Annotated in this window: 47 protein-coding genes and 1 pseudogene (1 of these 48 only partly in view); 20 read left to right on the top strand and 28 right to left on the bottom strand. The window is 69.5% G+C overall.

Translation table 11 applies throughout. From position 1 onward, the window contains the following. The first annotated feature begins 371 nt into the window (after positions 1-371). Together OG266_RS34095 and OG266_RS34090 are read left to right on the top strand one after the other, a co-directional pair. The gene (locus tag OG266_RS34095) at positions 372-2,819 is read left to right on the top strand and encodes a hypothetical protein (protein WP_371550406.1); all 2,448 of its coding nucleotides are present in this window, start codon (positions 372-374) and stop codon (positions 2,817-2,819) included. Between the two features lie 96 nt (positions 2,820-2,915). Next, positions 2,916-3,923: a heme A synthase gene (locus OG266_RS34090; RefSeq protein WP_266465841.1), complete on the top strand. Its 1,008-nt coding sequence runs from the start codon at positions 2,916-2,918 to the stop codon at positions 3,921-3,923. On the opposite strand, the pseudogene OG266_RS34085 reads toward OG266_RS34090, so the two are convergent. The 4 genes and pseudogenes from OG266_RS34085 to OG266_RS34070 form a co-directional block, all read right to left on the bottom strand. After that, a pseudogene (locus tag OG266_RS34085) lies at positions 3,910-4,683 on the bottom strand (nucleotidyltransferase domain-containing protein). The gene OG266_RS34090 and the pseudogene OG266_RS34085 sit on opposite strands and share 14 nt — an antisense overlap. 19 nt (positions 4,684-4,702) lie before the next feature. Continuing rightward, positions 4,703-5,809 carry an amidohydrolase family protein gene (locus OG266_RS34080; protein WP_329548318.1) on the bottom strand — a complete coding sequence of 369 codons (1,107 nt, stop codon included), beginning with the start codon at positions 5,807-5,809 and terminating at the stop codon, positions 4,703-4,705. 203 nt (positions 5,810-6,012) lie between these two features. Further along, the gene (locus OG266_RS34075; RefSeq protein ID WP_266465825.1) at positions 6,013-6,369 is read right to left on the bottom strand and encodes a hypothetical protein; all 357 of its coding nucleotides are present in this window, start codon (positions 6,367-6,369) and stop codon (positions 6,013-6,015) included. A 92-nt stretch (positions 6,370-6,461) separates the two neighbouring features. After that, the gene (locus OG266_RS34070; RefSeq protein ID WP_266470780.1) at positions 6,462-7,415 is read right to left on the bottom strand and encodes a heme o synthase; all 954 of its coding nucleotides are present in this window, start codon (positions 7,413-7,415) and stop codon (positions 6,462-6,464) included. A 377-nt stretch (positions 7,416-7,792) separates the two neighbouring features. Between OG266_RS34070 and tkt the strand changes: the two genes are divergently transcribed. The 5 genes from tkt to pgl are packed head-to-tail and all read left to right on the top strand — an operon-like array spanning position 7,793 to position 14,416. Continuing rightward, positions 7,793-9,880 (top strand): transketolase, encoded by a 2,088-nt coding sequence (tkt, locus tag OG266_RS34065; RefSeq protein ID WP_329548317.1) that lies wholly within the window; start codon positions 7,793-7,795, stop codon positions 9,878-9,880. Between the two features lie 34 nt (positions 9,881-9,914). Beyond that, positions 9,915-11,033 (top strand): transaldolase, encoded by a 1,119-nt coding sequence (tal, locus tag OG266_RS34060; RefSeq protein WP_266465819.1) that lies wholly within the window; start codon positions 9,915-9,917, stop codon positions 11,031-11,033. 1 nt (position 11,034) lies between these two features. Then, entirely contained in the window at positions 11,035-12,561 is a 1,527-nt protein-coding gene (gene zwf, locus OG266_RS34055) for a glucose-6-phosphate dehydrogenase (protein ID WP_371553052.1), read from the top strand. After that, a complete protein-coding gene (opcA, locus tag OG266_RS34050) occupies positions 12,558-13,637 on the top strand; it encodes a glucose-6-phosphate dehydrogenase assembly protein OpcA (protein ID WP_371550403.1) in 1,080 nt (359 codons plus the stop codon). Before zwf ends, opcA begins: the two co-directional genes overlap by 4 nt. Next, positions 13,634-14,416 carry a 6-phosphogluconolactonase gene (gene pgl, locus OG266_RS34045; RefSeq protein WP_371550401.1) on the top strand — a complete coding sequence of 261 codons (783 nt, stop codon included), beginning with the start codon at positions 13,634-13,636 and terminating at the stop codon, positions 14,414-14,416. The genes opcA and pgl overlap by 4 nt, the downstream gene beginning before the upstream one ends. Positions 14,417-14,672: 256 nt before the next feature. Here pgl and pgi read toward each other — a convergent pair whose 3' ends face one another. From pgi to OG266_RS33980, 13 genes are all read right to left on the bottom strand, one after another. Next, the gene (gene pgi / locus OG266_RS34040) at positions 14,673-16,325 is read right to left on the bottom strand and encodes a glucose-6-phosphate isomerase (protein ID WP_371550399.1); all 1,653 of its coding nucleotides are present in this window, start codon (positions 16,323-16,325) and stop codon (positions 14,673-14,675) included. Positions 16,326-16,397: 72 nt separating this feature from the next. Further along, positions 16,398-17,666, bottom strand: coding sequence for an MFS transporter (locus OG266_RS34035; RefSeq protein ID WP_371550396.1), 1,269 nt, complete (start codon positions 17,664-17,666; stop codon positions 16,398-16,400). A 160-nt stretch (positions 17,667-17,826) separates the two neighbouring features. Then, positions 17,827-18,162, bottom strand: coding sequence for an RNA polymerase-binding protein RbpA (locus OG266_RS34030; RefSeq protein WP_003957010.1), 336 nt, complete (start codon positions 18,160-18,162; stop codon positions 17,827-17,829). Positions 18,163-18,405: 243 nt separating this feature from the next. Beyond that, positions 18,406-18,636 carry a preprotein translocase subunit SecG gene (gene secG / locus OG266_RS34025; protein ID WP_266465805.1) on the bottom strand — a complete coding sequence of 77 codons (231 nt, stop codon included), beginning with the start codon at positions 18,634-18,636 and terminating at the stop codon, positions 18,406-18,408. A gap of 125 nt (positions 18,637-18,761) precedes the next feature. Further along, a complete protein-coding gene (gene tpiA, locus OG266_RS34020) occupies positions 18,762-19,538 on the bottom strand; it encodes a triose-phosphate isomerase (RefSeq protein WP_329548313.1) in 777 nt (258 codons plus the stop codon). Positions 19,539-19,543: 5 nt separating this feature from the next. After that, positions 19,544-20,755: a phosphoglycerate kinase gene (pgk, locus tag OG266_RS34015; RefSeq protein WP_371550387.1), complete on the bottom strand. Its 1,212-nt coding sequence runs from the start codon at positions 20,753-20,755 to the stop codon at positions 19,544-19,546. A gap of 128 nt (positions 20,756-20,883) precedes the next feature. Continuing rightward, complete coding sequence (gap, locus tag OG266_RS34010) at positions 20,884-21,894, bottom strand: type I glyceraldehyde-3-phosphate dehydrogenase (RefSeq protein ID WP_266465797.1); 1,011 nt, start codon at positions 21,892-21,894, stop codon at positions 20,884-20,886. Between the two features lie 191 nt (positions 21,895-22,085). Beyond that, entirely contained in the window at positions 22,086-25,040 is a 2,955-nt protein-coding gene (locus OG266_RS34005) for a M14 family zinc carboxypeptidase (RefSeq protein WP_371550384.1), read from the bottom strand. Positions 25,041-25,260: 220 nt separating this feature from the next. Beyond that, complete coding sequence (gene whiA / locus OG266_RS34000; protein ID WP_266465791.1) at positions 25,261-26,250, bottom strand: DNA-binding protein WhiA; 990 nt, start codon at positions 26,248-26,250, stop codon at positions 25,261-25,263. After that, positions 26,241-27,287 carry a uridine diphosphate-N-acetylglucosamine-binding protein YvcK gene (gene yvcK / locus OG266_RS33995; protein WP_266465788.1) on the bottom strand — a complete coding sequence of 349 codons (1,047 nt, stop codon included), beginning with the start codon at positions 27,285-27,287 and terminating at the stop codon, positions 26,241-26,243. The genes whiA and yvcK overlap by 10 nt, the downstream gene beginning before the upstream one ends. Beyond that, positions 27,284-28,315 (bottom strand): RNase adapter RapZ, encoded by a 1,032-nt coding sequence (rapZ, locus tag OG266_RS33990; protein ID WP_371550382.1) that lies wholly within the window; start codon positions 28,313-28,315, stop codon positions 27,284-27,286. The genes yvcK and rapZ overlap by 4 nt, the downstream gene beginning before the upstream one ends. Next, complete coding sequence (gene uvrC, locus OG266_RS33985; RefSeq protein WP_371550380.1) at positions 28,312-30,357, bottom strand: excinuclease ABC subunit UvrC; 2,046 nt, start codon at positions 30,355-30,357, stop codon at positions 28,312-28,314. The genes rapZ and uvrC overlap by 4 nt, the downstream gene beginning before the upstream one ends. A gap of 78 nt (positions 30,358-30,435) precedes the next feature. Continuing rightward, positions 30,436-31,107: a response regulator gene (locus OG266_RS33980; RefSeq protein ID WP_371550378.1), complete on the bottom strand. Its 672-nt coding sequence runs from the start codon at positions 31,105-31,107 to the stop codon at positions 30,436-30,438. A 210-nt stretch (positions 31,108-31,317) separates the two neighbouring features. Between OG266_RS33980 and OG266_RS33975 the strand changes: the two genes are divergently transcribed. Then, positions 31,318-31,479, top strand: coding sequence for a hypothetical protein (locus OG266_RS33975; protein ID WP_371550376.1), 162 nt, complete (start codon positions 31,318-31,320; stop codon positions 31,477-31,479). 75 nt (positions 31,480-31,554) lie between these two features. Here the strand turns inward: OG266_RS33975 and OG266_RS33970 are convergent, their stop codons facing one another. Together OG266_RS33970 and OG266_RS33965 are read right to left on the bottom strand one after the other, a co-directional pair. Next, positions 31,555-34,311 carry a nitrate- and nitrite sensing domain-containing protein gene (locus tag OG266_RS33970; protein ID WP_371550374.1) on the bottom strand — a complete coding sequence of 919 codons (2,757 nt, stop codon included), beginning with the start codon at positions 34,309-34,311 and terminating at the stop codon, positions 31,555-31,557. Beyond that, on the bottom strand, positions 34,308-35,681 hold the full coding sequence (locus tag OG266_RS33965; protein ID WP_371550372.1) for an extracellular solute-binding protein: 1,374 nt from the start codon (positions 35,679-35,681) through the stop codon (positions 34,308-34,310). Before OG266_RS33965 ends, OG266_RS33970 begins: the two co-directional genes overlap by 4 nt. 172 nt (positions 35,682-35,853) lie before the next feature. On the opposite strand from OG266_RS33965, the gene OG266_RS33960 reads away from it, so the two are divergent. Next, a complete protein-coding gene (locus OG266_RS33960; protein WP_371550370.1) occupies positions 35,854-36,210 on the top strand; it encodes a response regulator in 357 nt (118 codons plus the stop codon). A 238-nt stretch (positions 36,211-36,448) separates the two neighbouring features. Next, complete coding sequence (locus tag OG266_RS33955; RefSeq protein ID WP_371550368.1) at positions 36,449-37,396, top strand: hypothetical protein; 948 nt, start codon at positions 36,449-36,451, stop codon at positions 37,394-37,396. A 127-nt stretch (positions 37,397-37,523) separates the two neighbouring features. Here the strand turns inward: OG266_RS33955 and OG266_RS33950 are convergent, their stop codons facing one another. Next, positions 37,524-37,949, bottom strand: coding sequence for a Rieske 2Fe-2S domain-containing protein (locus OG266_RS33950; RefSeq protein WP_371550367.1), 426 nt, complete (start codon positions 37,947-37,949; stop codon positions 37,524-37,526). A gap of 282 nt (positions 37,950-38,231) precedes the next feature. On the opposite strand from OG266_RS33950, the gene OG266_RS33945 reads away from it, so the two are divergent. Beyond that, on the top strand, positions 38,232-39,386 hold the full coding sequence (locus OG266_RS33945; RefSeq protein WP_371550365.1) for a LacI family DNA-binding transcriptional regulator: 1,155 nt from the start codon (positions 38,232-38,234) through the stop codon (positions 39,384-39,386). Beyond that, on the top strand, positions 39,383-40,291 hold the full coding sequence (locus tag OG266_RS33940) for a carbohydrate kinase (protein ID WP_371550363.1): 909 nt from the start codon (positions 39,383-39,385) through the stop codon (positions 40,289-40,291). Before OG266_RS33945 ends, OG266_RS33940 begins: the two co-directional genes overlap by 4 nt. Before the next feature lie 11 nt (positions 40,292-40,302). On the opposite strand, the gene OG266_RS33935 is transcribed toward OG266_RS33940, so the two are convergent. Further along, complete coding sequence (locus tag OG266_RS33935) at positions 40,303-41,157, bottom strand: helix-turn-helix domain-containing protein (RefSeq protein WP_371550361.1); 855 nt, start codon at positions 41,155-41,157, stop codon at positions 40,303-40,305. A gap of 100 nt (positions 41,158-41,257) precedes the next feature. Here OG266_RS33935 and OG266_RS33930 point away from each other — a divergent pair, with 100 nt between their 5' ends. Further along, positions 41,258-41,827, top strand: coding sequence for a YceI family protein (locus OG266_RS33930; protein WP_266465753.1), 570 nt, complete (start codon positions 41,258-41,260; stop codon positions 41,825-41,827). Between the two features lie 61 nt (positions 41,828-41,888). Here the strand turns inward: OG266_RS33930 and uvrA are convergent, their stop codons facing one another. Then, on the bottom strand, positions 41,889-44,960 hold the full coding sequence (gene uvrA / locus OG266_RS33925; protein WP_371550360.1) for an excinuclease ABC subunit UvrA: 3,072 nt from the start codon (positions 44,958-44,960) through the stop codon (positions 41,889-41,891). 223 nt (positions 44,961-45,183) lie between these two features. On the opposite strand from uvrA, the gene OG266_RS33920 reads away from it, so the two are divergent. From OG266_RS33920 to OG266_RS33900, 5 genes are all read left to right on the top strand, one after another. Further along, entirely contained in the window at positions 45,184-45,870 is a 687-nt protein-coding gene (locus tag OG266_RS33920) for a maleylpyruvate isomerase family mycothiol-dependent enzyme (RefSeq protein ID WP_371550358.1), read from the top strand. A 9-nt stretch (positions 45,871-45,879) separates the two neighbouring features. Continuing rightward, positions 45,880-46,536: an MBL fold metallo-hydrolase gene (locus OG266_RS33915; protein WP_371550356.1), complete on the top strand. Its 657-nt coding sequence runs from the start codon at positions 45,880-45,882 to the stop codon at positions 46,534-46,536. A gap of 440 nt (positions 46,537-46,976) precedes the next feature. After that, positions 46,977-47,855, top strand: a complete 879-nt coding sequence (locus OG266_RS33910; protein ID WP_371550355.1) for an ABC transporter substrate-binding protein — start codon at positions 46,977-46,979, stop codon at positions 47,853-47,855. Then, positions 47,852-48,754: an amino acid ABC transporter permease gene (locus OG266_RS33905; RefSeq protein WP_266465739.1), complete on the top strand. Its 903-nt coding sequence runs from the start codon at positions 47,852-47,854 to the stop codon at positions 48,752-48,754. Before OG266_RS33910 ends, OG266_RS33905 begins: the two co-directional genes overlap by 4 nt. Beyond that, the gene (locus OG266_RS33900) at positions 48,751-49,503 is read left to right on the top strand and encodes an amino acid ABC transporter ATP-binding protein (RefSeq protein ID WP_371550352.1); all 753 of its coding nucleotides are present in this window, start codon (positions 48,751-48,753) and stop codon (positions 49,501-49,503) included. Before OG266_RS33905 ends, OG266_RS33900 begins: the two co-directional genes overlap by 4 nt. Before the next feature lie 67 nt (positions 49,504-49,570). Here the strand turns inward: OG266_RS33900 and OG266_RS33895 are convergent, their stop codons facing one another. Both OG266_RS33895 and aroQ read right to left on the bottom strand, forming a co-directional pair. After that, a complete protein-coding gene (locus OG266_RS33895) occupies positions 49,571-51,328 on the bottom strand; it encodes an ankyrin repeat domain-containing protein (RefSeq protein ID WP_371550349.1) in 1,758 nt (585 codons plus the stop codon). A 166-nt stretch (positions 51,329-51,494) separates the two neighbouring features. Next, entirely contained in the window at positions 51,495-51,968 is a 474-nt protein-coding gene (gene aroQ, locus OG266_RS33890; RefSeq protein ID WP_329548293.1) for a type II 3-dehydroquinate dehydratase, read from the bottom strand. A 102-nt stretch (positions 51,969-52,070) separates the two neighbouring features. On the opposite strand from aroQ, the gene OG266_RS33885 reads away from it, so the two are divergent. Both OG266_RS33885 and OG266_RS33880 read left to right on the top strand, forming a co-directional pair. Continuing rightward, positions 52,071-53,117 carry a S66 peptidase family protein gene (locus OG266_RS33885; protein ID WP_371550347.1) on the top strand — a complete coding sequence of 349 codons (1,047 nt, stop codon included), beginning with the start codon at positions 52,071-52,073 and terminating at the stop codon, positions 53,115-53,117. Positions 53,118-53,210: 93 nt separating this feature from the next. Next, on the top strand, positions 53,211-54,479 hold the full coding sequence (locus tag OG266_RS33880) for an MFS transporter (RefSeq protein WP_266465721.1): 1,269 nt from the start codon (positions 53,211-53,213) through the stop codon (positions 54,477-54,479). A gap of 37 nt (positions 54,480-54,516) precedes the next feature. Here the strand turns inward: OG266_RS33880 and OG266_RS33875 are convergent, their stop codons facing one another. The 4 genes from OG266_RS33875 to OG266_RS33860 form a co-directional block, all read right to left on the bottom strand. Continuing rightward, entirely contained in the window at positions 54,517-55,617 is a 1,101-nt protein-coding gene (locus OG266_RS33875; RefSeq protein ID WP_266465719.1) for a calcium:proton antiporter, read from the bottom strand. 72 nt (positions 55,618-55,689) lie between these two features. Beyond that, positions 55,690-55,992 (bottom strand): hypothetical protein, encoded by a 303-nt coding sequence (locus OG266_RS33870; RefSeq protein WP_266465717.1) that lies wholly within the window; start codon positions 55,990-55,992, stop codon positions 55,690-55,692. Between the two features lie 128 nt (positions 55,993-56,120). Further along, positions 56,121-57,110, bottom strand: a complete 990-nt coding sequence (locus OG266_RS33865; protein WP_266465714.1) for a TerC family protein — start codon at positions 57,108-57,110, stop codon at positions 56,121-56,123. A 285-nt stretch (positions 57,111-57,395) separates the two neighbouring features. Further along, positions 57,396-57,671 carry the end of a TerD family protein gene (locus tag OG266_RS33860; protein WP_371550344.1) on the bottom strand. Its footprint extends 1,752 nt past the window's final position, so the window shows 276 of its 2,028 coding nt (coding positions 1,753-2,028); the start codon falls outside the window, past its right edge; the stop codon is at positions 57,396-57,398.

Below are 57,671 nucleotides of genomic sequence, written 5' to 3'. Positions count from 1 at the left end.
TGAGGACACTGATAGACGCGGCTTGGTTCCGTGCGGTTGCCTGGTTGCGTGCGCCACCGGCGAGGACAATGGACTGTAGTACACGACCGGGGGGCGCAATGGCGATACGGACGATACGGGTGATGCGTCGGGCATTAGGCGACCGAAACGGCTCACTTGTAGCACGGCGCCGCTTCAACACCGCTCTCAGCTCCCTGACCGGGGCAGGGGCGGTTTTTTTGTCCGTCCTCGCACAGGACACCCACGGAACACCTCTCATCTTCCTGGCCTCAAGTGCCGGTGCCCTGGGCGGAGTTTCGGCGATAACCGGGTACTTCGTACATCGCTCCCGCCCCACCCCCTCCGCCATCGGCAGCGCGGACCATGACCCGATGTACGTACCGCCACCCAATCTCCCCACCCTTTCGCGCTACTTCACCGGTCGTAGCGACGAACTCCAGTCGGTCGCAAGGGCGTTGAGGCCAAAGGAACGCAGCAGCGGAATTCGGGTCTGCGTCGTGCACGGGCGGGCCGGGCTGGGCAAGACCCAGCTGGCCGCCGCGTATGCCGACGGCCGCCTGCGACAGCACCGCTCGCTCGTCTGGTGGCTCCACGCCTCCAGTTACGAACGGCTCATGGGCGAGTTGCTGGAACTCGCCGCGTGTCTGGGCATACCGGAGCACAACTCCAAGAGCGTGATGCTCAACCGGCTCTGGGGACGGCTGCGCGACACTCCCGGCTGGGTCCTCGTCTACGACGACGCGCAGGACGACAGCCTGGGCCCGCTGAACGAGCAGACGAACGACGCGCGGCCCTCACTCCTGCCCAGGACGGGACACGGGGAAGTACTCATCACCACGCAGCGGCGCGAGGGCTGGGAGAACCTCCCCGCCCACTCGGTCGAGCGGATCGCGCTGCCCGATCTGAACGCGGACGACGGACTCGCCCTCCTCAGCAAGCGGATCGGCGCCGAGGACGACGAGAGGGCGCTGGTCGAGCTGGGCACCCAACTGCACTGGCTGCCCCTCGCCCTGGACCAGGCGGGGGCGTACATCGCGGATGCCGAGATCTCCGTGAAGGAGTATCTGCGCCGGCTTCCCGGCCATCCCGTCAGCAGCGCCGCAGCCACCTTCCGGCTCTCGATCGAACGGATCGTCTCCGCCGAGCCGGTCGCCGAGGACCTCATGCGGCTGTGCTCCTTCCTCGCGTCGGAGGACGTACGGCAGGACATGCTGCTGCGCCATCCCCTGGTGATCCCCTCGCCCTTGAGGGAAGTGATGGAGGACCAGGCCGCTTTCAACCGCGTGGTCCGGCGCCTGTCCAACCACTCGCTGCTCAGCCGCAGCGGGGACAGCCGGGTTGCCAGCGTCATCTACGCCATGCATCCGCAGGTCCAGTTCTTCGTCCGTGAGGGCATGGACACCCAGGCCAGGCTGCTCTGGTCACAGTCCGCGGTCCAACTGCTGGAAGCCGCGTTCCCCAGGGCGCCCGAGCTGCTGGACGAGCGTGCCGCCTGTGAGACGTTGATGCCGCATGTCGAGGCGGTGTCGGCCGAGCTGGTGTGGGGAGCCGACACGGACGACCAGGAGTACGGGGCGGCCCGCGACCCCAAGGCCCTGGCCAGGCTGCTGCACCGCGTCGGTGTCTACCAGGAGCACCGCTGCGACTGGGTGCACGCCCTGGAGTACTTCGAGAAGGAGGCGGCACTCCGCGAAACCCTCCAGGACGACGCCCTGGGGCTCGCCACCGCGCAGCTCGCCGTGGCCCGCCAGCACTATCTGCTGGCGCATCTCGACGACGCCGAGTCGCAGTGCCGCCTGGCACTGGACCAGTGTCTGCAGCGGCTGGACGATCCCGCGTTCCTCCCCTTGCGGGCGCAGTGCCTCAGGCAGCTCGGCGGCATTCTGCGCGAGGACACCCAGTTCACCGAGGCACTGGAAGCCGTGGAACAGGCGATCGACATCTACGAGCGCCACGGCGCCGAGTGGGACGGGCTCGACTGGGCCATCGCCGAGCAGGAGGCCGGCATGATCCACCGGAACGCCGGCCAGCTCACCAAGGCGCTCGGCTGCTACGAGCGAGCCACCGGCAGGATCCCGCGCCGGGGCAGTGAGGAACCCCGGGAGCATCTGGTCTTCAGGGCCATGCTCCGGCGTGACACCGGCATCGTGGCGCAGGACCGCGGCGATCTGGAGACCGCCGAGCGGGAGCTGTCCGAAGCACTCTCGGCCTTCCGGGCGAACCGCGGCGCCGACGACTTCGAGACCTCCCAGGTCGCCAAGTTCCTCGCGGACGTACGCCGCCGCCAGGGCGAGGAGCTCCGTGCCCGCGCCCGCGGCACCTACAACCCGTTGCTGTGGCGGCGCCTGCGCCAGGACTCACGTGCACGCCTGCGGGAAGCCGCCGAGCTGCTGGCCCCTGTCGTCGAGCTGCACCGCAAGCGTCGCGAGGCCGAGGACCACAAATACGCCGCCTGCCTCAACAAGCTGGGCTCCCTGCAACATGCGCAGGGCCGGACGGCACAGGCCCTGCAGACGCTGCGCGAGGCCGAAGGCATCTACGTCGCGCGATACGGACGCGGGCACCACTACCGGGCCAAGACGCTCTCCCGACTGGGCCCCGTGCTGCTCACCGCCGGTGACCGACCGGGCGCGCAGGACACCCTGCACGAAGCGGAGCGCATCATCCGCGGACGGCTGGGCGACGTCCATCCCTCACTGAGCGCCGTGTACGAGCGGCTGGCCCTGTGCACCACGGACGCGCAGCGGGCGGCGGACTTCCGCACCCGCGCACAGGACATCAAGGACGCGATCGAGGGCGGGACACCCACGCACACGTAGCCGTCATCCGGTCCAAGAGCCGGTCCAAGAGCCGAGCACGCGATCTGTCCGGACATGCCCACCCCGCGTGAATTCATGCACAAGCCCCGGCCTAGCATGGAGCCCGTGCCAAACGTGACCCGAGCCGACGCCGTAGCCGCCGTGCGCAACCCGCTCGCCTTCATCGCCGAACGCTGGACCCCGACGAAGGGGACGGTGCGGCGGGCGGCTCTGGCCGCGCTCGTCATGGCGGTGGTGATCGTGGTCACCGGCGGTGCCGTACGGCTGACGGGTTCGGGCCTCGGCTGCCCGACCTGGCCCAAGTGCACCGACGACTCGCTCACCACGACCAGCGCGATGGGCGTCCATGGCGTCATCGAGTTCGGCAACCGCATGCTGACGTACGTGTTGTGCGCGGCGGTCGGCTGGGCGATCATCGCGGCGCGCTCGCGGAAGCCGTACCGGCGCGGCCTGACCCGGCTGGGCTGGACGCAGTTCTGGGTCGTCATGAGCAACGCGGTGCTCGGCGGCATCGTCGTATTGGTGGGCCTCAACCCGTATACGGTCGCGGCCCACTTCCTCCTCTCCACCGCGCTCATCGCCGTCGCCACCCTGATGTGGCAGCGCACCCGCGAGGGCGACGCCGAGCCGCGCCCCCTCGTCGGCAAGCCGGTGCAGCAGATGGTGTGGGTGCTGGTCGCCGCGACCGTCCTGCTGATCGCGCTCGGCACGGTCGTGACCGGTGCGGGCCCGCACGCCGGCGACTCGAGCGAGGTCGAGCGCATCCCGCTGGACTGGGAGAACGTCACCAAGCTCCATTCGGTGCTGGCCTGGATCGTCGTGACGCTGGCCTTCGCCCTGTGGTTCGTCCTCAAGGCCGTCGACGCCCCCAAGGGCCCCCTCGACCGCACCCGGGACCTGTTCCTCATCCTCCTCGGGCAGGGCGTCATCGGTTACGTCCAGTACTTCACGGACCTCCCCGAAGTCCTGGTCGGCCTCCACATGTTCGGCTCCTGCCTGGTGTGGATCGGCGTCCTGCGGGTCCTGCTGTCGCTGCGCGAACGGCCGGAGATCCTGGCGGATGTGCCGGGCCCTTCCACCGAAACGACGCTCACGCGCGCGTGAACCCGTCGTACGCGGTGACCAGGCCGTCGATCGCGGGGCCCAGGTAGCCCCTGGTCAGCTGGGCCCGGCGGGACGGCCACGCGTCGGGGTGCGGGCCCGGATCCCCGTACCGCCGTCGCCGTATGTCCTCGACCAGGTCGAGGGGCGCGCCGAGTCCCGGCAGCAGGTCCAGGGCTTCCCCTTTGGAGATCAGCCGCCCCTCCCGCAGGGTGACGGTCGCCCGCGCGAAGGTGACCATCCCGAGGTCGACCCACACGTCCTGCTCCCAGAGCCGGGCCTTGTCCACCGCGGGCCGCCAGTACTCCTTCTGGTCCCGTACGACGAAGGCCTTGAGTTCCCGGTCCTGGAGAGGCGGCAGCAGGTCCTCGGGCGGTTTGCCGTGCATGACGAGCCCGAAGGCGTGCAGTTCGCGTCAGGTGACGGGGGTGACCGGCCGTTTCATCAGCACGTTGTGCGCCCAGGTGATGTACGAGCGCTCGTCACCGGCCATGGTGTCGGGGGTCATGTAGGTGCAGTGCAGCTTCACGGCGAGCGGCTCGTCGGCGCGCAGCCGTCGGTGCAGCCGCACCAGGCTCCGTATCGTGGCGAGCGAGACGGGATCCTCCAGGACGGCGATCAGGTCCAGGTCGCTGCGGCCCTCCTGGTAGTCGCCCCCGGCGAGCGAGCCGTGCACCCACAGGGCGACGGGGGCGAGAGCGCGCAGCTCCGTCAGAAAGCGGTCCAGCAGGCGGGCCGTGGTGTCGGCGTCGGCGTCGGTCATGAGAGCGAGTCTGGAGGGCTCACTCCACCCCGTACACCCGCCGGGCGTTCCCGGCCGCGATGAGCCCCGCCACCCGTTGCGCGTCCGCCAGCGACCAGGCGCCCTCGGCGACCCACGTGCCGAGCACCCGGGCGAGCGCCTCACGGAAGAGACGTGCCCCGACCACATGGAGTTCGGGCAGCCCATGTGCGCCGCTGGAGAAGAGGAGCTTGCCGAAGGGCGCCAGTTCCAGGATCTCGGAGAACACGGCCGCCGCCCGCGCTCCGGTACGCACCAGCGCGGCGCCCAGGTCGGCGTACACATGCGGGAAGACCCCGGCGAGGTGCGCCGCGTGCCGGTGGTACGGGTAGCCGTGCAGGAGGACCAGGTCGGTGCCGAGCCCGGCCGTGGCACGGGCGAAGTCGGTGAGCAGGACGGGGTCGGTGCGGTCGATGCGCAGGCCCGGTTCGCCGAGTCCGGCATGGAGCTGGAGTGGCAGGCCTGAGGCGATCGCGATCCACAGCAGGTGTCTGAGCAGCACCGGGTCGCTGAGCGCCCCGCCCACCCGGCGCCGGGCGAGCCAGCGCCCCGCCGCGCCCCGTACCTCTCCCGGCCCCGGCGGCTCGGGCGCGAGCGCCAGACCGTGCCGTACGCCCGCCACGGAGGTGAAGGCCACGGCGTTCGCGGCGGCGCCGTGGACGGACTCCGCGAGATTGGCGAGAAAGGACTCGACCGTGCCGGAGGTGTCGGCGACCTGCTCGGCCAGTAGCTCGAGCCGGACGATCTCATGCGCGTCGGCTGCGCCCGCGGTGGCCATTTCGCCGGGTCCTGTCAGATCGCCGGGCAGCCCGGTGTCGACGAGATAGGTCGTGATGCCACTGCCGCGCAGCAGCCTGCGGCCCGACTCCAGTACGCCGAGTTCGCGACGCCGGGCGAGATAGCGGGCGGGCGGACAGTGCGGCTCCAGGCCGAGCAGCGGCGGACACCAGCGGCGTACGGCGAACCCGGTCTGGGTGTCGAAGAAGGTGGTGCCCGGGGCGGGCGGGCCCTCGGTCCTGGCGAGGTGGGCCTCGAAGGTACCGAGGCCCAGCTCCGTCCTCAGTACGCCGTGGCAGTACTGGTCCACCAGGGACGGCGTTTCGATCATCCGGACTCCCCGCGACTGGACCGTGCCTTCTCAGGTCCTAACGGGTGAACCGGGTATCAGGTGTTGCTTGCACACACCCCGTGCGAAGACGCTCCGCTGTTTCTGCCGTTCGGGAGTGGCGGTGGTTCGGAAACCGCGGGCTGTCGGTGGCTGGCCGCGCAGTTCCCCGCGCCCCTGGCGGGGCACTGCACCTGAGGCCTGGTTCAACCGTTGCTGGGAGCCCCCAGCTGGATTCCCGCCATCCGCTTCCACTCGTACGGCCCCGTCTTCACCTTCGCCGCGAACTCGCCGTCGAACTCTTCATGAACAGTGATTCCGGCCTTCTTCACGGCCTGCTCGGCGATCGCGTACGCGGGAGCCACGAGGTCGCCCCAGCCGCCGTCCGCGCCGACGAGCACGATCCGGGCGCCGCGCTGCCCGATGTACTCCACATGGCCTTCGGCCCCGCCGTGCTTCTCGGCGAAGGCGGCGATCTCCTTGGCGAGCTTGGCGGCCCTGCGCTCGGCCTTGGCGGCCTGCTTGGCGTCGGTGCCCTCGTCAACCTGCTGCGTGTCTGCCATGGCCAGGATGCTACCGACGGGTAGATCAAACGGCGACGGGCGGGGTGCGTGGCCTTGACCACGCACCCCGCCCGTCGAAATCCCGGATGGGCCTAACGGAGGAAGGGATCCACCGCGACCGCCACGAACAGCAGCGACACATAGGTGATGGACCAGTGGAACAGCCGCATCTCCTTGAGCTTGCCGCCCGTCGCCTCGCCCTTGGCGCGGTTCTGCAGGGCGTGCGCCTCCCACAGCCACCAGCCGCCGGCCACCAGGGCGACCGCCGTGTAGAACCAGCCGGTGTAGCCGAGCGGGGTGAGCAGTAGCGAGACGGCGACCATCACCCAGCTGTAGAGGACGATCTGCCGGGCGACCACCTTGTTGGAGGCGACGACCGGAAGCATCGGCACGCCCACGCGCGCGTAGTCGTCCTTCACCTTCATCGACAGCGGCCAGTAGTGCGGCGGCGTCCAGAAGAACATGACGAGGAAGAGGATGACCGGGGCCCACGACATCGAGTTGGTCACCGCCGACCAGCCGATGAGAACGGGCATGCAGCCGGCGATGCCGCCCCAGACGATGTTCTGCGACGTACGGCGCTTGAGGATCATCGTGTAGACGACCACGTAGAAGAGGAGCGCGCCGAGGGAGAGCCAGGCCGAGAGCCAGTTGACCGTCAGGCCGAACAGGAGCGTGGAGACCACGGCGAGCGAGAGGCCGAAGGCCAGGCACTCACGCGGGCTGACCATGCCGGTGACCAGCGGGCGCTGTGAGGTCCGGTCCATCAGCGCGTCGATGTCCCGGTCGATGTACATGTTGAGCGCGTTGGCGCCGCCCGCCGAGAGGTAGCCGCCGAGGCAGGTGAGGAGCACCAGCTTCAGGTCGGGCACCCCCTGCTGGGCCAGGAACATCACCGGGACGGTGGTGATCAGCAGTAGCTCGATGATTCGTGGCTTGGTCAACGCCACGAAAGCCATGACACGGGCCCCGAACGGCCGATGTTTTGGGCTGCTGCTCGTCCCGAGCACCCCCGGTGGACGGGATTCGACGGCCGTCACGCACACCCCTGACAGAGACATCCCAGCAAGCCCCCGGGTGTGAACTCCCCGTAAAGGCTCGCGCGTACCACGCCACTGTAGACGTTGCCCATACCCCGACATTCGCGGGGGTGGGTCGTGTTGGCGGACGTCGCACCAGGTGCCTGGTGACGCACGCGCAACGGGCGTGTCAAAGCTCGATTGAGCACTCGGACGAGCGGCTCCGTATTCACTTGCCGAATGCGGAATGGACCGGTCGGGAGGCGGATCCCGGAGACTCCCGGCAGTCTGGAATGACTCGAAAAAACGCACGTACTTACGGGGGTAGGCTCGACAACGGCCGGTGGGCGCACGCGCGCCGGCATTCGACATGTGGAACATGTGGAGAGGAGCCCTGACCCAGGGTGAGCACCAAGCCGACCACCACAGACCTCGAGTGGACCGAGTTGGACCAGCGGGCTGTGGACACCGCCCGCGTCCTGGCCGCCGATGCCGTACAGAAGGTCGGTAACGGCCATCCCGGTACGGCGATGAGCCTGGCGCCCGCCGCGTACACCCTCTTCCAGAAGGTGATGCGGCACGACCCGGCGGACCCCGACTGGACCGGACGCGACCGTTTCGTGCTGTCCGCGGGCCACTCGTCCCTGACCCTCTACACCCAGCTCTACCTGGCCGGTTTCGGCCTGGAGCTGGACGATCTCAAGGCCTTCAGGACGTGGGGCAGCAGGACGCCCGGCCACCCCGAGTACGGGCACACCCCCGGCGTGGAGACGACGACGGGGCCGCTCGGCCAGGGTGTCGCCAACGCGGTGGGCATGGCGATGGCCAGCCGTTACGAGCGCGGCCTGTTCGATCCGGACGCCCCCCAGGGTGAGTCCCCGTTCGACCACTTCATCTTCGCGATCGCCGGTGACGGCTGCCTCCAGGAGGGCATCTCCGCCGAGGCGTCCTCGATGGCCGGTCACCAGGAGCTCGGCAACCTGATCCTGCTGTGGGACGACAACCACATCTCGATCGAGGGCGACACGGAGACGGCCGTCTCCGAGGACACCGTCAAGCGGTACGAGGCGTACGGCTGGCATGTGCAGCGGATCGCCCCGAAGCCGGACGGCGACCTCGACCCGCACGCCATCTACAACGCCATCGAGGCCGCGAAGCTGGTGACGGACAAGCCCTCCTTCATCGCGATGCGCTCGATCATCGCCTGGCCCGCCCCGAACGCGCAGAACACCGAGGCCGCGCACGGCTCGGCGCTCGGCGACGACGAGGTCGCGGCCACCAAGCGCGTGCTCGGCTTCGACCCGGAGCAGAGCTTCGAGGTCGCCGAGGAGGTCCTCGCGCACACCCGCGGGGCCCTGGACCGCGGCCGTGAGGCCAAGGGTGAGTGGGAGAAGGGCTTCGCGGCCTGGCGTACGGCCAGCCCGGAGCGTGCCGCCGAGTTCGACCGCATCGCCGCCGGTGAGCTGCCCGCGGGCTGGGAGTCGCAGCTTCCGGTGTTCGAGGCGGGCAAGGGTGTCGCCACCCGTGCCGCGTCCGGCAAGGTCCTCCAGGCCCTCGGTGCGGTCATCCCCGAGCTCTGGGGCGGCTCCGCCGACCTCGCAGGATCGAACAACACGACCATCGACAAGACGAGCTCCTTCCTGCCGGCGGACAACCCGCTGCCGGAGGCGAACCCGTACGGCCGCACGATCCACTTCGGTATCCGCGAGCACTCGATGGCCGCCGAGATGAACGGCATCGCGCTGCACGGCAACACCCGCATCTACGGCGGCACCTTCCTGGTGTTCTCCGACTACATGCGCAACGCGGTGCGGCTGTCGGCCCTCATGCACGCTCCGGTGACGTACGTGTGGACGCACGACTCGATCGGCCTCGGCGAGGACGGCCCGACCCACCAGCCGGTCGAGCACCTGGCCTCGCTGCGCGCGATCCCCGGTCTGAACGTCGTCCGTCCCGCGGACGCCAACGAGACCACGATCGCCTGGCGCGAGGTCCTCAAGCGCTACACCAAGGTGTTCGGCAAGGGTGCCCCGCACGGCCTCGCGCTGACCCGCCAGGGTGTACCGACGTACGAGGCCAACGAAGATGCCGCCAAGGGCGGTTACGTGCTGTTCGAGGCCGAGGGCGGCTCGCCCGAGGTCATCCTCATCGGCACCGGCTCCGAGGTGCACGTCGCCGTCGAGGCGCGTGAGCAGCTCCAGGCCGAGGGCATCCCGACTCGGGTCGTGTCCATGCCGTGCGTGGAGTGGTTCGACGAGCAGGACCAGGGGTACCGGGACAGCGTGCTGCCGCCTTCGGTGAAGGCGCGGGTTTCGGTCGAGGCCGGTATCGGTCTCACCTGGCACCGGTTCGTCGGGGACGCGGGACGCATTGTTTCGCTGGAGCACTTCGGTGCTTCTGCCGATGGCAAGGTGCTCTTCCGCGAGTTCGGTTTCACTGCCGAGAACGTCGCATCCGCCGCCCGGGAATCGATCGCCGCAGCCCAGCGCTGACGCTGGTACACGACACGTAGGAGATGCAATTTCCATGACAGACGCACTCAAGCGCCTCTCCGAGGAAGGCGTCGCGATCTGGCTGGACGACCTGTCGCGCAAGCGGATCACGTCCGGCAATCTCGCCGAGCTGATCGACCAGCAGCACGTCGTGGGCGTCACCACCAACCCGTCGATCTTCCAGAAGGCGATCGCCGGCGGCGACGGCTACGAGCAGCAGCTCACCGAGCTCGCCGCCCGCAAGGTCACCGTCGACGAGGCCATCCGCATGATCACGACGGCGGACGTCCGTGACGCCGCCGACATCCTGCGCCCGGTCTTCGACGCCACGCAGGGCCAGGACGGCCGGGTCTCGATCGAGGTCGACCCGCGCCTCGCCCACAACACGACGGCCACCGTCGCCGAGGCCAAGCAGCTGGCCTGGCTGGTGGACCGCCCCAACACCCTCATCAAGATCCCGGCGACCAAGGCGGGCCTGCCCGCGATCACCGAGGTCATCGGCAAGGGCATCAGCGTCAACGTCACGCTGATCTTCTCGCTCGCCCGCTACCGCGAGGTCATGGACGCCTACCTCGCGGGCCTGGAGAAGGCCAAGGCCGCCGGCCTCGACCTCTCCAAGATCCACTCGGTGGCGTCGTTCTTCGTGTCCCGCGTGGACACCGAGATCGACAAGCGGATCGACGCCCTGGGCACCGACGAGGCGAAGGCCGCCCGCGGCAAGGCGGGCCTCGCCAACGCGCGGCTGGCCTACGAGGCGTACGAGGAGGTCTTCTCCTCCGACCGCTGGGCCGCCCTCGACAAGGCGCAGGCCAACAAGCAGCGCCCGCTGTGGGCCTCGACCGGCGTCAAGGACAAGGCCTACAAGGACACCCTGTACGTCGACGACCTGGTCGCGCCGAACACGGTGAACACCATGCCGGAGGCCACGCTCGAGGCCACCGAGGACCACGGCAAGATCACCGGCAACACCATCGCCGGTACGTACGACCAGTCCCGTGCCGAGCTCGACGCGGTCGAGAAGCTCGGGATCTCGTACGACGACGTGGTCCAGCTCCTGGAGGACGAGGGCGTCGAGAAGTTCGCGACGTCCTGGAACGACCTGCTCAAGTCGACAGAGGCAGAGCTCCAGCGCCTCGCCCCCTCGGAGGGCTGAAATCTTGTCAAGCAGCAACCCGCTGCGTGACCCCGCAGACCGACGGCTCCCGCGTATCGCGGGGCCGTCGGGCCTGGTCATCTTCGGCGTCACGGGCGATTTGTCACGTAAAAAGCTGATGCCCGCCGTATACGACCTCGCCAACCGGGGTCTGCTGCCGCCGGGCTTCTCACTCGTCGGCTTCGCCCGGCGCGAGTGGGCCAACGAGGACTTCGCGCAGGAGGTCCACGACGCGGTCAAGGAACACTCCCGCACGCCCTTCCGCGAGGAGGTCTGGCAGCAGCTCGTCCAGGGCATGCGCTTCGTGCAGGGCACCTTCGACGACGACGACTCCTTCGAGCGGTTGCGCACCACGATCGACGAGCTGGACAAGGCACAGGGCACGGGCGGCAACTTCGCCTTCTACCTCTCCGTGCCGCCGTCCGCCTTCCCGGTGGTCATCAAGCAGCTGAAGAAGCACCGCCTTGCCGAACAGGCGAGCGGTTCCTGGCGCCGTGCGGTCATCGAGAAGCCCTTCGGACACGACCTCAAGTCGGCCGAGGAGCTCAACGCGGTCGTGCACGAGGTGTTCGCCTCGGACCAGGTCTTCCGTATCGACCACTACCTGGGCAAGGAAACCGTCCAGAACATCCTGGCGCTCCGCTTCGCCAACACGATGTTCGAACCGGTCTGGAACCGGTCGTTCGTCGACCACGTGCAGATCACGATGGCCGAGGACATCGGCATCGGCGGCCGGGCCGGCTACTACGACGGCATCGGCGCGGCCCGTGACGTCATCCAGAACCACCTGCTCCAGTTGATGGCCCTCACGGCCATGGAGGAACCCGCCTCCTTCGACGCGGACGCGCTCGCGGCCGAGAAGACCAAGGTCCTCGGCGCGGTCAAGATCTCCCAGGATCTGGGCCGCGACACCGTGCGCGGGCAGTACGCGGCCGGCTGGCAGGGCGGCGAGAAGGCCGTCGGCTACCTCCAGGAAGACGGCATCGACCCCAAGTCGAAGACCGACACCTACGCCGCGATCAAGGTGGAGGTGGACAACCGCCGCTGGGCCGGGGTCCCCTTCTACCTCCGCACCGGCAAGCGCCTGGGCCGCCGTGTCACCGAGATCGCGGTGGTCTTCCAGCGCGCCCCGCACTCCCCCTTCGACCACACGGCCACGGAGGAGCTGGGCCAGAACGCGATCGTCATCCGCGTCCAGCCCGACGAGGGCATCACGGTCCGCTTCGGCTCCAAGGTCCCCGGCACCTCCATGGAGATCCGGGACGTCTCGATGGACTTCGCGTACGGCGAGTCCTTCACGGAGTCGAGCCCGGAGGCGTACGAGCGCCTGATCCTCGACGTCCTCCTGGGCGACTCGAACCTCTTCCCGCGCACCGAAGAGGTCGAGCTGTCCTGGAAGATCCTCGACCCGATCGAGCAGTACTGGGACAAGCACGGCAAGCCCGCCCAGTACCCCTCGGGCACCTGGGGACCCGTCGAGGCGGACGAAATGCTCGAGCGAGACGGACGGAGCTGGCGTCGCCCATGAAGATAGATCTCACGGACACCACAGCCAGCAAGATCAACAAGGCGCTCGTGAAGGGCCGCCGGGCCATCGGCACCCCCGCCGTCGGCATGGTGCTCACCCTCGTCATCGTCACCGACGAGGAGAACGCGTACGACGCCCTCAAGTCCGCCAACGACGCCTCCCGTGAGCACCCCTCGCGCACCATCGTGGTGGTCAAGCGCGTCTCCCGCTCGCCGCGCGACCGCACGCAGTCCCGCCTCGACGCCGAGGTACGGGTCGGTGCCGACGCGGGCACCGGCGAGACGGTCGTCCTGCGGCTCTACGGCGAGGTCGCGGACCACGCCCAGTCCGTCGCGCTCCCGCTGCTCCTGCCGGACGCGCCGGTCGTGGTCTGGTGGCCGGTGGGCTCCCCGAGCGACCCGGCCAAGGACCCCCTGGGGGCCCTGGGCCAGCGCAGGGTCACCGACAGCTACTCGTCGGAGAAGCCCGTCGACGAACTGCGCACCCGCGCCGAGAACTACGAGCCGGGCGACACCGACCTGGCATGGGCCCGGATCACCCCCTGGCGCTCCATGCTGGCCGCCGCCCTCGACCAGGTGGACTGCGAGGTCATCTCGGCGGAGGTGTCGGGCGAGGAGTTCAACCCGAGCGTCGAACTGCTGGCCATGTGGCTCGCCGACCGGCTGCATGTGCACGTCCGGCGCGGGGTCTCCGCCGGCCCTGGGCTGACCCAGGTCCGGTTGGAGACCACCGGCGGTCCCGTCACGCTGCACCGTCCGGACGGAGCGATGGCCACGCTGACGCTCCAGGGCCAGCCGGACCGTGCGGTGGCGCTCAAGCGCCGCGAGACCTCCGAGCTGATGGCGGAGGAGCTGCGCCGGCTCGACCCGGACGACACCTACGCGTCGGCGTTGCGGTTCGGGGTGGACCGGCTGGGAGGCACTCCGTCGTCTGCGGAGAGGTCTCCGCTTCCCACCCGGACTCCGGCGTCCGCCGTGTCCGACTCGGCCTCGAAGTCGAAGTCGGCGTCCGCCGGCGGCGACGGCAGCCGACCGACTCCGGCGCAGATGCCCCCGGCCAAGGGGACGGCCAGGTGAGCACTCCGCAGCTGGTCGTCCACCGCGACAAGGAGCTGATGGCCCAGGCCGCCGCGGCCCGGCTGATCACGAAGATCGTGGACGCGCAGGCCTCGCGCGGCTACGCCTCGATCGTGCTCACGGGCGGCCGCAACGGCAACGGGCTCCTGGCGGCGCTGAGTTCGGCCCCCGCCCGGGACGCCGTCGACTGGGGCCGCCTCGACCTGTGGTGGGGCGACGAGCGGTTCCTGCCGGCAGGTGACCCGGATCGCAATGACACGCAGGCCCGTGCGGCGCTCCTGGACTCCGTGCCGCTGGATCCCGCCCGGGTGCACGCGATGCCCGCGTCGGACGGCCCGTACGGCTCCGACGTGGACGCCGCGGCGGAGGCGTACGAGGCCGAGCTCGCGAAGGCGGCGGGCCCCGAGAACCACGGCTCCGTCCCCACCTTCGACGTCCTGATGCTGGGCGTCGGCCCGGACACCCACGTGGCCTCGCTCTTCCCCGAGCTGCCCGCGGTACGGGAGACCGAACGCACGGTGGTCGGCGTCCACGGCGCCCCCAAGCCCCCGCCGACCCGGATCTCCCTCACCCTCCCCGCGATCCGCTCCGCGCGCGAGGTATGGCTGCTCGCGGCGGGCGAGGACAAGGCCCAGGCCGCAGCGATCGCCCTGTCGGGCGCGGGCGAGGTACAGGCTCCGGCCGCCGGCGCCCAGGGCCGCTCCCGCACCCTGTGGCTCCTGGACGCGGCAGCGGCTTCCCAGCTGCCGCGCTCGCTGTATCCGCCGGCTTCGGCGTGAGGGTAGGGGCGGCAGGGGATTTGTTTCGCCCCCGCCGCCCCTACCCATTCCCGTCCCTTGGGGGCTCCGCCCCCAAACCCCCGCTCCTCAAACGCCGGAGGGGCTGAATATTTCCCCGGCCGGCGCTAGAAGTCTTTTAGCCCGTCCGGCGTTTGAGGACGAGGCCGTTCAGGCCGACAGCGGGGGTCTGGGGGCGCAGCCCCCAGAAACGGGACGGGAAGGGGCGGAGGGGGCGAGAAACCCACCGCCCACCCGGCTAACGCCCCCGCAGCTCCCGGTACTTGGCCACCAGCGCCGTCGTCGACGCGTCGAGCCCGGGCACATCGGCCCCCTCCGTCAACGCCGGCTCAATCCGCTTGGCCAGCACCTTGCCGAGCTCGACCCCCCACTGGTCGAAGGAGTCGATGTTCCAGACGGCACCCTGGACGAACACCTTGTGTTCGTAGAGGGCGATCAGCTGCCCCAGCACCGACGGCGTCAGCTCACGCGAGAGGATCGTCGTCGTCGGGTGGTTCCCCTTGAACGTCTTGTGCGGCACCAACTCCTCGGGTACCCCCTCCGCCCGCACCTCGTCCGGCGTCTTGCCGAAGGCCAGCGCCTGCGTCTGCGCGAAGAAGTTCGCCATCAGCAGGTCGTGCTGGGCGACCAGACCGGGCAGCAGATCGGCGACGGGCTCGGCGAAGCCGATGAAGTCGGCCGGGATCAGCTTCGTGCCCTGATGGATGAGTTGGTAGTACGCGTGCTGCCCGTTGGTGCCGGGCGTCCCCCACACGACAGGACCCGTCTCCCACTCCACCGGAACCCCGTCCCGGTCCACAGACTTGCCGTTGGACTCCATGTCCAGCTGCTGCAAGTACGCGGTGAACTTGGACAGGTAGTGCGAGTACGGCAGCACCGCGTGCGCCTGCGCGTCGTGGAAGTTGCCGTACCAGATACCCAACAGGCCGAGCAGCAAAGGCACGTTGGACTCGGCGGGCGCGGTGCGGAAGTGCTCGTCCACGATCCTGAACCCGTCGAGCATCGACCGGAACTGGTCGGGACCGATGGCGATCATCAGGGACAGACCGATCGCCGAGTCGAACGAGTACCGCCCGCCGACCCAGTCCCAGAACTCGAACATGTTCGCCGTGTCGATGCCGAAGTCCGACACCTTCTCGGCGTTGGTCGACAGCGCCACGAAGTGCTTGGCGACGGCTTCCTGACCGGCCCTCAACTCGGTCAGCAGCCAGTTCCTGGCCGAGGTCGCGTTGGTGATCGTCTCGATCGTGGTGAACGTCTTCGAGGCGATGATGAACAGCGTCTCGGCCGGGTCGAGGTCCCGTACGGCCTCGTGCAGGTCGGCGCCGTCCACGTTCGACACGAAGCGGACCGTGAGGTCGCGGTCGGTGAAGGAGCGCAGCACCTCGTACGCCATCGCCGGACCGAGGTCGGAGCCGCCGATACCGACGTTGACGATGTTCTTGATGCGCTTGCCGGTGTGGCCGGTCCACTCGCCGGAGCGGACGCGCTCGGAGAAGCGGGCCATCTTGTCGAGCACCGCGTGCACGGCCGGTACGACGTTCTCGCCGTCGACCTCGACGACCGTGCCGCTCGGGGCGCGCAGAGCGGTGTGCAGCACCGCGCGGTCCTCGGTCGTGTTGATTTTCTCGCCGCGGAACATGGCGTCCCGCAGCCCGAAGACGTCGGTCGACGCGGCCAGCTCGCGCAGCAGCCTCAGCGTCTCGTCGTTGACCAGGTGCTTGGAGTAGTCGACATGCAGATTGCCGACCTCAAGTGTGTATCCGGTCCCGCGCCCGGGATCGGCCGCGAACAGGTCGCGCAGGTGGGTCTCCCCGAGTTCCTCGCGGTGCTTGGCCAGCGCGGTCCACTCGGGGGTCTGGTTGAGCCTGGTACGGCCTTCTGCGTTCATCTCGGACTTCCGCCTTCTTTCCTGCCTGTGCTGCTGCGTACCTTGCCCCGCTGCCGGTCCCAACCTAATTGATCAGGGCTTGACGTGAGCTGTCGTAGCACCGTCGTCCGGCTCAACAACAGATACGTCCGGCAGACACGCAGGTATCAGCGAGGCGACGGCGAGTGCGAACAGCACGGCCGCGAACAGCGCGGGCCCGTTCAGCCCGTACGCCCCCGCCACGACGCCTCCCAGCAGGGCACCGACCGGCGCCCCGGACGTCGAGGCCGTGCGGAACGCGGAGCTGATGCGGCCCACCATGGCGTCCGGGCTGCGCTCCTGCATCAGCGTGACCTGGTTGACGTTCCACACCAGGTTCATCGCTCCGAGCAGCGCCATGCCCACGACCACGGCGCCCAGGTGGCGGACGGTGCCGATGAGCACCAGCGCCGACGTCTGGACGCAGCCGCCCAGGAACAGGCTCCGGGCCCGCCCGACCTTGTGCGCCAGCCGCGGGGCCAGCACTCCCCCGGCCAGGCTGCCGACCGAGAAGGCGGTCATCACGGCCGCGTACTCCGCGTTCCCCGCGTGCAGCCAGCCCGTCACATGGAGCACGAGGGTGGCGATGAGCCCGCCCATGCCGATGTTGCACAGCAGGGTGGCCACGCACATGGCCCGCAGCACACGGTCGCCCCACAGGGCGCGCAGCCCTGCGCCTATCTCGGCTCGCAGGGTGCTCCCGGCCGGACGCGGCTGCCGCTCGGGCATCCGTATCCGCAGGGAGGCCACGAGGGCTGCGGCCAGCAGATAGGTTACCGCGTCGGCCGCGAACGGCATGGCGGCCCCGACTACCAGCAGGAGCGGCACGAAGGGGCTCGCCAGCAGGCCGCCGGCGAGCTGCTGGCCGGTCATCAGCCGGGCGTTGGCACTGCCGAGGGCGGCACGGTCCACCAGGGACGGCAGCAGGGCCGTGGACGCGTTGTCGAAGAGGGTCTGGAGGGTGGTCAGTGTGAAGGCGAGCGCGATCAGCAGGACGATCGACGCGTGACCGAGCCCGACGGCGAGGGCGAAGCAGGCCATCAGCGTGCCGCGTACGGCGTCCACGGCCCACATCGCGCGCCGCTGGTCCACCCGGTCGGCGATCGCCCCGCCCAGCAGGCCGAAGAGGAGCCAGGGCAGATAGCCGCAGGCCGTGACGGAGGCGATGACGAGCGGATCGTCGGTGAGGTGCACGGCGAGCAGCGGCAGCGCGGCGGTCCGCAGCGCGTCCCCGAACCGCGACACCACAGCCGCGGTCCACAGCCGCCCGAATCCCCCGCGCCACGCGGGCGCCCGTACCCCCGCCACGTCCGTCGCCGTCACAACGCCCCCCTCGGTTCCGCCACTTCAAGAACCGTAGAGGGCACCACTGACAATCGCCTCGGACCCCGAACGGGCCGGGCGTACCCGGGCCGTGTCGGCCCGGAGGAGAGCGAAACAGCTCCGGCCAGGCGCCCGTGGGCACCCGGCCGGTTTTCAACTACTAGATTTCGCCCCGCAGTTTGGCGAGCGCCTCGGCGAGGATCGCCTCGCCGTCCGCGTCGCTGCGCCGCTCCCGTACGTACGCGAGGTGCGTCTTGTACGGCTCGGTGCGCGGCGGGTCCGGCGGGTTGTCCCGGTCCTGTCCGGCGGGAAAGCCGCAGCGCGGGCAGTCCCAGGTGTCGGGAACCTGCGCGTCGCTGGCGAAGCTGGGCTGCGTCTCGTGCCCGTTGGAGCACCAGAAGGAGATGCGCAGCCGCGGCGCGGACTCGCCACGCTCGGCCTCGCCCATCGGCCCCGCCCCGACCCGGCTTCCTCGGATCGCGTTGCCACTTGCCACGGTCGTAACTCCCTGCGTGATGGTGCCGCGAAGCGAGTCGGCGTTTTCGCTTCGTTGCGAGCGCCTCAGTCTACGTAAGGCCCAACGCGCGTCCAGTGATTGGAGTTACACCCCCGCCCCTAGACGCAAGCCCCATGATAGGTCGCGATTTACGTCGCGTACCGAACATGGGGCCTTACGTGCGCAAAGTGCGTGCGTAATGTGCAGTTGTACCGATGTGGGACGGCCAATGTCGGCCGTTGGTCAGTTGTTGACCTTCATCAGGATGCCGAGCGTGACAATGCACGCGAACCAGAGCAGACCGATCACCACGGTGATGCGGTCGAGGTTGCGCTCGGCGACCGAGGAGCCACCGACGGACGACTGCATGCCGCCACCGAACATGTCGGAGAGGCCGCCGCCCTTGCCCTTGTGCATCAGCACCAGCAGCATCAACAGCCCGCTGAAGACGATCAGGGCGATCGAGAACCCCATAACCACGGCTGGACCAACTTCCTCGGATCTGGACGGACGACGGGGGCCGGGTGGCTGCCCACCTGGCCCCCGCTAGGGTACGACGGATCGCCGCTACCGCATACTCGCGGCCGCGAGCCTTCGGCTCACTGGTCCCGGAAGCGGACGATCTTGACGAACTCGTCGGCGTCCAGGGAGGCACCGCCGACCAGTGCACCGTCGATGTCGGGCTTCGCCATGATCTCCGCGACGTTCCCGGACTTCACCGAGCCGCCGTACTGGATACGGACGGCGTCGGCCACTTCCTGCGAGTACAGCTCGGCGAGCTTGCCACGGATCGCCGCGCAGACCTCCTGGGCGTCGTCGGAGCCGCAGACCTTGCCGGTGCCGATGGCCCAGACGGGCTCGTACGCGATCACGATCGACTCGGCCTGCTCGGCCGGGAGGTCCTTGAGACCGCCCTCGACCTGGCTGAGCGTGTGCGCGACGTGGTTGCCCGCCTCGCGGATGTCCAGCTCCTCGCCGACGCACAGGATCGGGGTGAGGCCGTGCTTGTAGGCGGTCTTCACCTTGGCGTTGACGATCTCGTCGGTCTCGGCGTGGTACTGCCGGCGCTCGGAGTGGCCGATCGCCACGTACGTGCACTTGAGCTTGGCCAGCATCGGGCCGGAGATCTCGCCGGTGTAGGCACCGGAGTCGTGCGCCGAGACGTCCTGGGCGCCGTACTTGATCTTGAGCTTGTCACCGTCGACCAGGGTCTGCACGGAGCGCAGGTCGGTGAAGGGCGGCAGGACGGCGACCTCACAGGCCTCGTAGTCCTTGTCGGCCAGGGCGAAAGCGAGCTTCTGGACGTGCGCGATGGCCTCGAGGTGGTTGAGGTTCATCTTCCAGTTGCCCGCCATCAGCGGCGTGCGCGTGCTCATTAAGGTCAGTCCTCCAGTGCGGCGAGGCCGGGGAGCGTCTTGCCCTCGAGGTATTCGAGGGAGGCGCCGCCGCCGGTCGAAATGTGGCCGAATGCCGTCTCGTCGAAGCCCAGGATGCGGACGGCCGCGGCGGAGTCGCCACCGCCGACGACTGTGAAGGCCGGGGAGTCGAGAAGGGCCTGGGCGACCGCCTTGGTGCCCTCGGCATAGTCGGGGTGCTCGAAGACGCCCATCGGGCCGTTCCAGAAGACGGTGGCCGCGTCGGTGAGCTTCGAGGCGTACAGCTTGCGGGACTCGGGACCGATGTCCAGGCCCATCTGGTCGGCCGGGATGGCGTCCGCGGCGACGGTGGTCGGGTTGGACGGAGCCTTGGTCTTCAGGTCGGGGAACTGGGCCGCGACCACGACGTCGACCGGGACGAGCAGCTCGACGCCGTTCTTCTCCGCGCGCTCGACGTACTCGGTGACGGCGGGCAGCTGGTCCTCCTGGACCAGGGAGGCGCCGATCTCGTACCCCTTCGCCTTGAGGAAGGTGAAGGCCATGCCGCCGCCGATGAGCAGCTTGTCGGCCTTGCCGAGCAGCTGGTCGATGACGGCGAGCTTGTCGGAGACCTTGGAGCCGCCGAGCGCGACCACATAGGGGCGCCGGACGTCCTCGGTGAGCTTCTTCAGGACGCCGACCTCGGTGGCGATGAGGTAGCCCGCGTAGTGCGGAAGGCGCGCCGGGAGGTCGTACACGGAGGCGTGCTTGCGGTGCACGGCACCGAAACCGTCGCCTACGTAGACATCGGCCAGGGCCGCGAGCTGGTCGGCGAACTCGCCGCGCTCGGTGTCGTCCTTGGACGTCTCGCCGGCGTTGAAGCGCAGGTTCTCGATGACCGCGACCTGGCCGGGCTGGAGGCCGTTCACCGCGTCGTGGGCGGCGGGGCCGATGGTGTCCTGGGCGAACGCGACGGGGGCGCCGAGGAGTTCGGCGAGCCGCTCGGCGGGCTGCAGCAGGGAGAACGCCGGGTCCGGGGCGCCCTTGGGGCGGCCCAGGTGCGAGGCGACGACCACCTTGGCGCCCGCGTCCACGAGGGCCTTGACGGTCGGCAGGACGGCGCGGATGCGGCCGTCGTCGGTGATGAGGCCGTCGGCGAGCGGCACGTTCAGATCGGCGCGGACGAAGACCCGCTTGCCGTCCACGCCTTCGGCGAGAAGTTCGTCGATCGTCTTCATAAGTGGACTCCTAGGGAGGCTCTTTCGATCCGAGAGGGCTGATCGATCAGTACGTGCCGCAGGGCCCGGGCAGCGCGGCTCGCGCTGCCCGGGCCCCGTGGTCACATCGAGGTGCCTGGCTCTGGGACCTAGAGCTGGCCGCCGACGAAGACCGTGAGGTCGACGAGGCGGTTGGAGTAGCCCCACTCGTTGTCGTACCAGCCGAGGATCTTCACCGTGTTGCCCTCCTGGACCATGGTCAGGAGGGAGTCGAAGGTGCAGGAGGCCGGGTCGCCGACGATGTCCGAGGAGACGATCGGGTCCTCGGTGTAGGTCAGGTAGCCCTTCAGGTCGCCGTCGTCGGCGGCCTTCTTGAACGCGGCGTTGACCTCGTCCTTGGTGACCTCGCGCTGCAGCGTCACGACCAGGTCGGTGGCGGAACCGGTCGGGACCGGGACACGCATCGCGATGCCGTCGAGCTTGCCCTTGAGCTGCGGGAGGACCAGCGCGGTGGCCTTGGCGGCACCCGTCGTGGTCGGGATGATGTTCTCGGCGGCGGCGCGGGCGCGGCGCAGGTCCGAGTGCGGGAAGTCGAGGATGCGCTGGTCGTTCGTGTACGCGTGGACCGTCGTCATCAGGCCCTTGACGATGCCGAAGTTCTCGTCGAGAACCTTGGCCATCGGCGCCACACAGTTGGTGGTGCAGGAGGCGTTGGAGATGACGTGGTGGCTGGCCGCGTCGTACTTGTCCTGGTTGACGCCCATCACGATGGTGATGTCCTCGTCCTTGGCCGGAGCCGAGATGAGGACCTTCTTGGCGCCGCCGGCGATGTGCTTCTCGGCGTCGGCCTTCTTGGTGAAGATGCCGGTCGACTCGATGACGATGTCGACGCCCAGGTCGCCCCACGGGATGTCGGCGGGGTTGCGCTCGGACAGCACCTTGATGGTGCGGCCGTCGACGGTGATCGTGTCGGCGGTGTGCGTCACCTCGGCCTTGAGGCGGCCCAGGATGGTGTCGTACTTCAGAAGATGAGCAGTGGTCGCGGTGTCACCCAGGTCGTTGACAGCCACGATCTCGATGTCAGCACCCTGCTCCAGCAGCGCGCGGAAGTAGTTGCGCCCGATGCGGCCAAAGCCGTTGATGCCTACGCGGATCGTCACGAACCGATCTCCTCGTTAGGTACGCCGACTCAGATGTCGGCGAGTTGTATGGGATGTCCCCGACCGGCTACGACCCTACCTCCCTGAGGCCCCCGGGGTGACATCGAGTCGGCCCATACACGGCAGGGCGGTCCGTACCCACCAGTAGGGGTACGGACCGCCCGCCATGTTCATGCGATTGTCACGCAGAGTCAGCTGCTCAGCGCGGCAAGCGCCTTCCCGATGAGGGCCGTGCGGTCGGCCGCCGCGGTGACGTGCTCCAGGCCGAAGCCCAGCAGCACGGTGTCGTCCGTGGTGACCGCTCCGTACGTCTTGAAGAGCTCACCGGAGAGCCCCCAGTCCTGGACGACCGCCGGGCTGCCCGCGGGCGGTCCGGGGACGCTCCAGGCGCCGAGCGAGGTCTCGAAGCCCTCGACCGCGCCGGCCGCGCCGCCGATGACGACGGTGGCGTTGTCGGCGAGAACTCCGTGACCGCCCGAGCCCGGGTCGGTGATGTAGCTCAGCGACACCTCAACCGTCTTTCCGGCGTACGCGGAGAGGTCGAAGTTGACCTCCTGCCATCCGTCGGAGGCTCCGGTGAAGCTGTTCCAGGAGCCGCTGGTGCCGGTGGGCGTGCAGGCGCCCGCGCCCAGGGTCAGATAGCGGGCGAGGGCGGGATGCCCCTGCATGAAGAAACCGGCTTCGCACTCCGCGGGAACGGCGGTGCTGGTGGCGCCGCCCTTCTCCGGGAGCGTGGTCCAGTCGTCGGCCCCGGCCGTGTGCGCTTCCAGCACGGCGTGGTCGTACGCCTCCTCGGTGTCCCACAGGAGCTGCGTGCGCAGCGTGGGCGCGTCGGCCGCGCTCACCCCGGTGAGGTCGATGGTGCGGGTGAGGCGGTTCCAGGCGTAGTCGGAATGGGTGACGGCCGCCATGGACGCGCCTTCGTAGGGGCCGTACGGATTGACGGTCCCCGGGTACTGTCCCGCTCCCGCGCTCGTGAACTGGGGGAACGTCGCCGCGGGCAGGGTGTCCGAGGTGACGCTGTAGGCCCCCGCCGCGTTGAGCGGGTTGCCGGGTGCGTCACCGAGCGCTCCGGCGGCGCCCGCGAGCTTGCCGGACCCGGTGAAGGCCGTGGCCCCGGGAGTGGTCGTACGGGAGTAGGCGCCCAGGTAGTACTGGCTGAAGTCGTTCGTCAGAGCGCCCGGAAGTGCGACGGTGCCGCCCGCCTGCTCGCCGGCCTCGATCAGCTTGCCGCCCTCGTTGAGATAGGCGCGCAGCTGAAGCTGGGTGGTGTAACCCGGCCGGTCGGCGCCCGTGTAGTGGACGACCGTCTTGAAGTGGCCGAGCACGCCGAGCGCGTCGGGTGCTCCCAGCGCCGCGACGTCCCAGACGAGGGGCTTGCGGCCGTTGGCCTTGAGCGCGTCGACGTACGCCTGGGTCTGGGTGGCGGTGACGGTCTCCTCGGCGATCACAAGGGTGTCGGCGCGGGGCCGTTCGGCGATGGTGTACGTGAAGTGCTCACTGGAGGTGGGCTTTCCGCTCTTCGTCTCTCCGGTGAACCAGACCTCGACCTTGTCGCCCGGGACGCCGTCCTGGACGAGGGCGCGGTACTCGTCGAAGTAGAGGTTGTCCTCGCCTCCGAAGGTCTCGCCGCCCTTCCACGGCTTGAGCGCCTGGTCCCACGTACGGCCGCCGTTGACGCGGTACTTGAGCTCCTTGTCGCGTACGGACTTCCGGACGACGACGGAGACCTCCTGGTCGGCGCCGCGCGAGTACGAGGTCGAGAAGGCGGCCGGCGTGAAGTCGGCTGCGTCGAGGCCGACCGCCGAGGAGGTCGACTGGTCGGGGTGGACCGCGGTCTCGGCGACGGAGAGCGCGAACGGGACGTTCTTCGCGAACTCCTGCTGGATCAGCTTCTCGTCGTCCGGGAAGGTGAAGATCGACTCGCAGTCGGCCGCGTTCCAGGCGTCGTTCGGGTCGATGTTCGACGCGGTCTGGCAGGTCGACATCTCGGGAGTGAACATCGCCAGGCCGTTGACGTTGGACGCGTGGCCGTCGGCCTCACCGTTGGTCGTGTACAGCTCGGAGGAGACCTGCGGGTGGTAGCCGGGGATCGCGGGGTTCTCGGGTGTACCGGCAAGTGCCTCGTACAGCACGTCGTCCGGGCTCGGGGTCGCCACCTGCCAGCCGACTCCGTAGAGGATCAGTTCGGCCGCGGAGTGGTAGTTGATGCCGTACGTGAAGCCGATGCGCTTCTCGAAGGCGTCGAGTGCCTTGGTCTCGGGCTCGGAGCCTGCGCTCGCGCCGCGGTACGTCTGGCTGGTGGGGGTGGGCGACGAACCCTCGTCGTCGTAGCCCCACTTGTAGGCGAAGTTGCGGTTGAGGTCGACGCCGTCGCCGGTGGTGATGACGCCGTCGCCGTTCACGTCACGCATGTTCTTGCGCCACTGGCGGTCGCCGGCGGCGTCGAACGTGAAGTCGTAGCCGTCGGGGTTGGCGGAGATGACGAACCAGAGCTCGGTCGAGTCGACGATCTTCTTGATGCGCTTGTTCGTCGAGTAGTTGTCCAGGTAGTAGTGCATCAGACGCCGTGTCATCTCGGGCGTGATCCACTCACGGGCGTGCTGGTTGGACATGTACAGCACGGAGGGCTTGGCGCCGTCCTTGGTCTTCTTGGCGCCCTTGGTGAGCTTGAGCGCCAGGATGTCCTGCCCCTGGAGGGTCTTTCCGATGGAGACGACCTTGGTGAGGTCGGGGTGGGCCTGGCCGGTCTTGACGATCTCCTCCTGGAGATTGCCCGCTCCGCTGTACGGGCGGTACACGCCGTCCCCCGCGGCCGCCACCCGCGCCAGCGCCTTCGCCGAGACCTTGTGCTCGGCGAGGTCGACGCCCTTGTCCTCCAGTTGCTCCGCCTGCTTGTCGGTGAGGTAGACCTCGACCTCGGCGGTGCCCTTCTGCGGTACCTGCTCGCCGAGTTCGTGTGCGTCCTGACCGGCCGCCAGCAGCAGGGGTACCTGCTCCTTTGTGACATCGGCGCGGAACACCTTCACGGCGTCCGCGGCCGGGTCGGCCGAACTGCCGTTGTCCGCTTGAGCGATGGGCGCCAAGCTCGCCCCGCCCAGCATGAGTGCTGCGACGGCGAGGATCGATCTCGCTCTTCGTCTCATGAGCCCCCCTTGCAGTTGTCCGGCACATCTGTGCGCAGACGCCAGGCTGGTCACGCTCCATGATCATGTCAAGACGGCATCAAAGAGAGGCAAAAAGCCGCTGGTGCCCGAATCGGCACCAGCGGCTTCCGGCGTGAACTGCACGCCCGTCCCGGCCAGTTGTCCACGAGGGCGCTGTGCCCTCCGCTCAGGACCAGGCCATCAGGCTGTCCGCACGGCCTCAGACGGCCATGTTGTCCGCCATCTCCTCGGTGAGGCTCGACTCCGTCCCGGGGATGCCCAGGTCCTGGGCCTTCTTGTCGGCCATCGCGAGCAGCCGGCGGATACGGCCTGCGACGGCGTCCTTGGTCAGCGGCGGGTCGGCGAGCGCGCCCAGCTCCTCGAGCGAGGCCTGCTTGTGCTCCATACGCAGTCGTCCGGCGGCCGCGAGGTGCTCCGGCACCTCGTCGGCGAGGATCTCCAGGGCGCGCTGCACACGGGCGCCCGCGGCGACGGCGGCACGGGCCGAGCGGCGCAGGTTGGCGTCGTCGAAGTTGGCCAGCCGGTTCGCCGTGGCGCGGACCTCGCGGCGCATCCGCCGCTCCTCCCAGGCCAGCACCGACTCATGGGCGCCGAGCCGGGTGAGCAGCGCCCCGATCGCGTCTCCGTCCCGTACGACCACGCGGTCCACGCCGCGGACCTCGCGGGCCTTGCCCGCGATCTGGAGCCTGCGCGCCGCGCCGACCAGGGCGAGCGCTGCCTCGGGGCCGGGGCAGGTGACCTCCAGGGAGGACGAGCGGCCCGGCTCGGTGAGCGAGCCGTGCGCCAGGAACGCCCCGCGCCAGGCCGCCTCGGCGTCGCAGGTGGCCCCCGAGACCACCTGCGGGGGCAGGCCTCGGATCGGGCGTCCGCGGCCGTCCACGAGTCCCGTCTGGCGGGCCAGCTGGTCGCCGCCCGCGACAACGCGTACGACATAGCGGGAGCCGCGGCGCAGCCCGCCGGGCGCCATCACGATCAGTTCGGAGCTGTGGCCGAAGATCTCCAGAATGTCCCGCTTCAACCGGCGCGCCGCCATCGCGGTGTCCAGCTCCGCCTCGATCACAATCCGGCCGCTCACCAGGTGGAGGCCGCCGGCGAACCGCAGAATGGCGGAGACCTCCGCCTTTCTGCAGCAGGTCCGGGTGACGGGGAGCCGGGAAATCTCGTCCTTCACCGCTGCCGTCATCGCCATGGGCCGATCCTTCCATGCATCCGAAAAATACGGTCGTACGCGGCGGCCAACAGCTCCGGGTCGTGCCGCGGAGATCCATCGGTCCGGGCCACCGGCGCCAGCTCGACCGCGGCGCCGAGCCGCTTGGCGGCATCGGTGAGCAAGTCGCGGTCGGGCACGGCGGCCTCGTCGGCCAGCACCACGTCCAGGGCGAGTTTAGGGGCGTGTCGTCCCAAAACCTCCAAATGACGCTGCGGAGAGAAGCCATCGGTTTCTCCGGGCTGCGGGGCGAGGTTCAGGGAGAGTACCCGGCGCGCCTTCGTCTGGATGAGCGCGTCGAGCAGTTCGGGCACGAGCAGATGCGGGATCACCGAGGAGAACCAGGAGCCCGGTCCGAGCACCACCCAGTCCGCGTCGAGGACCGCCGCCACGGCCTCGGGGACGGCGGGCGGGTCGTGCGGCACGACGTGCACGGACTGCACCTCACCGGGCGTGAGCGCCACGGTGGCCTGGCCGCGCACGGTGTCGATGTCGTCGGGCCTGTCCGGATCGTGCCCCTTGACCAGAGCCTGGAGCTCCAGGGGAACTGCGGACATCGGCAGCACGCGGCCGTGCGCGCCAAGGAGCCTGCCGACCAGGTCAAGGGCCTGGACATGGTCGCCGAGCTGCTCCCACAGGGCGACGATCAGCAGATTGCCGACCGCGTGCTCGTGCAGGTCGCCCTTGGACTGGAAGCGGTGCTGGATGACCCGGGCCCAGGTCTGGCCCCAGTCGTCGTCGCCGCACAGCGCGGCCAGGGCCTTGCGCAGGTCGCCGGGCGGGAGCACGCCCAGCTCGTCGCGCAGGCGCCCGCTGGAGCCGCCGTCGTCGGCCACGGTGACCACGGCGGTGAGGTCGCCGGTGATCCGGCGCAGTGCGGCGAGCGAGGCGGACAGGCCCATGCCACCGCCGAGGGCGACGACCTTGGGCTGGGTGCCGCGGCGGCGCGGCTTGCCGCCGCGGCCGTCGGGGGTCACCCGGCGCAGCCTGCTCAGCCGCAGTGATGCACGTCCGGTCATTCGCGGCCCATGTCCCGGTGGACGACGACCGTCTCCACTCCCTCGGAGGCCAGCCGGGCGGCGAGCTTCTCGGACATGGCGACCGAGCGGTGCTTGCCGCCGGTGCAGCCGACCGCGATGGTCACATAGCGCTTGCCCTCGCGGCGGTATCCGGCCGCGATGAGCTGGAGCAGCTCGGCATAGCGGTCGAGGAACTCCTTGGCGCCGGGCTGGTTGAAGATGTACGCCGAGACCTCTTCGTTGAGGCCGGTGAAGGGACGCAGCTCCGGGACCCAGTGCGGGTTGGGCAGGAAGCGCATGTCCGCCACCAGGTCGGCGTCGACCGGAAGGCCGTACTTGAAGCCGAAGGACATCACGGTGGCCCGCAGCTCGGGCTCCTCCTCGCCCGCGAACTGGGCGTCCATCTTGGCGCGCAGCTCGTGCACGTTCAGGCTGGAGGTGTCGATCACCAGGTCGGCGTCGCCGCGCAGCTCGCGCAGCAGTTCACGCTCGGCGGCGATGCCGTCGACGATGCGGCCGTCGCCCTGGAGGGGGTGCGGGCGGCGCACCGACTCGAAGCGGCGCACCAGGGCCTCGTCGGAGGACTCCAGGAAGACGATCCGCCGGGTGACGCTCTTGGACGCCAGGTCGGCGAGGGACTCGCGGAGGTTGTCGAAGAAGCGACGGCCGCGTACGTCGACGACGACCGCGATCCTCGCCACGTTGCCCTGGGAGCGGGCGCCGAGCTCCACCATGGTGGGGATCAGCGCGGGCGGCAGATTGTCGACGACGAACCAGCCGAGGTCCTCCAGACACTTGGCTGCCGTCGACCGGCCGGCGCCGGACATCCCGGAGATGATCACCAGCTCGGGGATGGCGGCGTCGGGCACCGCGGGCGTGTCCATCGTCGTACTCTCCTGTGCGCTGTCGGTACCGTCCGCACCCTTGTCGGACTGTGGTTCGTTTGCCTGACCGTCGTCGGTCTGTGCGTCGTTCGCTCGACCGTCGCCGGTCCGTGGTTCGTGTTCCTGTCGTTCGTTCTCGCTCATGTCTCCTGCCCCCGTCGCTTGTCCGAGGCGCCCGCGGTCACGGGCTCCTCCGGGGAGCCCGCCGTCGTTTCGGGCGCCCCGTCTTCCTCGTCTTCCATGATCTCTCCAGTCGCCGTGTTCACGGCGGGGGCGGCCGGGGCCGCCTGGGCGAGGGCCACGGCGATCATCTCGGCCGTTTTACGGCCTATACCGGGAACCTCGCAGATCTGGTCGATTGTCGCGGATCGCAGCTTTTTCACCGAACCGAAGTGCTTGATCAGTGCCTGTTTACGCGTCTCGCCCAGGCCCGGCACGTCGTCCAGCGGGCCCGACCTGAAGCGCTTGGCCCGCTTGACGCGCTGGTAGGTGATCGCGAAGCGGTGGGCCTCGTCACGGACCCGCTGCAGCAGGTACAGGCCCTCGCTGGTGCGGGGCAGGACCACCGGGTTGTCGTCGTCGGGCAGCCACACCTCCTCCAGGCGCTTGGCGAGGCCGCAGACGGCGATGTCGTCGATGCCCAGCTCGTCGAGGGCCTTCTTGGCGGCCGCGACCTGCGGCTGCCCGCCGTCGACGACGACGAGCTGCGGGGGGTAGGCGAAGCGCTTGGGGCGCCCGTCGTCCTCGGCGAGCGCGTTCTCGCCGTCCGCCCACTCCCCCGTCTTCTCCTTCTCGGCGATGTAGCGCCTGAAGCGGCGGGTGATCACCTCGTGCATGGACCGGACGTCGTCCTGGCCCTCGAAGCCCTTGATCTGGAAGCGCCGGTACTCGCTCTTGCGCTGGAGCCCGTCCTCGAAGACGACCATCGACGCCACGACGTCGTCGCCCTGGAGGTGCGAGATGTCGTAGCACTCGATGCGCAGGGGTGCGCTGTCCAGTTCGAGGGCCTCGGCGATCTCCTCCAGCGCGCGCGAGCGGGTGGTCAGGTCGGAGGCGCGCTTGGTCTTGTGCAGGACGAGGGACTGCTGTGCGTTGCGCCGCACCGTCTCCATGAGCGCCTTCTTGTCGCCGCGCTGCGGGATCCGAAGGGAGACGTTCGACCCGCGGCGCTCGGTCAGCCACTCCTGGACGGTCTCCGCCAGCTCGGGCAGCGCCGGGACGAGCACCTCCTTGGGGACGGAGTCGCCCGTCTCCTCCCCGTAGAGCTGCTGGAGCGCGTGTTCGACGAGATCACCGGTGGTGACGGCTTCCACCTTGTCCGTGACCCAGCCGCGCTGGCCGCGCACACGGCCGCCGCGTACGTGGAAGATCTGCACGGCCGCTTCCAGCTCGTCCTCGGCGACGGCGATCAGGTCGGCGTCGGTCGCGTCGGCGAGCACGACCGCGCTCTTCTCCATGGCCTTCTTCAGGGCCTCGATGTCGTCGCGCAGGCGGCCCGCCCGCTCGTACTCCATCTCCTCGGCCGCGTCCGTCATCTGCTTCTCGAGGCGGCGGATGTACGTCCCCGTACGCCCTGCCATGAAGTCGCAGAACTCCTCGGCCAGGTCACGGTGTTCGTCGGCGGAGACGCGCTCGACGCAGGGGGCGGAGCACTTGCCGATGTAGCCGAGGAGGCAGGGGCGGCCGGTGCGGACGGCGTTCTTGAAGACACCGGCGGAGCAGGTGCGTACGGGGAAGACGCGCAGCAGCAGGTCCACGGTGTCGCGGATCGCCCACGCGTGTCCGTAGGGACCGAAGTAGCGAACGCCCTTGCGCTTGTGGCCGCGCATCACCTGGACGCGCGGGAACTCCTCGTTCATCGTCACCGCGAGGTACGGATAGCTCTTGTCGTCGCGGTACTTGACGTTGAACCGGGGGTCGAACTCCTTGATCCAGGAGTACTCCAGTTGCAGCGCCTCGACCTCCGTGGACACGACCGTCCACTCCACGGACGCGGCCGTGGTGACCATGGTGCGGGTGCGGGGGTGGAGGCCGGCCAGGTCCTGGAAGTAGTTGGCCAGGCGCTGGCGCAGGCTTTTCGCCTTCCCGACGTAGATCACCCGGCGGTGCTCGTCGCGGAATTTGTACACCCCGGGAGAGTCCGGGATCTGTCCCGGCTTGGGGCGGTAGCTGGAGGGGTCGGCCATGTCTCACACCCTACTGGCGAGGGCTGACACCACGGCGGCCTCCCGGCTCCGCCTGTGGACAGAACGTAGGGCAAGGTCTCAGCGCGATTCCAGGAATGTCAGGACGGCCAGGACCCGGCGGTGGTCGTCGGAGGCCTCCGGGAGGTGCAGTTTGCCCAGGATGCTGCGGACGTGTTTCTCGACGGTGCCCTCGGTGACCCACAGCCGGCGGCCGATGCCGGCGTTGGAGCGGCCCTCCGCCATGAGCGCGAGAACCTCCCGCTCGCGGCCGCTGAGGAAGGACAGCGGGTCGTCGCGCCGCTGGGCCGAGAACAGCTCCCGCACCAGGGAGGGGTCGACGACCGAGCCTCCCCGGTGGATCCGGTCGAGCGACTCGATGAACTCGTCCACGACCGTGACCCGGCTCTTCAGGAGGTACCCGACCTTGTGGCCCCCGGCCAGCAGCTCCAGGGCGTCCTCGACCTCGACGTAGGCCGACAGGACCAGGATGCCGGTGGCCGGGTGGAGCTCTCGGATCGTGCGGGCCGCCTTGAGGCCCTCGGTCGAGTGGTGGGGCGGCATTCTTATGTCGATGATCGCCAGGTCCGGGCGTTCGTCGGCGACCAGCTCCAGGAGCCGTACGGCGTCACCGGCCTGCCCGGCCACTTCGTAGCCGACGCGCTCGCAGAGACTCGCGAGGCCTTCCCTGAGCAGGATGTCGTCGTCGGCGAGGACGACCCGTCCCCGCGCGGGCTGCTGATTGGCGTCCATGGTCCCGGCCCCCGTTGCCCGCGTGTGTGGCGCGATACGCCCCCAACAGCCTGCCGGAACGCGGGGGTTACTGCTAGCCGGAAGCGGAATTGGGGGCTGGCGGTGACGACACGCGGACATCGCGGGTCCATGCTCGAACCAGTGCAGATGCAAGGGGCCGGCCGTCCCGGGCGAGGGACGGCGGGCCCCTTGACGGAAGGACAGCGGGAGATGCGGCGGACACGGATCGAGCAACGACGGCGGTCGGTCCGTGTCCGCCGGTACGAGGACGAGGTGCGGTCCTTCCGCGACACCCTCGACCCGCGGGATCCCGACATCGTGCGCGCCAAGGGTCTGCGGCTCGTGCGGCGTGACGGCACCGCTTGCTCGTAGCGGCTGCCCGGTGTCTGCCTTGACGCCTGATGCCTGCCCCGAGGCCTGGTGCCTGCCTGTCCGGACCCGGGGCGGTCACCCGTCCTTCGGCCGCTGCCGCAGTGGCAGCCGTACGGTCAGGGTCGTGCCGCTTCCCGGTGGGCTGGTGATGCCGAGCCTGCCGCCGATCGCCTCGACGCGGTCGACGAGCCCGATGAGACCGGAGCCGCCGCCCAGGTCGGCACCACCGCTCCCGTCGTCGCTGATGGTCACCTCCAGGACGTCGTCGTACGTCCGGGCCTCCACCTGTACGACCGTGGCGCGCGCGTGCTTGGCGGCGTTGGTGAGGCATTCGGAGGTCACGTAGTAGACGGCGACCTCGGTCGGTTCGGGAAGGCGGTCGGGGGGCAGCCGGAGATCCAGCTCCACGGGGACCGCGGAGCGGCGGGCGAGGGCTCGCAGGGCGGGTCCCAGACCGCCTCTGGAGAGGATCGCGGGGTGGATGCCGCGGGAGATCTGCAGCAGGTCCTCGAAGGCGTCGTCGAGGCCTTTGCCGATGTGCGCCAACTGCTGGGAGACATCGGCCGATCGGTCCTCCATCATGGACTCGGCCGTCCGAAGGTCCAGTTGGAGCGAGACGAGACGCTGCTGGACACCATCGTGCAGATCGCGCTCGATACGGCGCCGGGACGCGTCCGAAGCGGCCACCACGCGCGCGCGTGAGGCTCTCAACTGGGCCTGGCTGTCGGCGTTGGCGATGGCGGTGGCGACGAGTTCGGTGAAGTCCGCGAGCCGGGACTCGGTGCCCGGAGGCAGCGGCTCCGGGCCCGTGGAGGCCGCGACGACGGCACCCCACAGGCGGTCGTCGACGACTATCGGGGCGCCGACCGAGCGTCCGGCGCGGGCCGGACCGCGGGTGTGGGCCACCTCTGCGGCCGCCTCCTCCCCCGCGCTCGTGTCGGCGTGGGCCGAGCCGAGAACCGTGACGGCGCCGTCGGCCTCGTACCGCAGGACGGCCGCGGGGCCCGTGCTCAGCACCATTCCGACTTCTCGCGCGACCGCCGCGAACACCTCGTGCGGCGGGTCGCCGCGGGCCACGAGGGTGGCGACGCGGCGCAGCGCGGCCTGCTCGCGGTCGGCGCGGCGGCTCTCGGTGACGTCGCGCGCGGCGGCGTAGATGAGGCCCTCTCCGGTCACGGGGCGGGCGCTCCACTGAAGCCAGCGCTCGGTGCCGTCGGCGCGCAGGCAACGGTTCTCGAACTCGGCGGACTCGGCGCCGTTCGCCAGGCGGTCGAGGACGGCACGCGTGCGTGCCCGGTCCGCCGGGTGGACGAACTCCAGCCAGGGCCTGGCGAGCAGCGTGCCGGCGGGGTGGCCAAGGGTGCGTTCGAAGGCCGGGTTCAGTCGCTTGAAGTAGCCGTCGGTCCCGCAGATGCACAGCAGGTCGAGGGAGAGGTGGAAGATGCTCGCCAGTTCCCGCTCGGCCTTGCGGCGCCGGCCGTGCGCGGCGGCGAAGGACGCCATGGTGGCGTTCATGCCGCCCAGCAGTTGTGCCCAGGTGCCGTCGAACGCGGCGACGTCCGCGCGATGGCCGAGCCGGTTGTCGTCGATCGCCGTGCTCATGGTGCGGATCTCGGCGGCGAGGCGCTCGCTGGTCACATGGAGTTCGCGGAAGGTGTCGGCGACGACGCCTATCTCGTCGCGCCCCGTGTAGTGGACGTCGTACGACAGATCGCCCTCGGCGAGGGCCTTGGCGCCCTCGGACACCTCGCTGAGCGGCCGTGAGATGGAGCCGCCCAGGACCAGGGCGAGGACGGTCACGGCGAAAAGGACCCCTACGGAGAGGGCAAGTTCGCGCTCGCCGCGGGCCTGGGCGGCCTTCAGTCCCTGGTCGGCGTCGGCGGCGAGTTCGTCTGCCGCGTCTTGCGCGATGCCGCGCAGAGCGGTGAGCCGGTCGCCGGAAGCCGTGAGCCAGTTCTCCAGGGAGGGTAGTTGCGGCTGTGCGCCTCCGGCTGCCAGGAGGGTTTCCCGGGTCGCGCGCACGGTGCGGCCGGCGGGCTGCAGCAGCACGCCGGCGAGGCGGGCGCGGAGCGGCCCTGAGGCGGTCTGGCGGAAGGTGTCGAGCTGGGCGGCCTCCAGGGCGGACCAGCGGCCGGCAGCGGCGTCCTGGCCGTCCGGGTGCGGTGTCGCGAGCAGGGCGGCGAGCGCGACGCGTTCGCGCGCGGCGGCCTCGATGGCGCCCAGGACTGCCAGGTAGGCGTCACCGGCGCGGCCCGAGGCCCGCGTGGGCCGGCCGGAGTCGAGGCGGCGGACGGTGTCGAGCAGATACGTCGCGACCGTCGCGTACCTCTGTTCGATCTGCGCCGCGGTGAGCGCACCGCTGCCCGACTCCAGCCGGACCGCGTGGAGCTGGTTGTCCACGGACCCGAGGACGCCGGCGACGTCGGGCTGCCCCTCGTGGCCGGAGGCGGTGCCCTCGGCGGCCGTGAGGGCGCGGTCGGTGGCCCGCCGGGCCGCGTTCCGGTCGGCCGCCGTGCCCGGCCGGTCCGGAGCGGCCTGGGCGAGGACCTCGGCGAGACGTTCGCGGGCGACGGCGTCGTAGAACCCGGCTGTCGCGAAGGACACCTCGGTCGAGGCCTTGAAGTCCTTGAGGGTGTGCGCCTCGTTCCACTGGGCCATCGCGGAGAGGACCGTGAAGGCGAGCAGCCCGGCGACCGGCGGCAGGACGAGCAGCATCAGCTTGGTGCGCACCCTCAGCCGCGCGAGCAGCGGTGGGCGGGCACCTGCCACGCGCGCGGGGCGCCGACGGCGTACGAGGAGGCGGGCGCCCCGCACGCCGGGAGTGAGTCTCATGGCCCGTCGGCCGGGTAACCCTGGTGATCGGCGAGGTCCTTGTCGATCTCGCTGACCGCCTGGTCCAGTGCGGCTTTCACCGGAGCGTGTTCGACGACGATCTTCGCGAAGGCCTTGGAGAAGGCCAAGGTCACAGCGGGGTAGGCAGGCGTCTGCGAGCGCGGCCTCGCCACCGTCCTCAACTGGTCGATGAACAGGCGTTCCGGGCCGCCCTCCGCGAAGGCCGGCGAGATCTTCACGGCACTGTTCGTCGCCGGGATCGCCCCGTTCGCCTGCGTCATACGGCGGATCTGCTCGGGCTTGAGCAGATAGGCGAGAAAGCGCCAGACCGCGTCGCCGTCGGTGGCTCCGGTGGTGACACCCCACTGCCAGGACCCCATGCCGGTGACCGTGCCCTCGCCGAAGTCGGGCAGCGGGACGATCTTCACGTCGCCCGGGAACGCCTTCGTGTACTCGCCGTACATCCAGTGCCCCACCCAGGAGATCGGACTGCGCTCCTTCGTGAAGGCCTTGGCGTCCTTGTCGGGATCGATCAGCCCCTCCTTGGACCAACCCTGCATGGTGGTGAGGGCTTTGACGGCCTCCGGGCTGTTCAGGAACCCGTCGGCCGTGCGGTGCGTCCTGGGGTCGATGAGATCGCCGCCGGCCGACCAGACGGCGGGTGCGAAGCCGTAGGTGTTCCATTCGCTGCCCGACTCCGCGTAGTCGAGCCGGAGGTCGAGCGGGCTCTCGTACCCCTGTTCGCGGAGCTTGTGGAGGATGCCGGTCAGCTCGGTGGCCGTCCAGGCGTCGTCCGGGCCGCTCGGGATGCGGATGCCGGCCTTCTTCAGGATCGAGGGGCGTACGTACAGGCCGAGGCCGGAGTCGAAGGTGCCGACTCCCCACAAACGGCCCGCATAGGTGCCTTGTTCGCGGATCGAGGGCAGCAGATCGCTCTTCACGCTGTCGGGCACACAGGAGTCGATCGGCTTGAGCTTGCCGGACCAGGCGTAGTTGTAGAGGTTCGGACCGTCGAAGTCGAGCAGGTCGGGCAGTTCGCCGCTGGCGGCCGCGGATTCGACCAGATCCGTGTACGGGCGCTCCTCGGGCAGCGCGATCAGTTCGACCCGTACGGCCTTCTGCCCGGCGTTGAAATCCTTGACCTGACGGCGCAGCGTTTCGAACTCCCCGCTCGGGCCCGCGTGGAACCACATGGTGATGTCGGTGGTGCCCTTGAGCTCTCCGTCGCACGTGGTGTCCCCGCGCGCCCTGGAACGCTTTCCGTCGTCACCTCCCCCACCGCATCCGGCCAGCAGGAGGGCCGCACAGAGCACTCCGGGGAGGAACAGCCGTCGCCGGGTTCGCCTTGGTTTCCGTTGGAGCAACTTCATCGTGCACTCCCATCCAACCGACGGGACACGGCCACCCCAGGGCATCGTCATGCTACCGCCCGTGACTCACCGCTGCTCTCCGTGAGCGCGAAACTCCGTTTCCGGCAAAGGACTCCAGCACTTTCCGGCTAGCTGCAAGGCGCACCGGTCCACCCGTTGGGAAGCTGCCAGCATGTCCATGCGCTGTCTCCTCGTCGACGACAGCGCCCGGTTCCTGGAGGCCGCGCGCGCCCTGCTCGAACATGGCGGGGTGCAGGTCGTCGGTATCGCCTCGACGGGCGCGGAAGCCTTCGCACGAGTGGCTGAACTGTCCCCGGACGTCGCCCTGGTCGACATCGACCTGGACGGCGAGAACGGCTTCGACGTGGCGCGACGGCTCGCGGACGATGTACCCGCCGTCATCCTCCTCTCCACCCATTCCCTGGAGGACTTCCAGGAACTCGTCGCGGCCAGCCCGGCCCACGGCTTCCTCCACAAGTCGGCGCTTTCGGCGCCGGCGATACGGGAGTTGCTCGGATGCGAGGGCTAGGCGACCGCTGGGCGCGGGCGTACGGCCACCCGGACGCGAGGGTCGGACGCCTGCTGAGGCGCCTGTTGCGCATCAGGTGTTGTCGCGGCTTGGTCAACACGCTTCAATGCGGTGGAACTTGAGGCCGCGAACGGCGACACGCGCGCGTGAACAGACCCCGCGCGCCGACCCGGTGGCCCCGACCACCCGCACGAGCGGCCTGACCAGCCGTTGTGAGCATTCACAGAAAGGCCCCTGCATGCGGCACGGCACACAGCACGCGGACCTCGCCACGGCGGAACTGGAGACGGCCCTGCGGGGCGGCCCCTTCCATATCGCGCTGCGCGCCGCGATCGCCGCCCGCGGGCTGCCCCTGCAGCGGGTACAGCACCACTTGTCGCGGTACGGGGTCAAAGTCGGGGTGACCAGCCTGAGTTACTGGCAGCAGGGCGCCCGGCGCCCGCAACGCCCCGAATCGCTGCGCGCCGTCCGCGCCCTGGAGGAGATCCTCCAGCTCCCGGACGAGTCACTGATCCGACTGCTCGCCAAGGCCGACGAGCACCCCGTCCCGGAACGCCCCGCGGGCCGTTCGTACCGCGCTCTCGTGGAGGCCTCCGGCGTCCTGGAACAGCTTCTCGCCGAACTGGAGTCGCCCCTCGACAGCGGGCTGCACACTCTCGGCCACCACGAATGCGTACGCATAGGCGCGCACCGCGAGCTGATGGGCCGCGAGTCGCACCACATAGTTCGCGCCCACAAGGAGGGCGTGGACCGCTATATGGCCATCCACCATGGCGACCCCGGTTGCGCTCCGGAGCGGATGGCGGTCCGCGCCCTGGAGAACTGCCGTACGGGGCGCGTGCGTTGGCACCGGGACACCGGAGTATTCGTGGCCGAGCTGCTCTTCGACACGCGGCTGCGCCCGGGCGACACGTACCTCTTCCGCTACGGCTTCGACGACGGCACGGCCGGGGTGTCCAGCGAGTACGTACGCGGATTCAGCTTCGCGGGCGGGCAGTACGCCCTCCAAGTGCGGTTCGCCGAGGAGACGTTGCCCGTGCGCTGCCACCGGTTCACCCAGCACTCGGCGGCGGCCCCGCGCAGCGGCCGCCAGGAACTGGCGCTGAGCGGTCACCATCGCTCGGTGCACCTGGTCGAGCCGCGGGTGCGGTCGGGGATCGTGGGGATCGGGTGGGACTGGGAGTAGCCGCTCCCAGGCGCCGCCTCGGGCGGGCACTTCCGGCACCGGCTGGTCCGGCACCGGCTGCTCTGGCACCGGCTCGGACAGGCCCGCCCGGCACCGACCTGGTCCGGCGTGCCGGCCCCGCGGCGGCTCAGGCGCCGGGCCCCGCGACGATCTTCCCGTCCTTGTCCTCGACGGACAGCTCTTTCAGCGGCACGGTGGCCGGCACCTGGAGGACCTTGCCCGTCGTGGCGTCGAACTGACTGCCATGGCACGAGCAGGTGAGCGTCGTGCCCTCCAGCTTGTCGATGGGGCACCCGGCGTGCGTGCAGATCGAGCTGAACGCCTTCAGCGCACCGCTCTCGGCGCGGCTGACCACGACGTTCTGGTCCCGGTACAGCTTGGCGCTCCCCTTGACGACCTCGCTGTCGACGCCCAGTTCGACCGGCGCGGTGGGCCTCGCGGGCGTCCCGCCGTCTCCGATGCCGGAGCACGCGGCGAGAGCCGCCCCGGCGACCGGGGTGAGCGCCGCTCCCCGCAGGATGGTGCGGCGGCTCGCGGACGGACGGCCGGGCATGGCATCTCCACTGGTCGAAGTTGTGTCAATCGGCGATCTGCCAATCGGTGGTGCGTCAATCGGTCGAGCGCGATGAGGGCACGACGGGTGCATGACGCATGCATGCGTGACCCGTACATCCGGGGTCATCGCATGGCGACGATACCGGCACAGATCATTCCGCCTGGCGCGGGGTGGAGGTCGGCGCCGAGACGCACGTAAACGCTTACGTAAGCGTTTACGTGTTCCGCTTGATGGGATAGGTTCCCTCGCGAGGAACCGGGTCCCAGGGGAGGGAACTCAATGGCGACGATGGTCGATGTGGCCCAGCGCGCGGGTGTGTCCACCGCGACCGTCTCGCATGTACTCAACGACACGCGTCCCGTGCGGCCGGCCACTCGCCAGGCGGTGCTCGAAGCGATGGACGCGCTCGGCTACACGCCCAACACCCTGGCCCGTTCACTGGTCACCTCACGAACACGCTCCATCGGCCTCGCGGTGTCGGCGATCAGCAACCCGTACTTCACGGAAATCCTGCAAGGGGTCGAGGCCGGAGCGCTGGAGCACGGTTACGGCCTGCTCATCGCCGATCCGCACGACGACCCCGTGCACGAGCGGAAGGTCGTCCAACTGCTGCACGAGCGCCGCGTCGACGGCATGATCGTCGCGCCCTCGGCGGATCCGGACGAACTGCTGGACTACCTCGGAAAACACGACGTGCCGACCGTGTTCCTGGACCGACTGGTCGACACAGCCGCCGACGCACGCGTCGGCACAGCCGCCGAGACGCCCTCCGACGACTCTTCGGGCGCACCTCAGGACGCCTCCTTCCACTCTTTCCGCTTCGACCAGGTCTGCACCGAGAACGCCGAACCCATGGCGCAGTTGGTCACGCATCTGGCGGAACTGGGCCACAAACGCATCGGACTGGTCGCGGGCCTGCCCGGGCTCAGCACCACGACCGAGCGGATCTCCGGCTACCGGCACGGCCTCGCGAACGCCGGACTCCCCTACGACGAACGGCTCGTGGCGCACGGCGACTCCCAGTCCGCCGCCGCCGAGCGCACCACCCACGCCCTGCTTTCCCTCGCGGCACCGCCCTCCGCACTCGTCACCGGCAACAACGCCATGACGATCGGCGCACTGCGCGCCCTGCGCGAGCGAGGCCTGTCCGTGCCGGACGACCTGGCCCTGTGCTGCTTCGACGACTTCGCCTGGGCGGACCTGTTCACGCCCCGGCTGACCGCGATCTCCCAGCCCAGCAAGGAAATCGGCGCCCAGGCCGTCCAACTGCTCCTGGAACGGCTCGCGTCACCCAGCCGTCCGGGCCGTACCATCCGGCTGCCCTCCACCCTCGTCCACCGCACCTCGTGCGGCTGCCCCGAGGATCCTGAGAAGACCGAGGCTTTCGCGAGCCCCGGGCACCCCCAGAGCACCGAGAAAGGACCCGTGTCGTGATCGTCGTCGCCGGTGAGGCCCTGATCGATCTGGTACCGCAGGGCGCGGGCGCGCTCGTGGGCCTGCAACCGGCGCTCGGCGGCGGGCCCTACAACACCGCCGTGGCACTGGGCCGCCTTGGCTCCCCCACTGCCTTCTGCTCCCGGGTCTCGTCCGACGCGTTCGGCGAGGCACTCCTGAACGGGCTGCGCGAGGCGGGCGTCGATGTGTCCTCCGTGCAGCGCGGAGCGGAGCCGACGACCCTCGCCGTCGCCTCGATCGACGCGGACGGCTCGGCCTCGTACTCCTTCTACGTCGAGGGCACGGCGGACCGCCTCTTCACGGCCCCCGCCCAACTCCCGGACGAGACAAAGGCGGTGTCCTTCGGCACCTGCTCGCTCGTCCTGGAGCCGGGCGCGAGCGCGTACGAGGAGCTGATGCGGACCGCCGCCGCACAGGGCGTGTTCACCACCCTCGACCCGAACATCCGGGCCGGGCTGATCCCCGACGCGGACGCCTACCGGGCGCGGTTCAAGAGCTGGCTCCCGTCGGTGGCACTCCTCAAGCTCTCCGAGGAGGACGCCCTGTGGCTCGGCGGCACCCCACGCGAGTGGCTGGCGTCCGGGCCCGCCGCCGTGGTGATCACGCAGGGCGGCGATGGTCTGACGGCGTTCACCCGCGACGGCTCGGCGCACTCCGTACCCGGCGAAGAGGTCGAGGTCGTGGACACCATCGGCGCCGGTGACACAGTGAACGCGGCACTGCTGCACGGCCTGGCCGCACGCGACGCCCTGTCCCCGGCGGCCTTGGCGGACCTGGGCCCCGAAGGCTGGACCGACCTGCTGCGCTTCGCGGCCCGTGCGGCGGCGATCACCTGCTCACGAGCGGGAGCGGAACCGCCGTACGCCTCCGAACTCAGCGCCTGAAGGTCCGCCCCTCAGCCACTGACAGCCCGCAGCGCCCCCGGCCGACGCCCGCTGAGACGGTCCAGTGCGGTGGCCGTGGCGTCGTCGGCGGGAAGGTGTACGACCATGCGGTGGCCGTCGTCGGGCAGGGCGAGCGTTTCGTACGCCAGGCGCAGCGGGCCGGCCTCCGGGTGGATGACGAGGTCGGTCCCCGCACGCCGGGGCAGGGCGGGTACGGCGGCGAGCCGGTCGGCGAAGAGGGCTCCCGCGGTCACCGTCAACTCATCTGCCATGGTGGTGACATGAGGGTCGTGCAGCGGCGCTTCATGCCTGAGGTACGCGACCTGTTCGTCGGCCAGCCGGTCCCAGTCGGAGTAGGCCGCGCGCGCCCGCTCGTCGGTGAACACGTACCGGAGGATGTTGGGCTGCTGCCCGTCGAGCACTCCGAGCGGTCCGGCGAGGCTTCGATAGCCGGTGGTGTACGCGAGGATGTCGCCGATCCAGTTGATGAGCACGGCAGGTGCGGGCTCCAGCCCGTCCAGCATCGCCCGCACGGTCGGGCGGACGGTGCGAGTGGGTTCCGTCGCCGCGGAGCACAACACGGCGTCGTGGCCTGCCTCCTTGACGATCCGGCGCAGCAGGATCCGCTCCGCCACCGGCAGATTCAGCGCGTCGGCGAGCACGCCCAGCACCTGGGCCGACGGGTTGCGGTCGCGGCCCTGCTCCAGCCGGGTGAGGTACTCGACGCTGATCCCGGCGAGCGTGGCCAGCTCCGAGCGGCGCAGCCCCGGCGTGCGACGGCGCGGCCCGGTCGGCAGCCCGGCCTCGGCGGGTGTGATCGCTTCCCGGCGTGCGCGGAGGAAGGTGCCCAACTCGTTGTCGCTCACCGGTAGAACGTACAACGTGTGCGTCACCGGATCGTGGCCCTGTCACTACCACCATCCGCCCGGTCTCCCTCCCGCTCGCCGGTCGGCGCAGGGTGGGGCCATGACCTACGACAACTCCACGACCACGCATGCCGCTTCACTGCCGCTCGCATCCGGCGACTGGGAGCTCGACCCTCTCCACTCGGCCGTCAACTTCACCATTCGCCACCTCGGGATCGCCAAGGTGCGCGGACGCTTCGGTGAGGTGCAGGCCGGACTGTACGTCGGTGGGACGGCCGACGATGTGAGGGTGAGCGCCGAGATCGCTCTTGCCTCCATCGACACCGGGAACCCGGACCGCGACGCGCACACCCGCTCGGCCGAACTGCTCGACGTCGAGAAGCGTCCGACGATGGCGTTCCGCTCGACCCGGGTGTCCGGCGACGGTGAGGAGTGGTCGATGGAAGGGGACTTGACCATCGGGGACGTGACCCGTCCTGTGACGTTCGCCGTCGAGTTCGGCGGGGTGGTGGACTCCCCCGTCGACAGTCGCAAGCACGCCGGGTTCGAGGCGACGGGCGAGATCCGGCGCAGCGACTTCGGACTCGATTTCGGGACTGGATTCCTTGGTGATGTTGTCAAGGTTCAACTGGACATGCAGTTCGTCGAACCGCAGGAACAGGGCGGCTGACTGTGCAACGGACGGCGCCCCACGGGGAGTTCCCGTGGGGCGCCGCTTTTTTGATGACTTGTCAGGCCTTGCGAGCCCGCGTGGTCTTCTTCGCCGGGGTCGTCTTCTCCGTGGCCGTCGTCGCTGTGGTCGTCGCCTTTGCGGCCGTCTTCTTCGTGGCCGCGGCTGCCTTCTTGGTCGCCGTGTTGTTGACGGCCTTGGTGGCCGTCTTCGTCGGGGTCGACCTGGCCGCCACCGTCTTCTTGGCCGCCGCCCTGCGCGGGGCCTTCACCGAAGTCCCGTCGCTGATCCGGTCGGCGCCGAGGACCTCGCGCAGGAACTTGCCGGTGTGGCTGGCCGGAACCCCGGCGACCTCCTCGGGCGTGCCCTCGGCGATCACGAGACCACCGCCGTTGCCGCCCTCGGGACCCATGTCGACGACCCAGTCCGCGGTCTTGATGACATCGAGGTTGTGCTCGATGACGATGACCGTGTTGCCCTTGTCGACCAGGCCGGACAGCACCGTGATGAGCTTGCTGATGTCCTCGAAGTGCAGACCGGTGGTCGGCTCGTCGAGCACGTAGACCGTGCGTCCCGTCGACCGCTTCTGGAGCTCGGAGGCCAGCTTCACTCGCTGCGCCTCACCACCTGACAGCGTCGGCGCGGACTGGCCGAGCCGGACGTAACCCAGACCGACGTCGTTGAGCGTCCTGAGGTGGCGGGAGATCGCGGGCACGGCCTCGAAGAAGCCGAGCGCCTCTTCGATCGGCATGTCGAGGACCTCGGAGATGGACTTGCCCTTGTAGTGGACCTCCAGGGTCTCCCGGTTGTAGCGCGCCCCGTGGCAGACCTCGCAGGGGACGTACACGTCCGGCAGGAAGTTCATCTCGATCTTGATGGTGCCGTCGCCGGAGCAGTTCTCGCAGCGGCCGCCCTTGACGTTGAAGGAGAAGCGGCCGGGCAGATAGCCCCGCACCTTCGCCTCGGTCGTCTCGGCGAACAGCCTGCGGACGTGGTCGAAGACTCCGGTGTACGTCGCCGGGTTGGACCGGGGCGTACGGCCGATGGGCGACTGGTCGACGTGCACGACCTTGTCCACAAGGTCGTCGCCGTCCACGCGCGTGTGCCGCCCGGGAACGCTCCGCGCACCGTTGAGCTCGCGGGCCAGGTGCGTGTACAGGATGTCGTTGACCAGGGTCGACTTGCCCGAGCCCGACACGCCGGTGACGGCCGTGAGGACACCGAGGGGGAAGGACACGTCGATGTCCTGGAGGTTGTTCTCCCGGGCGCCGTGCACCGTGAGCCTGCGGCTCGGGTCGGCGGGGCGGCGGATGTCGGGGAGGGGAATCTGCTTCTTGCCCGACAGGTACTGCCCGGTGACCGAGTCGGGGTTGGCCAGCAGGTCCTTCAGAGAACCGCTGTGCACGACGTTGCCGCCGTGCTCGCCCGCTCCGGGGCCGATGTCGACGACCCAGTCGGCGACCTTGATGGTGTCCTCGTCGTGCTCGACGACGATGAGTGTGTTGCCCATGTCGCGCAGTCGGACCAGGGTCTCGATCAGGCGGTGGTTGTCGCGCTGGTGCAGGCCGATGGAGGGCTCGTCGAGGACGTAGAGGACGCCTACGAGTCCGGAGCCGATCTGGGTGGCCAGGCGGATGCGCTGGGCCTCGCCGCCGGAAAGCGTGCCGGCCGCCCGGTTCAGCGACAGGTAGTCGAGGCCGACGTCGACCAGGAAGCGCAGCCGTTCGTTGACCTCCTTCAGCACGCGCTCGGCGATCTTCTTGTCGCGCGCGTTGAGCTTCAGCTTGCCCAGGAAGTCGGCGCAGTCACTGATGGACATCGCGGAGACCTCGGCGATCGACCTCTCCATGACGGTGACCGCGAGAACGAGCGGCTTCAGGCGCGTGCCCTCGCAGGTGGGGCAGGGCACCTCGCGCATATAGCCCTCGAAGCGCTCGCGGCTGGCGTCGCTCTCGGCCTCGCTGTGCCGCCGCTTCACGAAGGGGACGGCCCCTTCGAAAGCGGTGGTGTACACACGCTCGCGCCCGTACCGGTTGCGGTAGCGGACCTCGATCTGCGTCTTGTGCCCGTAGAGCAGGGCCTTCTTGGCGCGCTGCGGAAGACCGGCGAAGGGGATGTCAGTCCGGAATCCCAGCGCGTCGGCGAGAGCGCCGACGAGACGGCCGAAGTAGTCCTTGGTGTGCCCGTGCGACCACGGGTGGATGGCGCCCTCATCGAGGGACTTGTCCTCGTCCGGGACGATCAGCTCGGCGTCGACCTCCATGCGCGTACCGATACCGGTGCACTCGGGGCAGGCGCCGAAGGGCGAGTTGAAGGAGAAGGAGCGGGGCTCCAGCTCCTCGAAGGACAGGTCGTCGTACGGGCAGTACAGGTGCTCCGAGTACATGCGCTCGCGCTCGGGGTCGTCGGCGGGGAGGTCGACGAAGTCGAGCACGACCATGCCGCCGGACAGGCCGAGGGCGGTCTCCACGGAGTCGGTCAGGCGGCGCTTGGCACCGTCCTTCACCGTGAGGCGGTCGATGACCACCTCGATGGTGTGCTTCTCCTGCTTCTTCAGCGTGGGCGGCTCGGTGAGCTGGATCGTCTCGCCGTCGACCCGGGCCCTGCTGTACCCCTTGGTCTGGAGATCGGCGAAGAGGTCGACGAACTCTCCCTTGCGCTCGCGCACGAGCGGCGACAGGACCTGGAAGCGGCTCCCCTCCGGCAGCTCCAGGACCTTGTCGACGATGGCCTGCGGCGACTGGCGCGTGATCGGGCGGCCGCACTCGGGACAGTGCGGCTTGCCGATGCGCGCGAAGAGAAGGCGCAGGTAGTCGTAGACCTCGGTGATGGTGCCGACCGTCGAGCGCGGGTTGCGCGAGGTCGACTTCTGGTCGATGGAGACCGCCGGGGAGAGGCCTTCGATGAAGTCCACGTCCGGCTTGTCCATCTGCCCGAGGAACTGCCGGGCGTACGAGGACAGCGACTCGACATAGCGGCGCTGCCCCTCGGCGAAGATCGTGTCGAAGGCGAGGGAGGACTTGCCCGACCCCGACAAGCCCGTGAAGACGATGAGCGAGTCGCGCGGAAGGTCGAGCGAGACATTCTTCAGATTGTGCTCGCGCGCTCCACGGACGATGAGACGGTCGGCCACGCCGGTCCGCACCTTTCTTGAGAGAAGTGACAGGGGCGAGGCCCCCGTCGTTTTCAGACTAGGGGGAGCCACTGACAACGCCGGGTCGGTTTCCCTGGTTCACAACAATCCCGGGCCATCCAGCATGCCCGACGCCGCGCCCGAGCCTATAGCACGTGCATTCGATTTGCGGGGCTGGCCAACGGCCTTCACCCGAACGTGTGGCGGGGCTATCGTCGAGCCCATGAACGATCATGTGCGTGACCTGGCGTCTGTACGTGACGCAACCGAACGGCTGCTCACCGCAGCAGCCAAACTGGACAACGTTTCTGTGGCCGAGCCGTCACGGCTTCCCGGCTGGAGCCGCGGCCATGTCCTCGCCCACCTCGCCCGCAACGCGGACGCTCTGGTGAACGTCCTCGCCGGACGTCCCATGTACGTCTCCGGAGAGGCGCGGGACGCCGAAATCGAACGGGACGCCCCGCGCCCCTTGAACGTGCAGCTCACAGACGTGCGTGAGAGCGCCGTGCGCTTCCAGGAGGCCGGCGCCGCTCCCGCGGACTGGTCCCGCATGGTGGAGCTGCGCAACGGGGTCACGGACTCCGCGTCCAGGGTGCCGTTCCGGCGGTGGGTCGAGGTCGAACTGCACCAGGTGGATCTGGGGACCGGGTACGAGCTGGAGGACCTCCCCGAGGAGTTCACTCGGCGCGAGATCGACTTCCTTGCGGACCGATTCCGGGGCCATCCCGACGTACCCGCGTTCGTGATCGAGGGGGACGACGGCCGCCTGATTCCCTCCGGCCGCCGCGAGGGAGAACCGATCACCGTCACCGGCCGCCAGGCCGATCTGCTCGGCTGGCTCGCCGGGCGCCGCGACGGTTCGGCGCTGACCACCGACGGCGGCCCGCTCCCCGCCCTCCCGCCGCTATAGGCTGCCGACATGACGTACAGCGGAGCGGTGAAGGTCGGCGGCCCTGCCGATGTGCACGAGTTGCAGGACCTGATGATCTCCAAGGTCGCGGTGGGCCCGATGGACAACAACGCCTATCTGCTGCGCTGCCGGGCGACCGACGAGCAGCTCCTGATCGACGCGGCCAACGAATCCTCGACCCTGCTCACGCTGATCGGCGACGACGGCATCGCGTCCGTGGTCACCACCCACCAGCACGGCGACCACTGGCAGGCACTCGCCGAGGTCGTGGCGTCGACGGGCGCCCGCACCTACGCGGGCCGCGACGACGTCGACGGCATCCCGGTGCCGACCGATGTCCCGCTCCAGGACGGCGACACGATCCGGGTGGGGCGCGTGGAACTCACCGCACGCCACCTGGTGGGGCACACGCCGGGCTCGATCGCGCTCGTCTACGACGACCCGCACGGGCATCCGCATGTGTTCACGGGGGACTGTCTCTTCCCGGGCGGTGTGGGCAACACACGCAAGGACCCGGCGGCGTTCGCCAGCCTCATCCACGATGTCGAGACAAAGATCTTCGGTGCGCTGTCCGACGAGACCTGGGTCTACCCGGGCCACGGCAACGACACGACGCTGGGCGCGGAACGACCGCATCTGCCGGAGTGGCGCGCACGCGGGTGGTGAACGCCGCGACGGGGTGGTGAACCCCGGTGCGGGGCGCGAGTTCGGGCGCATGCGCCCGGCGCACATCGCGCGCACGCGCCCCGCGCACGTCATGAGGCGTACGCCCCCGCGTGAGCCATGCACACACGCCCTGCGCGCTTCGTAAAACACGCGCCCCGTGTGAACCGAGCGCACGCGCCGGTGCCACGCGCGCGCTCCCGGTGCGCGCCCCGGCGCAGTCCAATGAGTGCAGCCCCGTGCAGGATGACGGCTCCTGCGCGGATGGGCCGCCGGCCTATCGATCCCCGCCCTCGGCCGGCGGCCCCGGCGAAGTGTCTCGACGGGACGCTCGACGGGCCCTCTCAGCGTGCGTTCACAAGAATGCAACACCCGTTCCCACTATGCGGACAGTTGCCCTTGTGACCTGGACAAACAGGACGCCGCACTGTCACTCTCCCGCCATGCCTCTCGCCCAACGCGCCCTGCGCCGCACCGCGTCCGCCGCCACCGTCGCCCTGCTCGCCGTCGTCGCCGTCGGCTGCGCCCCGCAGCCCGAGGACGAGGCTGACGCCACGCCCTCCGCGAACGCCTGCGACAAGGGCAAGTTGGCCACCGAGACGTCGGGCAAGCTGACGATCGCGACCGACGAACCCGCGTACGAACCGTGGTTCAAGGACGACAAGCCCGCCAATGGTGAGGGCTACGAGTCGGCGGTCGCGTACGCCGTGGCGAAGCAGCTGGGCTATGCCGAGACCGACGTCGTCTGGCAGAGCGTCCCCTTCAACAAGGCCTTCGCGCCCGGCGAGAAGACCTTCGACTTCGACATCAACCAGGTGTCGATCAGCGCCGAGCGCAAGAAGGCCGTGGACTTCTCGTCCGGCTACTACGACGTCCGGCAGGCCGTCATCGCGCTGAAGGACTCCAAGGCGGCGAAGGCGACGAGCATCGCGGACCTCAAGGACGTGAAGCTGGGCGCCCAGGTCGGCACCACCAGCCTCAACTACATCAACGATGTCGTGAAGCCCACCGAGGCCCCGGCCGCGTACGCGAAGAACGACCAGGCCAAGTCCGCGCTGAAGAACGGCCAGGTCGACGCCATCGTGGTCGACCTGCCGACCGCCTTCTACATCACCGCGGCCGAGGTGACGGACGCGAAGATCGTCGGACAGTTCGAGAACAGCGGTGGCACGCCCGAGCAGTTCGGGCTCGTACTCGACAAGGGCAGCGCGCTCACCTCGTGCGTGACCGACGCGGTGGACACCCTGCGCGAGGACGGCACGCTGGCCTCGATCGAGAAGCAGTGGCTGTCCGACGCCGTTGACGCTCCGGTACTCAAGTGACGGTCGTGAAGGACGAGCCCGGCGGCGGCTCCGCCGAAGAGGACATGCGCGAGGCGTACGTCCCGTCGCAGCGGCGGATCGAGCGGGAGCGCTACAAGCGCACCCGCTCCCGCCGTGCGACCGCGATCGCGGCGCTCTCCACCCTGATCACCGGCGTCGTCCTGTACCTCGTCGTCGTCAACGCTCCCGGCTGGCCGCGCACCAAGGAGACGTTCTTCAACGCGCAGTACGCGCGCGAGGCGTTCCCCAAGGTCCTCGAAGGGCTGTGGCTCAACGTCCGGCTGCTCCTGATCTGCGGTGTCGCGGTGCTCGTCCTCGGCATGCTGATCGCCGTCGCGCGTACCCTGCGCGGCCCGGTCTTCTTCCCGCTGCGGGCGCTGGCCGCCGCGTACACCGACTTCTTCCGCGGTCTCCCGCTGATCATCAACCTGATGATCGTGGTCCTGGGTGTCCCCGCGCTGCGGCTCCAGGGCGTCACGGTGGACCCGATCCTGCTGGGCGGCACCGCGCTCACGCTCACGTACTCGGCCTACGTCGCCGAGGTGTTCCGCGCCGGCATCGAGTCCATCCACCCCTCGCAGCGCGCCGCGGCCCGCTCGCTGGGCCTCACCAACCGGCAGTCCCTGCGGTTCGTCGTACTCCCCCAGGCCGTACGCCGCCAGGTGCCGCCCCTCCTCAACGACCTGGTGTCCCTCCAGAAGGACACCGGACTCGTCTCGATCGGCGGCGCCGTCGACGCGGTGCGTGCCGCGGACATCATCGTGGGCCGCAGCCTCAACTACACGCCGTACATCGTCGCGGGACTGGTCTTCGTCGCACTGACCATCCCGATGACCCGCTTCACGGACTGGGTCACGGCCCGGATGGACCGTCAGCGGGCACAGGGAGGGACCATATGACCGCCGCTCCGGTTCTGCGCATGGAGTCCGTCCGCAAGACCTTCGGCGAGTCGGTCGTGCTGCGGGACGTCGACCTCGATGTCGCCCCGCACACGGTGACCGCGCTGATCGGCGCCTCCGGTTCCGGCAAGTCCACCCTGCTCCGCTGCGCCAACCTCCTTGAGGACATCGACGACGGCGCGATCTGGCTGGACGACGAGGAGATCACCGACCCGCGGACCGACCCGGACGCGGTACGCCGCCGTATCGGCGTGGTCTTCCAGGCGTACAATCTCTTTCCGCACATGACCGTCCTGGAGAACATCACCCTCGCTCCGCGCCGTGTGCACGGCGTGAGCCGCGCGGAGGCGGAGGCGCACGCCCGTGAGCTGCTCGACCGGCTCGGGCTCGGCGCCAAGGCGGCCGAGTATCCGGACCGGCTGAGCGGTGGCCAGCAGCAACGAGCGGCGATCGTCCGCGCGCTGGCCGTACGCCCGCGGCTGCTGCTCCTGGACGAGATCACCGCCGCCCTCGACCCGGAGCTCGTGGGCGAAGTGCTCACCGTCGTCCGGGACTTGAAGGACGACGGCATGACCATGGTCCTGGCCACGCACGAGATGGGCTTCGCCCGCGAGGTCGCGGATCAGGTCTGCTTCCTCGACGGCGGCGTGGTCCTCGAACGCGGCACGGCCGAGGAGCTCTTCGGGAACCCGCAACAGGAGCGGACGCAGCGCTTCCTGCGGCGCATCGTGGAGGCGGGGCGGCTCTGACCCACGGCTCGGAGCCGGCATGACATCGGCCTTGGAGCCGGTGACACGGCGCTCGGGAAGGCGTGCGTCAGCTCAGCAGCTCGCTGTCCTCGGGTATCTCCGCCCAGCGCCGCGGCGGCCCCACGACCGCAGCACGGTTGGTCACGCGTATTCCGCCCATGTGTGAGGCGTACGCGAGGGAGTGGGCGCCCCACATCCCGGGCTTGTCCCACTGCCAGAAGCGGTACAGCCAGTGGAGGTCGGGTTCGTCCCCGGACACGGAGCCGATCTCCTCGTGCCGCTCGCTGCGGCCGTCTCGCGAGAATTCTCCGAAGGTGCCTCCCTTCGGATTGAAGTAGAGCCCGTACGCGGTGGTTCCGGGCGAGAGGGCGTTGAGAATGTCCGGCCTGCTGAGGTAGTACCAGGCGGGCTGTATCAGGACGCACCCGCCCGCCACTCCGGTCACGCCCACAAAGCGCTCGGCGAGGTCGTAGTCATCGGGGTCGAACCCGTTGGGCCCTGTGCCGTACGGACCCGGCTCCCTGTCGAGGTCCAGTACCGGAGCGGCGGCCGGGTCGGCGCCCAGGCGGCGTATCACCGTCTCCTCGTCGATCGACGCCACAAAGGCAACCGACAGTCCGTCGAGGTGCATGTCGTGAAAGACGGCGGCCCTGCGGTCGGCGTCTTCCTGGGCCGCGTGCTCATCCGGCGTGAGGAGCACGGCATTCGGCAGCGCCTGGAAAAGCGGGGCCAGCTCGGTGGTGAGTGCGAGGCGGCCAGGAGACCGTCCGCCCATCTGCGGGCTCCAGGCGTCGGCGCCCGCGGCGAGCAGCAACTCCGCTGCCTCCCTCTTGCCGTGGCAGACCGCCTCCCACAGCGGGGTGCGTTCCTCGCGCGCCTGCGCGTCCACGTCCTGCACGTGCCTCAGGAGTTCGGCGACGACCTCGGGTACGCCATGCTCCGCGGCGCGGTGCAGTGGCGTCTCGTCGGACCAGGAATCCAGTCGCGCCACAGGGTCAGCGCCGTGCGCGAGGCGTGTTCTGACCAGGTCGATGTCCTGCCATCCCGCGAGTCCCATGCCCTCCCAGTCACTGCGCTCCGGGGTCGGCGGCGGCGGACCTGCCGGCCGGCTGCCGCGCCGCCCCGCGGGGCCTACGATCGCCTGCGCCATGATTTCCGACGGCCCCATGCTGATGATCGCGAAACTCCCCGCTTTCCCGCCCTGCTCCGCAGGGGGTGGAGGCTCGCTCTCCGGCCAGATCTCGACCGCCTCGGCGGCCGCGGCTCGCAGCACCGTCGCATCGATCTCCGTACGGATTTCGGGCACACCCTGGTCGGGCCACTCGGCCACCAGTTGCATGGGCCCTTCCGGCGGCAACTGCGAGAGGTGCAGCTCTACTTGATAGTGGAATCCGCCGCCGCCCCCGCCCCGCAACTGGAGCGTCGGCCGCGGCGGCCCCTCCGTGGGCGCGGGCCACGGGTGCCCGTCGAGGGTGGTGACCCGCCTTCCGTCGGCGAGCAGCACGCCGAAGCGCAGAGCTCCGGCTCCCGCACGGCCTGCCCCGAAGCGCACGGGATGCGTCTGGCCACCCTGTCGTATCGTCCGCAGGAACACGCCGAGCCGGAGCGTCACCGAACCGGGCCACACCTGCCAGCCGGTGAGCATGATCCGGACATCCGGGCCGACGCCCAGCTCGGTGACCTGCGGCAGTTGCGCGGGCAGGAACCAGTTGGCGGGCGGTAACGGCTCGTCCCCGCCCGGCCGATAGGCGCCCAGCCGGTGATGCGTCTCCGGTTGCGGTTCGTCCGGCTCGTCCGGGGCGATCAATCCCTCGAAGAAATCCATGAATTGATCGTGGCATCCGCCACCGACAATCGGACTCCATGCGTCCGCTTGCCATTTCGCCAGGCGGTCGCACGCCCCCGCTCCGTCAGGTCTGCGCCTGCGCCTGCCCCACGCCGTCGCGCCTCCGCCTGCCCGGCACCGTCAGGCCTCCGGGTGACCAGCACTGTCAGGCCTCCGTCTGCCCCGTCCCCGCGAGCGCCGCGACCCGCTCCACCGCGAACGCGTACCCCTGCACACCGCACCCCGCGATCACCCCGTCGGCGCGGAGGGAGACGTACGAGTGGTGCCGGAACTCCTCGCGCTGGTGGATGTTGGAGATGTGGACCTCCACCACCGGAAGGCCGTCGCAGGTGTTGAGCGCATCCAGGATCGCGACGGAGGTGTGCGAGTAGGCGGCCGGGTTGATCACGATCCCGGCGTGGTTCAGGCGTGCCTCGTGGATCCAGTCCACCAACTCGCCCTCGTGGTTGGACTGGCGGAAGTCCACCGTGCCGCCGTGCGCGGCCGCCGCCTTGGCACACAGGGCCTCGACGTCGGCGAGCGTGTCCGAGCCGTAGATCTCCGGCTGGCGCTGCCCGAGAAGGTTCAGGTTGGGCCCGTTGAGGATCATGATCGGGGCGTTGGCAAGTGTGCGGGGCACAGTTCCTCCGGTCCTTCCAGGTCTGCCGGCCCGTTGAGGACCGCTGCTCAGACCCGGTTTATCACGGTGCGCCGAGCCGGTAGCGCCCCATACCCTCCCGTCATGACGACGCCCTCGTACCCTCCCAAGCCCTCGCCGGGCGACCGGGCAGCGGTGATCTCGCCGTCCTCCGGCCTCCCCGGGCTCCTGCCGCTTCCGTACGAACTGGGGCTGGAGAGGCTGCGCAAGGAGTACGGCCTCGAACCGGTCGAGTATCCGGCGACCCGGAAGATGGGCTCGACGCCTCAGGAGCGTGCCGACGACATCCACGCGGCGTTCGCCGACCCGACGATCAAGGCCGTCATCTCCTCGATCGGCGGCGACGACCAGATCACCGTGCTGCCCTTGCTGGACCGGGAGTTGATCCGCGCGAACCCGAAGCCGTTCTTCGGGTACAGCGACAACACCAACCTCCTCGCATACCTGTGGAACGCCGGAATCGTCGGCTACCACGGCGGATCGGTGATGTGCGAGCTCGGTCGCCCCGGTGCCATGGACCCGCTGACCGCCGAGTCGCTGCGGGCCGCGCTGTTCACCTCCGGGCCGTACGAGCTGCGCGCGGCCGACCGATTCGGTGAGGTCAACCGCCCCTGGGAGGACCCGGCGACCTTCGAGTCCGAGCCGTCGACGGAACCGGGCGACGGCTGGACCTGGCACCGCCCGGACCGCGTGGTCGAGGGCCGCTCCTGGGGCGGCAACCTCGAGATCCTCTCCTGGCTGTTGATGGCGGACCGCGAGATCTCCCGTGATCCTTCCGTGTACGACGGACACGTGCTGTTCCTGGAGACCTCGGAGGAGATGCCGAGAGCGAGCGACGTCTTCTGGATCCTGCGCAGCATGGGCGAGCGTGGCTTGCTGCAGCGCTTCCCGGCGCTCCTGATGGCCCGCCCCAAGGCGTGGTCGTTCGAGCAGCCCAACGACGCCGATGCCAGAGCCCGTTACGTACGGGAGCAGCACGAGGCGGTGCTCCGGGCCGTCGACATATATGCGCCCAACATGTTGGTCGTCCTCGATGTGGACTTCGGTCACACCGATCCGCAGATCGTCATCCCCTATGGAGGCACCATCCGCGTCGACGGCCCGGCCCGGCGCATCACGGTCACCTACTGACACGGAACGAGCCTCCGCGCGCCCCCGTAACCGCCGATCACCGTGGGTAGTTGACGCGGCATGCAAGACGTACACACAGTTAAGAAGCCCTCCATGCTCCGGCTCGCGGCCGCCTCGCTCGCCGGGACGGCCATCGAGTTCTACGACTTCTTCGTCTACGGCACCGCGGCCGCGCTGGTCCTCGGGCCGCTGTTCTTCCCGACGTTCTCTCCGCTGGCGGGGACACTGGCGGCCTTCGCGACGTTCGGCGTCGGCTTCGTCGCACGCCCGCTCGGCTCGGTGCTCTTCGGGCACATCGGGGACCGGCACGGGCGGCGGCCGGTCCTCGTCGCCTCGCTGCTGCTGACCGGCGCGGCGACCGTCGCCGTCGGCTGCGTACCGACGTACAACACGATCGGTGTGGCCGCTCCCGTACTCCTTCTGGTGCTGCGCTTTCTGCAGGGGCTCGGACTTGGCGGGGAGTGGGGCGGGGCGGTGCTGCTGACCGCCGAGCACGCTCCCGCCGAGCGGCGCGGGCTGTGGTCGAGCTTCCCGCAGATCGGCCCTTCGCTGGGGTTCGTGCTGGCCAACGGCGTGATGCTGGTGCTGTCGGCGACGCTGTCCGACGCGCAGTTCGCGGCTTGGGGGTGGCGGGTGCCGTTCTGGGCGGCGGGCGTGCTCGCGGCGGCGGGGCTGTGGCTGCGCAGTTCGCTGGTGGAGAGCCCGCAGTTCCTGGAGATGCGGGACCACGCGCGCGTGCCGCTCGCCGAAGTGGTGCGCGATCACTGGCGGCTGGTGCTGCTGACGGCCGGCGGCCTCGCGGTCGGATACGCGGTGTTCTACGCGGTGACGACCTGGGCACTCGCGTACGGAGTCGAACGGCTCGGTGTGAGCCGTACCGTCATGCTGTCCTGCATCATGGCCGCCGTGGTGGTGAAGGGCTCCCTGACGCCTCTGATGGCGCTGCTCGGCGACCGCTACGGACGGCGGCCGCTGTGTCTGGTGGGCTGCGCGGGCGCCGCGTTGTGGATGTTCCCGATGATCGCGCTGCTGTCGACCGGTGAACCCCTGCTGATGTTCCTCGGCTTCCTGGTGGCGCTGATCTCGTTCATCACGATGTTCGCCGTCATCGCCGCGTATCTGCCGGAGTTGTACGAACCCCGGGTGCGCTGCACCGGCGCGGCGGTGGGCTACAACCTGGGCGGCGTCCTCGGGGGCGCGCTCACCCCGATCGTGGCGACGGCGGTGGCGCAGGGGGAAGGGGTCCCCTGGGGCGTCGCCGCCTATCTGACGGGGATCGCGCTGCTCAGCCTGGGGTGCTTCGCACTGCTGCCGGAGACCCGGCCGGTGCCGCGGCTGACGGTCGTACCGGCGACGGAGTGACGAACCGCTTGCGGCACGAACCACCGAGTGACGCGCCCTAGGGGTTGATCGCCAGCTCCAGGTACGCCGCGAACAGCACCAGATGGACGCCGCCCTGCAGTGGCGTGGCTCGCCCTGGAACCACCGTCAGGGAGCTGACCACCACGGTCAGCGCGAGCAGCACCATATGGGTGGCGCCGAGACCGAGCACGAGCGGTCCGGAGAGCCAGACGGAGGCCAGCGCGACGGCAGGGATCGTGAGGCCGATGCTGGCCATCGCCGAGCCGAGAGCGAGGTTCAGGCTGGTCTGCACCCGGTCGCGGCGGGCCGACCGCAGCGCGGCGATGGTCTCGGGGAGCAGCACGAGCAGCGCGATGATCACACCGACCACGGCGGCCGGCATACCCGCCGCTTCGACCCCGGACTCGATGGTCGGCGACACGCCCTTGGCCAGACCGACCACACCGACGAGGGCCACGGCGAGCAGCCCCAGGCTGATGCGGGTCGTACGGGCGGACGGGGCGTCGGCGTGGTCGTCCACGTCGATGACCTTGCCCTGTCGGGTGATCGGCAGGAAGTAGTCGCGGTGCCGCACGGTCTGGGTCGTGACGAACAGGCCGTACAGGACCAGCGAGGCGAGCGCGGCGAAGGTGAGCTGGGCCGTGGAGAACTCCGGGCCCGGCTTGCTGGTGGTGAAGGTCGGGAACACCAGGCTGAGGGTGGCCAGCGTCGCCACGGTCGCGAGGGCGGCCCCGGTGCCCTCCGCGTTGAAGACCGCCAGTCCGTGGCGCAGTGAGGCGACGAGCAGGCACACGCCGACGATTCCGTTGCAGGTGATCATCACGGCCGCGAACACCGTGTCGCGGGCCAGGGTCGAGCTCTTGTCGCCGCCGTCCGCCATCAAGGTGACGATCAGGGCGACCTCGATGATCGTGACGGCGACGGCGAGGACGAGTGAGCCGAAGGGTTCCCCGACCCGGTGAGCGACCACTTCGGCGTGGTGCACGGCGGCCAGCACGGCTCCGGCGAGGACCACCGTCACCACCGCGACGACCGCTCCGGGCAGGTCGCGTCCCCAGGTGAAGGCCAGCAGGACCAGTGCGATCACGGGCACGACGGACGTCCATCGCGTCATGAGTGACCGGAACCGAACGATCATGCAGTGATCCTTTCAGGCGGACAGGGGCCCCGCATTCCGGTGATGCGGGGCTCCTGTCCCGGGACCGGGCCGTTACTTCAGCTCGGTCATTTCCCGTACGTCGCAGTCGGTGAAGGAAGGCGGCCTGGTACACAGCGCGGCCAGTTGCTCCGCCATCCTGGTCGTCTCCGGGTCGTTGCTGTTGCGCATGGCATCCTCGTGCGACTCGAACTCGATCAGCACGAGATAGCGGTTGGGCGTGTTGCGGTCCTGAAGAACGAGACGGTGTGTGGGGCCGCCGGTGCGGCCCGCGGCGCGCTGGGCCGCCTGGTCCACCAGTTCCCGCATCTCGTCCATGCGCTCGGTCTCGAAGTCGATGATCTGCACGAACTTCATGGGTGCCTCCACCCGGCCGGGCCTCCCCCGGCCGGGGAGCGCTCAGGTCCCAAGCAAGCACCGGGAGCGGTGCTCGGCAATTCGCCGCGTACCGCTCCCGGGGGTGGTTGTTCCTACGTCCGGCGTCGTCAGACGTCGATGCTGTCCTTCGGAGCGCTCTCGGTCTCTTCCCGCGCCGCCTGCCTCTTGGAGGCGATCAGGCTGGTGATCGTCGTGACGACCAGGACAGCGCAGATCACGCCGAGGGAGACCGGGATGGAGATCTCGGGAACATGGACGCCCGACTCGTGCAGCGCGTGCAGCACCAGCTTGACGCCGATGAAGCCGAGGATGACCGACAGGCCGTAGCTGAGGTGGACCAGCTTCCTGAGCAGGCCGCCGATGAGGAAGTACAGCTGTCGCAGACCCATCAGCGCGAACGCGTTGGCCGTGAAGACGATGTACGGGTCCTGGGTCAGGCCGAAGATCGCGGGGATCGAGTCCAGCGCGAAGAGCACGTCGGTGGTGCCGATCGCGAGCATCACGACCAGCATCGGCGTCATGACGCGCTTGCCGTTCTGCTGGATCCACAGCTTGGTGCCGTGGTAGCGGTCGGCCACGCCGAAGCGTCGCTCAGCGGCCTTGAGCAGCCGGTTCTCCTCGAAGTCCTCTTCCTCGTCGTCGGCGCGGGCCTCCTGGATCAGCTTCCAGGCGGTGTAGATGAGGAACGCGCCGAAGATGTAGAAGACCCAGGCGAAGTTCGCGAGGACCGCGGCACCGGCGGCGATGAATATCGCGCGCAGGACCAGGGCTATGAGCACACCGACGAGGAGCACCCGCTGCTGGTACTGCGTGGGCACCGCGAACTTCGCCATGATCAGGACGAAGACGAAGAGGTTGTCGACGCTCAGCGATTTCTCGGTGATGAAGCCGGCGAAGAACTCTCCGGCGGGCTGGCCGCCGGAGAAGACGAGCAGTCCGAGCCCGAACAGTCCGGCCAGGACGATCCAGACGATCGTCCAGATTCCGGCTTCCTTGATGGATACGTCATGCGGCTTGCGGCCGATGAAGAAGTCGACGGCAATGAGGGCGGCAAGGCCCGCGATCGTCAGGACCCATAGGGCCACGGAAACATCCACTGCGCCTCCGGCAGTTCGTAACGGCAGATTTCAGCGTCGTCGCTGCTGGAGGTCTCTTCCGCCCGTGGCGGCCGGCGCGCGTGATGCGCCCGGTGCCTGCGGACCGACGCCCCGGGATCTGGCCTGATCCGTATTGACGGGTGCGCCGCAGTAGATAGGGAGTACTCCCCTCCGTGAGGAAAACAGTACCCGAACCACCAAGGAAAGGTAAAGAGATTAGTAAAAGAAAGACCAAAACTGCTGGTCAGGAGACTTTACTGATACTTGGTACACCCTCTGAAGGCCTCAGCGGTTCCAGGAACGGCGGGCCGCCGCAACCTGCGTGAGGACCTGCTGGAGCACCTGACTGCCCGCTGGGACGAGCGTGGGCTCGTACGTCCAGGCGTGTCCGACCCAGGGGTCGGCGAGGTGGTCGTCGGGCACCGGGGTGAGTCGCAGCAGTGAGCGCCAGAGCGGGTCGAGCAGCGGCCCGTAGGCCTCGGCGTCCTCCCGGTCGGCCACCATCATCAGGTGGACTCCGACGGCCGGCCCCTCGTCGGCGAGATAGCGCAGCTGGGTCAC

Source organism: Streptomyces sp. NBC_00554 (assembly GCF_041431135.1).
In the GTDB taxonomy this organism is placed as follows: domain Bacteria; phylum Actinomycetota; class Actinomycetes; order Streptomycetales; family Streptomycetaceae; genus Streptomyces.
The sequence above is the reverse complement of the archived record's forward strand: the minus strand, read 5'-3'. Positions and strand labels throughout refer to the sequence as shown.

What these genes read in the sequence shown, in the direction of transcription:
- OG266_RS34095 (WP_371550406.1), top strand. Translation starts at nt 372, where the DNA reads ATGTACGTACCGCCACCCAATCTCCCCACCCTTTCGCGCTACTTCACC.
- OG266_RS34090 (WP_266465841.1), top strand. Translation starts at nt 2,916, where the DNA reads ATGGAGCCCGTGCCAAACGTGACCCGAGCCGACGCCGTAGCCGCCGTG.
- OG266_RS34080 (WP_329548318.1), bottom strand. Translation starts at nt 5,809, where the DNA reads ATGATCGAAACGCCGTCCCTGGTGGACCAGTACTGCCACGGCGTACTG.
- OG266_RS34075 (WP_266465825.1), bottom strand. Translation starts at nt 6,369, where the DNA reads ATGGCAGACACGCAGCAGGTTGACGAGGGCACCGACGCCAAGCAGGCC.
- tal (WP_266465819.1), top strand. Translation starts at nt 9,915, where the DNA reads ATGACAGACGCACTCAAGCGCCTCTCCGAGGAAGGCGTCGCGATCTGG.
- opcA (WP_371550403.1), top strand. Translation starts at nt 12,558, where the DNA reads ATGAAGATAGATCTCACGGACACCACAGCCAGCAAGATCAACAAGGCG.
- pgi (WP_371550399.1), bottom strand. Translation starts at nt 16,325, where the DNA reads ATGAACGCAGAAGGCCGTACCAGGCTCAACCAGACCCCCGAGTGGACC.
- secG (WP_266465805.1), bottom strand. Translation starts at nt 18,636, where the DNA reads ATGGGGTTCTCGATCGCCCTGATCGTCTTCAGCGGGCTGTTGATGCTG.
- tpiA (WP_329548313.1), bottom strand. Translation starts at nt 19,538, where the DNA reads ATGAGCACGCGCACGCCGCTGATGGCGGGCAACTGGAAGATGAACCTC.
- pgk (WP_371550387.1), bottom strand. Translation starts at nt 20,755, where the DNA reads ATGAAGACGATCGACGAACTTCTCGCCGAAGGCGTGGACGGCAAGCGG.
- OG266_RS34005 (WP_371550384.1), bottom strand. Translation starts at nt 25,040, where the DNA reads ATGAGACGAAGAGCGAGATCGATCCTCGCCGTCGCAGCACTCATGCTG.
- whiA (WP_266465791.1), bottom strand. Translation starts at nt 26,250, where the DNA reads ATGGCGATGACGGCAGCGGTGAAGGACGAGATTTCCCGGCTCCCCGTC.
- yvcK (WP_266465788.1), bottom strand. Translation starts at nt 27,287, where the DNA reads ATGACCGGACGTGCATCACTGCGGCTGAGCAGGCTGCGCCGGGTGACC.
- rapZ (WP_371550382.1), bottom strand. Translation starts at nt 28,315, where the DNA reads ATGAGCGAGAACGAACGACAGGAACACGAACCACGGACCGGCGACGGT.
- uvrC (WP_371550380.1), bottom strand. Translation starts at nt 30,357, where the DNA reads ATGGCCGACCCCTCCAGCTACCGCCCCAAGCCGGGACAGATCCCGGAC.
- OG266_RS33980 (WP_371550378.1), bottom strand. Translation starts at nt 31,107, where the DNA reads ATGGACGCCAATCAGCAGCCCGCGCGGGGACGGGTCGTCCTCGCCGAC.
- OG266_RS33975 (WP_371550376.1), top strand. Translation starts at nt 31,318, where the DNA reads ATGCGGCGGACACGGATCGAGCAACGACGGCGGTCGGTCCGTGTCCGC.
- OG266_RS33970 (WP_371550374.1), bottom strand. Translation starts at nt 34,311, where the DNA reads ATGAGACTCACTCCCGGCGTGCGGGGCGCCCGCCTCCTCGTACGCCGT.
- OG266_RS33965 (WP_371550372.1), bottom strand. Translation starts at nt 35,681, where the DNA reads ATGAAGTTGCTCCAACGGAAACCAAGGCGAACCCGGCGACGGCTGTTC.
- OG266_RS33960 (WP_371550370.1), top strand. Translation starts at nt 35,854, where the DNA reads ATGTCCATGCGCTGTCTCCTCGTCGACGACAGCGCCCGGTTCCTGGAG.
- OG266_RS33955 (WP_371550368.1), top strand. Translation starts at nt 36,449, where the DNA reads ATGCGGCACGGCACACAGCACGCGGACCTCGCCACGGCGGAACTGGAG.
- OG266_RS33950 (WP_371550367.1), bottom strand. Translation starts at nt 37,949, where the DNA reads ATGCCCGGCCGTCCGTCCGCGAGCCGCCGCACCATCCTGCGGGGAGCG.
- OG266_RS33945 (WP_371550365.1), top strand. Translation starts at nt 38,232, where the DNA reads ATGGCGACGATGGTCGATGTGGCCCAGCGCGCGGGTGTGTCCACCGCG.
- OG266_RS33930 (WP_266465753.1), top strand. Translation starts at nt 41,258, where the DNA reads ATGACCTACGACAACTCCACGACCACGCATGCCGCTTCACTGCCGCTC.
- OG266_RS33920 (WP_371550358.1), top strand. Translation starts at nt 45,184, where the DNA reads ATGAACGATCATGTGCGTGACCTGGCGTCTGTACGTGACGCAACCGAA.
- OG266_RS33915 (WP_371550356.1), top strand. Translation starts at nt 45,880, where the DNA reads ATGACGTACAGCGGAGCGGTGAAGGTCGGCGGCCCTGCCGATGTGCAC.
- OG266_RS33910 (WP_371550355.1), top strand. Translation starts at nt 46,977, where the DNA reads ATGCCTCTCGCCCAACGCGCCCTGCGCCGCACCGCGTCCGCCGCCACC.
- OG266_RS33900 (WP_371550352.1), top strand. Translation starts at nt 48,751, where the DNA reads ATGACCGCCGCTCCGGTTCTGCGCATGGAGTCCGTCCGCAAGACCTTC.
- OG266_RS33895 (WP_371550349.1), bottom strand. Translation starts at nt 51,328, where the DNA reads ATGGATTTCTTCGAGGGATTGATCGCCCCGGACGAGCCGGACGAACCG.
- OG266_RS33885 (WP_371550347.1), top strand. Translation starts at nt 52,071, where the DNA reads ATGACGACGCCCTCGTACCCTCCCAAGCCCTCGCCGGGCGACCGGGCA.
- OG266_RS33880 (WP_266465721.1), top strand. Translation starts at nt 53,211, where the DNA reads ATGCTCCGGCTCGCGGCCGCCTCGCTCGCCGGGACGGCCATCGAGTTC.
- OG266_RS33875 (WP_266465719.1), bottom strand. Translation starts at nt 55,617, where the DNA reads ATGATCGTTCGGTTCCGGTCACTCATGACGCGATGGACGTCCGTCGTG.
- OG266_RS33870 (WP_266465717.1), bottom strand. Translation starts at nt 55,992, where the DNA reads ATGAAGTTCGTGCAGATCATCGACTTCGAGACCGAGCGCATGGACGAG.